This window comes from Tabrizicola soli (assembly GCF_015999335.1).
In the GTDB taxonomy this organism is placed as follows: domain Bacteria; phylum Pseudomonadota; class Alphaproteobacteria; order Rhodobacterales; family Rhodobacteraceae; genus Tabrizicola; species Tabrizicola soli.
In genome coordinates this window covers 1-56859 of the sequence record NZ_JAEACP010000002.1, presented here as the reverse complement: position 1 = coordinate 56859, position 56859 = coordinate 1, and the positions used below count along the sequence as shown (strand labels likewise).

The 56859-nt window shown below is 69.3% G+C and carries 46 protein-coding genes and 2 pseudogenes; 28 read left to right on the top strand and 20 right to left on the bottom strand.

The annotated features are described in order from the left end of the window. Positions 1–122: 122 nt before the first annotated feature. The 4 genes from I7S92_RS02220 (at position 123) to I7S92_RS02205 (ending at position 4279) form a co-directional block, all read left to right on the top strand. Positions 123–1346, top strand: coding sequence for an ABC transporter substrate-binding protein (locus tag I7S92_RS02220; RefSeq protein WP_197641844.1), 1224 nt, complete (start codon positions 123–125; stop codon positions 1344–1346). Positions 1347–1431: 85 nt separating this feature from the next. Beyond that, positions 1432–2340, top strand: a complete 909-nt coding sequence (locus I7S92_RS02215; protein WP_197641843.1) for a carbohydrate ABC transporter permease — start codon at positions 1432–1434, stop codon at positions 2338–2340. Beyond that, on the top strand, positions 2337–3167 hold the full coding sequence (locus I7S92_RS02210; protein WP_197641842.1) for a carbohydrate ABC transporter permease: 831 nt from the start codon (positions 2337–2339) through the stop codon (positions 3165–3167). Before I7S92_RS02215 ends, I7S92_RS02210 begins: the two co-directional genes overlap by 4 nt. 44 nt (positions 3168–3211) lie before the next feature. Then, positions 3212–4279 (top strand): ABC transporter ATP-binding protein, encoded by a 1068-nt coding sequence (locus I7S92_RS02205; protein WP_197641841.1) that lies wholly within the window; start codon positions 3212–3214, stop codon positions 4277–4279. A gap of 92 nt (positions 4280–4371) precedes the next feature. On the opposite strand, the gene I7S92_RS02200 is transcribed toward I7S92_RS02205, so the two are convergent. Further along, positions 4372–4770, bottom strand: coding sequence for a hypothetical protein (locus I7S92_RS02200; protein ID WP_197641840.1), 399 nt, complete (start codon positions 4768–4770; stop codon positions 4372–4374). 178 nt (positions 4771–4948) lie between these two features. Between I7S92_RS02200 and I7S92_RS02195 the strand changes: the two genes are divergently transcribed. From I7S92_RS02195 to I7S92_RS02185, 3 genes are read left to right on the top strand one after another with little or no spacing between them, the layout of a single operon-like run. Continuing rightward, the gene (locus tag I7S92_RS02195) at positions 4949–5374 is read left to right on the top strand and encodes a YeeE/YedE family protein (protein ID WP_197641839.1); all 426 of its coding nucleotides are present in this window, start codon (positions 4949–4951) and stop codon (positions 5372–5374) included. A gap of 1 nt (position 5375) precedes the next feature. Beyond that, positions 5376–5810 (top strand): YeeE/YedE family protein, encoded by a 435-nt coding sequence (locus I7S92_RS02190; protein WP_197641838.1) that lies wholly within the window; start codon positions 5376–5378, stop codon positions 5808–5810. Between the two features lie 15 nt (positions 5811–5825). Beyond that, a complete protein-coding gene (locus I7S92_RS02185) occupies positions 5826–6701 on the top strand; it encodes an MBL fold metallo-hydrolase (RefSeq protein ID WP_197641837.1) in 876 nt (291 codons plus the stop codon). A gap of 122 nt (positions 6702–6823) precedes the next feature. On the opposite strand, the gene carB is transcribed toward I7S92_RS02185, so the two are convergent. Then, complete coding sequence (carB, locus tag I7S92_RS02180; RefSeq protein ID WP_197641836.1) at positions 6824–10153, bottom strand: carbamoyl-phosphate synthase large subunit; 3330 nt, start codon at positions 10151–10153, stop codon at positions 6824–6826. Between the two features lie 230 nt (positions 10154–10383). Between carB and I7S92_RS02175 the strand changes: the two genes are divergently transcribed. Next, entirely contained in the window at positions 10384–11532 is a 1149-nt protein-coding gene (locus tag I7S92_RS02175) for an aminodeoxychorismate synthase component I (RefSeq protein ID WP_197641835.1), read from the top strand. Further along, complete coding sequence (locus tag I7S92_RS02170; RefSeq protein WP_354001295.1) at positions 11490–12098, top strand: aminotransferase class IV family protein; 609 nt, start codon at positions 11490–11492, stop codon at positions 12096–12098. Before I7S92_RS02175 ends, I7S92_RS02170 begins: the two co-directional genes overlap by 43 nt. On the opposite strand, the gene I7S92_RS02165 is transcribed toward I7S92_RS02170, so the two are convergent. Next, positions 12095–12364, bottom strand: coding sequence for a DUF1467 family protein (locus tag I7S92_RS02165; protein ID WP_197641833.1), 270 nt, complete (start codon positions 12362–12364; stop codon positions 12095–12097). The two genes, I7S92_RS02170 and I7S92_RS02165, sit on opposite strands and share 4 nt — an antisense overlap. Beyond that, entirely contained in the window at positions 12361–12765 is a 405-nt protein-coding gene (gene mce / locus I7S92_RS02160) for a methylmalonyl-CoA epimerase (RefSeq protein WP_197642024.1), read from the bottom strand. The genes I7S92_RS02165 and mce overlap by 4 nt, the downstream gene beginning before the upstream one ends. A 121-nt stretch (positions 12766–12886) precedes the next feature. Here mce and I7S92_RS02155 point away from each other — a divergent pair, with 121 nt between their 5' ends. Next, a complete protein-coding gene (locus tag I7S92_RS02155; protein WP_197641832.1) occupies positions 12887–13552 on the top strand; it encodes a response regulator in 666 nt (221 codons plus the stop codon). On the opposite strand, the gene I7S92_RS02150 is transcribed toward I7S92_RS02155, so the two are convergent. From I7S92_RS02150 to I7S92_RS02135, 4 genes are all read right to left on the bottom strand, one after another. Beyond that, complete coding sequence (locus I7S92_RS02150; RefSeq protein WP_197641831.1) at positions 13540–14265, bottom strand: GNAT family N-acetyltransferase; 726 nt, start codon at positions 14263–14265, stop codon at positions 13540–13542. The two genes, I7S92_RS02155 and I7S92_RS02150, sit on opposite strands and share 13 nt — an antisense overlap. Before the next feature lie 63 nt (positions 14266–14328). Further along, a complete protein-coding gene (aspS, locus tag I7S92_RS02145; RefSeq protein ID WP_197641830.1) occupies positions 14329–16125 on the bottom strand; it encodes an aspartate--tRNA ligase in 1797 nt (598 codons plus the stop codon). Between the two features lie 74 nt (positions 16126–16199). Then, positions 16200–16892, bottom strand: coding sequence for an EI24 domain-containing protein (locus I7S92_RS02140; RefSeq protein ID WP_197642023.1), 693 nt, complete (start codon positions 16890–16892; stop codon positions 16200–16202). Next, a complete protein-coding gene (locus tag I7S92_RS02135; RefSeq protein WP_197641829.1) occupies positions 16892–17470 on the bottom strand; it encodes a nitroreductase family protein in 579 nt (192 codons plus the stop codon). Before I7S92_RS02135 ends, I7S92_RS02140 begins: the two co-directional genes overlap by 1 nt. A 100-nt stretch (positions 17471–17570) precedes the next feature. Here I7S92_RS02135 and rimO point away from each other — a divergent pair, with 100 nt between their 5' ends. After that, on the top strand, positions 17571–18950 hold the full coding sequence (rimO, locus tag I7S92_RS02130) for a 30S ribosomal protein S12 methylthiotransferase RimO (RefSeq protein WP_197641828.1): 1380 nt from the start codon (positions 17571–17573) through the stop codon (positions 18948–18950). A 30-nt stretch (positions 18951–18980) separates the two neighbouring features. On the opposite strand, the gene I7S92_RS02125 is transcribed toward rimO, so the two are convergent. From I7S92_RS02125 to I7S92_RS02115, 3 genes are all read right to left on the bottom strand, one after another. Then, positions 18981–19310 carry a PRC-barrel domain-containing protein gene (locus tag I7S92_RS02125; RefSeq protein WP_197642022.1) on the bottom strand — a complete coding sequence of 110 codons (330 nt, stop codon included), beginning with the start codon at positions 19308–19310 and terminating at the stop codon, positions 18981–18983. A 135-nt stretch (positions 19311–19445) separates the two neighbouring features. Next, complete coding sequence (locus tag I7S92_RS02120; RefSeq protein WP_197641827.1) at positions 19446–20621, bottom strand: hypothetical protein; 1176 nt, start codon at positions 20619–20621, stop codon at positions 19446–19448. A 59-nt stretch (positions 20622–20680) separates the two neighbouring features. Further along, entirely contained in the window at positions 20681–21274 is a 594-nt protein-coding gene (locus I7S92_RS02115; protein WP_197641826.1) for a polysaccharide biosynthesis/export family protein, read from the bottom strand. 363 nt (positions 21275–21637) lie between these two features. Between I7S92_RS02115 and I7S92_RS02110 the strand changes: the two genes are divergently transcribed. The 7 genes from I7S92_RS02110 (at position 21638) to I7S92_RS02080 (ending at position 37735) form a co-directional block, all read left to right on the top strand. Beyond that, entirely contained in the window at positions 21638–27985 is a 6348-nt protein-coding gene (locus I7S92_RS02110; RefSeq protein ID WP_197641825.1) for a type I polyketide synthase, read from the top strand. 13 nt (positions 27986–27998) lie between these two features. Next, complete coding sequence (locus I7S92_RS02105) at positions 27999–32522, top strand: MupA/Atu3671 family FMN-dependent luciferase-like monooxygenase (protein ID WP_197641824.1); 4524 nt, start codon at positions 27999–28001, stop codon at positions 32520–32522. Further along, the gene (locus I7S92_RS02100) at positions 32519–33166 is read left to right on the top strand and encodes a 4'-phosphopantetheinyl transferase family protein (RefSeq protein ID WP_197641823.1); all 648 of its coding nucleotides are present in this window, start codon (positions 32519–32521) and stop codon (positions 33164–33166) included. Before I7S92_RS02105 ends, I7S92_RS02100 begins: the two co-directional genes overlap by 4 nt. Further along, positions 33163–34089 (top strand): hypothetical protein, encoded by a 927-nt coding sequence (locus I7S92_RS02095; protein WP_197641822.1) that lies wholly within the window; start codon positions 33163–33165, stop codon positions 34087–34089. The genes I7S92_RS02100 and I7S92_RS02095 overlap by 4 nt, the downstream gene beginning before the upstream one ends. Positions 34090–34374: 285 nt before the next feature. Beyond that, positions 34375–35349: an ExeA family protein gene (locus I7S92_RS02090; RefSeq protein WP_197641821.1), complete on the top strand. Its 975-nt coding sequence runs from the start codon at positions 34375–34377 to the stop codon at positions 35347–35349. Between the two features lie 2 nt (positions 35350–35351). After that, a complete protein-coding gene (locus I7S92_RS02085; RefSeq protein ID WP_197641820.1) occupies positions 35352–36914 on the top strand; it encodes a GumC family protein in 1563 nt (520 codons plus the stop codon). 5 nt (positions 36915–36919) lie between these two features. Continuing rightward, positions 36920–37735 carry a CpsD/CapB family tyrosine-protein kinase gene (locus I7S92_RS02080; protein WP_197641819.1) on the top strand — a complete coding sequence of 272 codons (816 nt, stop codon included), beginning with the start codon at positions 36920–36922 and terminating at the stop codon, positions 37733–37735. On the opposite strand, the gene I7S92_RS02075 is transcribed toward I7S92_RS02080, so the two are convergent. Beyond that, complete coding sequence (locus tag I7S92_RS02075; protein ID WP_197641818.1) at positions 37720–38913, bottom strand: glycosyltransferase; 1194 nt, start codon at positions 38911–38913, stop codon at positions 37720–37722. The two genes, I7S92_RS02080 and I7S92_RS02075, sit on opposite strands and share 16 nt — an antisense overlap. A 181-nt stretch (positions 38914–39094) precedes the next feature. Here I7S92_RS02075 and I7S92_RS02070 point away from each other — a divergent pair, with 181 nt between their 5' ends. From I7S92_RS02070 to I7S92_RS02060, 3 genes are read left to right on the top strand one after another with little or no spacing between them, the layout of a single operon-like run. Next, complete coding sequence (locus I7S92_RS02070) at positions 39095–40345, top strand: glycosyltransferase family 4 protein (protein ID WP_197641817.1); 1251 nt, start codon at positions 39095–39097, stop codon at positions 40343–40345. Continuing rightward, positions 40342–41322, top strand: a complete 981-nt coding sequence (locus tag I7S92_RS02065) for a polysaccharide deacetylase family protein (RefSeq protein WP_197641816.1) — start codon at positions 40342–40344, stop codon at positions 41320–41322. Before I7S92_RS02070 ends, I7S92_RS02065 begins: the two co-directional genes overlap by 4 nt. An 11-nt stretch (positions 41323–41333) precedes the next feature. Then, complete coding sequence (locus I7S92_RS02060; protein ID WP_197641815.1) at positions 41334–42251, top strand: NAD-dependent epimerase/dehydratase family protein; 918 nt, start codon at positions 41334–41336, stop codon at positions 42249–42251. Positions 42252–42260: 9 nt separating this feature from the next. On the opposite strand, the gene I7S92_RS02055 is transcribed toward I7S92_RS02060, so the two are convergent. Genes I7S92_RS02055 through I7S92_RS02045 form a run of 3 tightly spaced genes read right to left on the bottom strand, consistent with a single transcriptional unit; the run spans position 42261 to position 45082 of the window. Further along, a complete protein-coding gene (locus I7S92_RS02055) occupies positions 42261–43073 on the bottom strand; it encodes a WecB/TagA/CpsF family glycosyltransferase (RefSeq protein ID WP_197641814.1) in 813 nt (270 codons plus the stop codon). A 3-nt stretch (positions 43074–43076) separates the two neighbouring features. Next, positions 43077–43961 carry a hypothetical protein gene (locus I7S92_RS02050; protein WP_197641813.1) on the bottom strand — a complete coding sequence of 295 codons (885 nt, stop codon included), beginning with the start codon at positions 43959–43961 and terminating at the stop codon, positions 43077–43079. Between the two features lie 11 nt (positions 43962–43972). Next, complete coding sequence (locus I7S92_RS02045) at positions 43973–45082, bottom strand: Gfo/Idh/MocA family protein (protein WP_197641812.1); 1110 nt, start codon at positions 45080–45082, stop codon at positions 43973–43975. Positions 45083–45380: 298 nt separating this feature from the next. On the opposite strand from I7S92_RS02045, the gene I7S92_RS02040 reads away from it, so the two are divergent. The 3 genes from I7S92_RS02040 to I7S92_RS02030 all read left to right on the top strand — a co-directional run bounded on the left by I7S92_RS02040 (position 45381) and on the right by I7S92_RS02030 (position 48703). Further along, positions 45381–46205 carry a glycosyltransferase family 2 protein gene (locus I7S92_RS02040; protein ID WP_354001294.1) on the top strand — a complete coding sequence of 275 codons (825 nt, stop codon included), beginning with the start codon at positions 45381–45383 and terminating at the stop codon, positions 46203–46205. Between the two features lie 23 nt (positions 46206–46228). Next, positions 46229–47134 carry a hypothetical protein gene (locus I7S92_RS02035; protein WP_197641810.1) on the top strand — a complete coding sequence of 302 codons (906 nt, stop codon included), beginning with the start codon at positions 46229–46231 and terminating at the stop codon, positions 47132–47134. Positions 47135–47338: 204 nt separating this feature from the next. Next, positions 47339–48703 carry an oligosaccharide flippase family protein gene (locus I7S92_RS02030; protein WP_354001293.1) on the top strand — a complete coding sequence of 455 codons (1365 nt, stop codon included), beginning with the start codon at positions 47339–47341 and terminating at the stop codon, positions 48701–48703. A gap of 2 nt (positions 48704–48705) precedes the next feature. On the opposite strand, the gene I7S92_RS02025 is transcribed toward I7S92_RS02030, so the two are convergent. Continuing rightward, positions 48706–49665: a glycosyltransferase family 2 protein gene (locus I7S92_RS02025; protein WP_287865908.1), complete on the bottom strand. Its 960-nt coding sequence runs from the start codon at positions 49663–49665 to the stop codon at positions 48706–48708. Then, positions 49662–50651: a glycosyltransferase family 2 protein gene (locus I7S92_RS02020; RefSeq protein ID WP_197641808.1), complete on the bottom strand. Its 990-nt coding sequence runs from the start codon at positions 50649–50651 to the stop codon at positions 49662–49664. The genes I7S92_RS02025 and I7S92_RS02020 overlap by 4 nt, the downstream gene beginning before the upstream one ends. Positions 50652–50897: 246 nt before the next feature. On the opposite strand from I7S92_RS02020, the gene I7S92_RS02015 reads away from it, so the two are divergent. The 3 genes from I7S92_RS02015 to I7S92_RS02005 all read left to right on the top strand — a co-directional run bounded on the left by I7S92_RS02015 (position 50898) and on the right by I7S92_RS02005 (position 53156). Further along, positions 50898–52388 (top strand): hypothetical protein, encoded by a 1491-nt coding sequence (locus I7S92_RS02015; RefSeq protein WP_197641807.1) that lies wholly within the window; start codon positions 50898–50900, stop codon positions 52386–52388. Between the two features lie 117 nt (positions 52389–52505). Further along, positions 52506–52730: a hypothetical protein gene (locus I7S92_RS02010; RefSeq protein WP_197641806.1), complete on the top strand. Its 225-nt coding sequence runs from the start codon at positions 52506–52508 to the stop codon at positions 52728–52730. A gap of 186 nt (positions 52731–52916) precedes the next feature. After that, positions 52917–53156, top strand: coding sequence for a hypothetical protein (locus I7S92_RS02005; protein WP_197641805.1), 240 nt, complete (start codon positions 52917–52919; stop codon positions 53154–53156). On the opposite strand, the gene I7S92_RS02000 is transcribed toward I7S92_RS02005, so the two are convergent. Beyond that, positions 53119–53811 carry a sugar transferase gene (locus I7S92_RS02000; protein WP_197641804.1) on the bottom strand — a complete coding sequence of 231 codons (693 nt, stop codon included), beginning with the start codon at positions 53809–53811 and terminating at the stop codon, positions 53119–53121. The two genes, I7S92_RS02005 and I7S92_RS02000, sit on opposite strands and share 38 nt — an antisense overlap. A gap of 559 nt (positions 53812–54370) precedes the next feature. Here I7S92_RS02000 and I7S92_RS01995 point away from each other — a divergent pair. Beyond that, on the top strand, positions 54371–56368 hold the full coding sequence (locus I7S92_RS01995) for a hypothetical protein (RefSeq protein ID WP_197641803.1): 1998 nt from the start codon (positions 54371–54373) through the stop codon (positions 56366–56368). Here the strand turns inward: I7S92_RS01995 and I7S92_RS01990 are convergent. Continuing rightward, positions 56365–56529, bottom strand: a pseudogene (locus I7S92_RS01990) (IS481 family transposase); the annotation flags it as partial. The gene I7S92_RS01995 and the pseudogene I7S92_RS01990 sit on opposite strands and share 4 nt — an antisense overlap. Before the next feature lie 203 nt (positions 56530–56732). Next, a pseudogene (locus I7S92_RS01985) lies at positions 56733–56859 on the bottom strand (IS5/IS1182 family transposase); the annotation flags it as partial.

The window sequence follows — 56859 nt, the reverse complement described above, 5'->3', positions numbered from 1 at the left end:
CGTTAAATCAATTTCTATTGCCGGGCTTCGGACTTCACAGTGGGCCCATCAAGAACGGCCAGCAGAAGCCGCTTCGGAAAAAGCATCGCGAATCCCGTAACACCAACAGGAGACAACTCCACATGACCCATCCCTTCCGGACGTCGACGGCGGTCCTGGCCCTCAGCCTTGGCATGGCTGGGCTCGCCTCGGCCGAGACCGTGGTCGACTTCACCGTCGCCGAATACAGCTCGAAGACCGGCCCGTACTTCCAGGAAGTCGCCGACGCCTTCCAGGCCGAGAATCCCGACATCAAGATCAACATCGAGGTCGTGCCGTGGGACACGCTCCTGCAGCGCCTGACCACCGACGTGGCCGGCGGCAGCGCGCCCGACATCTCGATCATCGGCACCCGCTGGCTGCTGGATTTCGCATCGCAGGGCGTGGCCGAACCGATCGACGGTTACCTCACGCCCGAGTTCAAGGGCACCTTCATCGACACCTTCATGGCGCCGGGCGTGATCGAGGGTCAGACCATGGGCCTGCCGGTCGCGGCCTCGGCCCGGGCGATGATGGTCAACATGGACCTCTACGAGAAGGCCGGGGCAACCCCGCCCAAGACGTGGGACGAGCTTTACGAGGCCTCCAAGAAGATCGCGGCCCTGCCGGAAACCTTCGCGTTCGGCCTGCAAGGCAAGGAGATCGAGACCGACGCCTATTACTACTACTCGCTCTGGACCCATGGTGGCGACATCCTGAAGGCGGACGGCACCAGCGGCCTCGACACGCCCGAGGCGCTTGAGGCGGCGAACCTCTACAAGAAGATGATCGACGAGGGCCTGACCCAGCCCTCGCCCACGAACTACACCCGCGAGGATGTGTTCAACCTGTTCAAGCAGGGCAAGGTCGGCACCATCTTCACCTTCCCGATGCTGATCCCGCAGATCAAGGCCGAGGCGCCGGACCTGAAGTACCAGATCCTGCCCTTCCCGGAAGGCAAGGCCAAGGCGACCTATGGCGTGACCGACACGCTGATGGTGTTTGCCGACTCGGACGCGAAGGAAGCGGCGTGGAAGTTCATCGAATTCGCCTACAAGGACGAATGGCGCGAGAAGTTCGACATGGGGGAGGGCTTCCTGCCGGTGACGAAGAACGTGGCGGCGCTGCCCTACTTCACCGAGGACCCGGACGTGGCCGGCTTCGCGGCGGGCCTGCCCTATGCCAAGTTCGCGCCGACCATCGCGAACTGGGAGGAGATCGCCGATGTGACCGTGCGCACCATGCAGCAGATCTACCTTGGCGAAGTCACCCCGGAAGACGGGCTGAAGGCCGCCGCGTCCGAGATCAACAAGATCCGCGGTCTCTGATCCTGACCAGGGAGAGAGCGGCCCCGCGCCGCTCTCTCCCGCCCGAACGACGAGGCGCCCCGCAAGATGCGGGGCCGGGGGAACCATGGCGAACCGCTTCCAGAAATCCGTGCCGCTGATGATGATCCTGCCGGGCCTGGCGCTCGCGCTTGCGATCATCGGCTATCCGATCTTCGACCTGGCCTGGACCTCGATGCAGGACGTCAGCCGCTTCGGCAAGCTGACGGGTTTCAACGGCGGCGAGAACTACCACGAGGTCTTTGCCGACCCCCTGTTCTGGGAATCGCTCTGGCGCACTGGGATCTGGACCTTTGCGGTCGTGGGCGGGACGCTGGCGATCTCGATGCCGGTGGCGATGATCCTGAACGACGATTTCCATGGCCGGGGCCTGGCGCGGGTGATCATCATGCTGCCCTGGGCGATCTCGCTGACGATGACGGCGGTGGTCTGGCGCTGGGCGCTGAACGGGCGTGCGGGCCTTCTGAACGCCACGTTGATGAACGCGGGCATCATCGACCAGCCGGTCGAATGGCTCGCCACCGCCTCGACCGCCTTCGTGGTCGAGATCCTGGTCGGCATCCTGGTCTCGATCCCCTTCACGACGACGATCCTCCTGGGCGGCCTCTCCTCGATGCCGCAGGACGCCTACGAGGCCGCGGTGGTGGACGGCGCCTCGGGCTGGGACCAGTTCCGGCACATCACGCTGCCGCTGATGAAGCCCTTCATCAACATCGCCATCGTGCTGAACGTGATCTACGTCTTCAACTCCTTGCCGATCATCTGGGTGATGACCGAGGGCGGGCCGGCCAACGGGACCGATATCCTGGTCACCTACCTCTACAAGCTGGCCTTCCGCTTCGGGCAGCTCGGCAAGGCGGCGGCGATCTCGCTGGTGATGTTCTTCGTCCTCCTGGCCTTCACCATGCTTTACGTCGCCCTGGTCAGCCGCAACGACCGCGACGACGCCGCCCCGGAAGAGGAGATCAAGGCGTGACCGGCAAGCTGAAACGCAGCCTGATCTACTGGGCGATCCTGTCGCCGCTGATGGTGGTGATCCTGTTCCCCTTCGGCGTGATGTTCGTCACCGCCGTCCGCCCCCGGGCCGAGCTCTTCACCTATCCGCCCACCTGGGGGTTCAGCGAATTCCGCTGGGAGAACTTCTCGGAGATGTGGGTCAAGACCAACTTCGGCGGGGCGCTCCTGAACAGCCTCTACGTCAGCGTCGCGGCCACCGCCGTGGCGCTCCTGCTGTCGATCCCCGCGGCCTATGCGATGTCGCGCTACCGTTTCGCGGGGAAGGGGGCCTACCGCACCTTCCTTCTAATGACGCAGATGATGTCGCCCATCGTGCTGGTGCTGGGCCTTTTCCGGCTGATGATGAGCCTCGGCCTCGTCAACGACCTGAACTCGCTGGTGCTGACCTATGCCGCCTTCAACATGGCCTTCACCATCTGGATGCTGCAAAGCTACTTCAACTCGATCCCGCGCGACCTGGAAGAGGCCGCCTGGATGGACGGGGCCAGCCACCTGACCAGCCTGGTCCGCATCTTCCTGCCGCTGGCCGTGCCCGCCATGGTGGTGACGGCGATCTTCACCTTCATCAACAGCTGGAACGAATTCGTCCTGGCGCTGACGATGATGCGGTCCTCCGAAGACTTCACCCTGCCGGTGCAGATCTATGCCCAGGTCGCCGGGCGCTATCAGGTCGAATGGCATCACGTCATGGCCGCGACCGTGCTGGCCACCGTTCCGGTCGCCATCGTCTTCTCCTGGCTTCAGCGTTACCTCATCCGGGGCATGGCGCTGGGCGCCGTCAAATGACCAGACTGCTTCACAAGGCCCTGCTGCCTAATAAGGATTGAACGATGTCCTCTGTCACCATCCGCGGGGTCAAGAAGAAATACGGCGCAATGGACGTGCTGCACGGGATCGACCTCCAGATCCGCGACCGGGAATTCGTCGTGCTGGTCGGCCCCTCCGGCTGCGGGAAGTCGACGCTCCTCCGCATGATCGCGGGGCTGGAGACGATCTCGGGCGGCGACATCCTGATCGGCAACCGGGTGGTCAACGACGTGCCCGCCAAGGCGCGCGACATCGCCATGGTGTTCCAGAACTACGCGCTTTACCCGCATATGTCGGTCTACGAGAACATGAGCTTCAGCCTGCGCCTGAAGCGGATGGCCAAGGACATGATCGACCGCAAGGTGCGCGAGGCGGCCGAGATCCTGAACCTGTCCAAGTTCCTCGAACGCTCGCCCCGGCAGTTGTCGGGCGGCCAGCGGCAGCGGGTGGCGATGGGCCGGGCGCTGGTGCGCGACGCGCAGGTGTTCCTGTTCGACGAGCCCTTGTCGAACCTCGACGCCAAGCTGCGCGTGGTGATGCGGACCGAGATCAAGGCCCTGCACCAGCGGCTCCAGACCACCTCGGTCTATGTCACGCATGACCAGATCGAGGCGATGACCATGGCCGACCGGATCGTGGTGATGAACGCCGGGAAGATCGAGCAGATCGGCACCCCGCTGGAGTTGTACGACACCCCTGCAAATCTCTTCGTGGCCGACTTCATCGGGTCGCCCTCGATGAACTTCCTGCGCGGCAAGCTGGAGCAGGGCGCGGTGGTCCTGCCCGACGGCAGCCGTCTGGCGGCATCCGGGCAGGGCGCGGCGGGGCAGGCGGTGGTCTTCGGCATCCGGCCCGAGCATCTGGCACTGGCGACCGACGGCACCGGCCTTGCCGCCGAGGTCGAGGTGGTCGAGCCGACCGGCGCCAACATCCAGGTCTATGCCCGGGTCGCCGGGATGCCGCTCTGCGCCGTCTTCACCGAGCGCCACGATTTCCGCCCCGGCCAGACGATCCACCTGATCTGGCCCGAGGGGAAGGCACATCTTTTCGACGACGCAACGGGGCACCGGCTCCAGGGCGGAGCCAACTGACCCGCCCGTTTGCAACCGCAGGAGGGGGCTTTGGGCAGGGTGAATCTCCGGTGAACCGGACTGACCTGCCGTCCTTGCCACCCTCCGCCGCATCAGAACCCCGCATCGCGGTGGTCGACCTTCCCCGCCTCATGCAGGGGATCCGGGGCAGTCCGCTCCCCCCAGCGCCTCGGCAAGCTCGCGCAGCCTTGGCCGCCGCGCCGGAAGGCGAGGACGGCCAGCAGGAATGCCGCGACCGAGATCGGGATCGCCTGAAACTCCTGCTCGTGCAGCCGCTGCTCCAGCGGCTCCGGCGTCCAGCGCGTGGCGACCGCGCCGACGTCAGCGCGCTGCGCGCACGCTCCGTCATCCGGGGGCACCGTGAGTGCCAGGGCGGCAATGTCCCTGGAATGCGCGAGGAGATCGGCAAGGGCCTCGTTCACCTTGTCGGGGCGGCCAAACCGCAGGCTGCCGGCCAGTTCGGGCGTTTCGGTCGGCACCCGGTCACGCACGATCTGCCCCAGTCGTGCCCGGTTTGAGGGCCGTCAACGTGCCCGCCGCAACTGCAGCGCATCGTTCCGCCGCGGCCACGAGGATTCTCCGGTTCCGGTCTGTCCAGCGGACCGGGTTGGTGGCATCATGGGGGCGAATGCCGCCCGGGCGGCGGCCGAAATCTGCGGGACCAAGCCTATGGAGACTGAGTTCACGCCCTGGACCGCGCTTGCGGGCGGCGCACTGATCGGATCAGCCGCGGTGCTGCTGCTGGCGGTGCATGGCCGTATCCTTGGAGCCACGGGGATTCTGGGCGGGCTGTTCCGCCTTGGGGACGCGGCAGACTGGACCCTGCGCGCGGCGGTGATCGCGGGGATGGCGACAGGGCCGCTCGTCCATCTTCTGGCCACCGGCGAGCGGCCGGTGCTGGACCAGCCGGTGCCGACCTGGGCGGTGGCCCTGGGCGGGCTGATCGTGGGCGTCGGCGTGAGCTATGGCGGCGGCTGCACCTCGGGTCACGGGGTCTGCGGCCTCGCGCGCCTGTCGCGCCGGTCGATGGTGGCCACCGCCAGCTTCATGGCCTCGGCGGTGCTGACCGTCTTCCTCATCCGGCACGGGGTCTAAGATGCGCCTTCTCTCCGCCTTCGCCATCGGCCTCGTCTTCGGGCTGGGCATCACGGTCTCGGGGATGATCAACCCCGCCAAGGTGCTGAACTTCTTCGACATCGCCGGGACCTGGGACCCGAGCCTCGCCTTCGTGATGGCCGGCGCCCTGGCGGTGGCGATTCCCGGCTACCGGATGGTGCTGCGCAGCCCCGCGCCCCGGATGGAGGACCGTTTCCAGTTGCCGGACATGCGGGTGATCGACCGCAGGCTTGTCCTCGGCTCGGCGACCTTCGGGCTGGGCTGGGGGATCGCGGGCTTCTGTCCCGGCGGCGCGCTGCCCGCGCTGGGAACCGGGGCCTTCGACGTCCATGTCTTCGTCGCCGCGCTGGTCGCGGGCATGTTCATCGCGCGCTGGCTGCGCTCGCGCACCCTGGTCGCGACCCGGCCGCTCTGATCGCAGGAGGACCCGATGCAGGTCGATCTATCCGTCAAACCCGAGGTCACCAGCTTCTTCGACCCGGCCACCAACACGATCAGCCATGTGGTGAAGGACCCCGACTCGGATGCCTGCGCGGTGGTCGACAGCGTGATGGACATCGACTATGCCGCCGGGCGGATCACCTATGACCATGCCGACGAGATCATCGCCCATATCCGGGCGCGGGGGCTGATGCTGGACTGGCTGATCGAGACCCATGTCCACGCCGACCACCTTTCGGCCGCACCCTATATCCAGCGCGCCCTGGGCGGCAGGATCGGGATCGGCCGCAACATCACCCTGGTCCAGGACACCTTCGGCAAGATCTTCAACGAGGGGACCGAGTTCCAGCGCGATGGCTCGCAGTTCGACCGGCTGTTCGAGGACGGCGACAGCTACCGGGTCGGGCGGTTGGCCTGCCGTGCGATCCACACGCCGGGGCATACGCCGGCCTGCATGACCCATGTGATGGGCGACGCGGCCTTCGTGGGCGACACGCTGTTCATGCCGGACGGCGGCTCGGCGCGGGCGGATTTTCCGGGCGGGGACGCGGGACAGCTTTGGGACAGCATCCAGAAGGTGCTGGCCCTGCCTGACGAGACCCGGCTTTTCATGTGCCACGATTACGGCCCGAACGGGCGCGACATCCGCTGGGAGACGACGGTGGGCGAGGAGCGGGCCCACAACATCCACATCGCCGGCAAGACCCGGGAGGAGTTCATCGCGCTCCGCACCGCCAGGGATGCGACCCTGGCGATGCCCCGGCTGATCATCCCCTCGCTGCAGGTCAATATGCGGGCGGGAGAGCTGCCGCCGCCGGATGACAGCGGGAAGCGGTTCCTCAAGGTGCCGATCGACGGGCTGTGACTGTCCACGCGTGGCAGTTAGAGACCGCATGCAATTCCAATGCCTTGGCCGCGGGCGTTAAGGGATTGTTAGGGGATGCGCCGGCGTGGGGCCGAGGGAACCCCGACCCCCGCCGGTCGGCATCACCCCTGCAGCGTCCGGACCCCATAGCCCTCGCCGCGTGCCTTCATCGCCGCCACGGCGGCCACGCTGGCCGCAGCGGTGGTGAAATAGGGAATCTTGTCCATCAGCGCCACGCGGCGGATGTCGCGGCTGTCGCTGACGGCCTGCGTCCCCTCGGTCGTGTTCATCACCAGCGCGATCTCGTTGTTCTTCAGCCGGTCGACGATGTTCGGGCGGCCTTCGTAGACCTTGGCCACGGACTCGGCGGGTACGCCGTTGGCGGCAAGCCATGACGCGGTGCCCTTGGTGGCGACGATCTGGAAGCCCATCGCCACCAGGTCGCGGGCGGCGGTGGCGAGGGTGGGGGTCTTGTCCATGTCCTTGACCGAGAGGAAGGCGCGGCCCTCTGTCGGCAGGGTCACGCCCGCGCCCATCTGCGCCTTGAGGAAGGCCAGCGCAAAGCTGCGGTCCCAGCCCATCACCTCGCCGGTCGAGCGCATCTCGGGGCCGAGGAGCGGGTCGACGCCGGGGAAGCGGGCGAAGGGCAGGACGGCCTCCTTGACGCTGAACCAGGGGGTCTGCGGATCGGCGAGCGTGTTCGCATCGGCCAGCGGCAGCGGCGTGTCGGGGCCGACGCCGGCGGGGTAGGGCGCGCGCATCGGGAAGTTCGACAGGGGCTCGCCAGCCATGAGGCGGGCGGCGATCGAGGCGATGGCCGAGTCCGTGGCCTTGGCGACGAAGGGCACGGTGCGGGAGGCGCGCGGGTTCACCTCGAGGACGTAGATCACCCCGTCCTTGATCGCGAATTGCACGTTCATCAACCCGACGACGTTCAGCGCCTTGGCCATGACTTCGGTCTGCCGTTTCAGCTCGGCGACCGTTTCGGCCGAGAGCTGGTGCGGCGGCAGGCAACAGGCCGAATCGCCGGAATGGACCCCGGCTTCCTCAATATGTTCCATGATTCCAGCGACATGCACGGATTTACCGTCGCTTAACGCATCGACGTCAACCTCGACGGCACCGGAAAGGTAGGAGTCGAGCAGGACGGGGCTGTCGCCCGAGACCTGGACGGCGGTGGAGATGTAGCGGTCGAGCTGTTCGTCCGAGCGGACGATTTCCATGGCGCGGCCGCCAAGCACGAAGGAGGGACGGATGACGAGCGGATAACCCACTTCCCCGGCCACCTCGAAGGCCTCTTCGCGCGACCGGGCGGTGCCGTTGTGCGGCTGCTTCAGGCCGAGGTCCTTGAGCAGGCGCTGGAAGCGCTCGCGGTCTTCGGCCAGGTCGATGGCGTCGGGCGTGGTGCCGAGGATCGGGATGCCTTCCTCATGCAGCGCATTCGCCAGTTTCAGCGGCGTCTGGCCGCCGAACTGGACGATGACGCCATGCAGCGTGCCGTTCTGCCTCTCCACCCGCAGGATCTCGAGGACGTGTTCCAGGGTCAGCGGTTCGAAATAGAGGCGGTCGGAGGTGTCGTAATCGGTGCTGACGGTCTCGGGGTTGCAGTTGACCATGATGGTCTCGTAGCCGCGTTCGGTCAGCGCGAAGCAGGCGTGGCAGCAGCAGTAGTCGAACTCGATGCCCTGGCCGATCCGGTTCGGCCCGCCGCCGAGGATGACGACCTTCTTCGCAGCCGTCGGGCGGGATTCGCATTCCACATCGCCCATCGCGGGGGCTTCGTAGGTGGAATACATATAGGGGGTCTGGGCCTCGAACTCGGCGGCGCAGGTGTCGATGCGCTTGAAGACGGCGGTGACGCCAAGGTTCTTGCGGGCGCGGCGGACCTCGGCCTCCGCCCGGCCGGTGAGGCGGGCGAGGCGGGCGTCGGTGAAGCCCATCATCTTCAGCGCGCGCAGGCCCTCGGCACGCGCAGGAAGGCCTTCGGCGCGGATCTGCGCCTCGGTGTCGATGATCTCGCGGATGCGCGACAGGAACCAGGGGTCGAAGGCGGTGACGTCCTGGATCTCGTCGTCGGAAAGCCCGTGGCGCATGGCCTGGGCGATGACGCGCAGGCGGTCCGGGGTCGCCTGACCCAGGGCCTTGACGATGGCCGCCTTCTCGGGCGCGCCGGGAATCGCGATCTCGTCAAAGCCGGTGAGGCCCGTTTCCAGGCTGGCCAGCGCCTTCTGCAGCGATTCGTGGATGGTGCGGCCGATGGCCATCGCCTCGCCGACCGATTTCATCGCGGTGGTGAGGTTCGGCTCGGAGCCGGGGAATTTCTCGAAGGCGAAGCGGGGAATCTTGGTGACGACGTAGTCGATCGACGGTTCGAAGGAGGCGGGCGTGACCCTGGTGATGTCGTTGTCGAGCTCGTCCAGCGTGTAGCCGATGGCGAGTTTCGCGGCGATCTTGGCGATGGGGAAGCCGGTGGCCTTGGAGGCGAGCGCCGAGGAGCGCGAGACGCGCGGGTTCATCTCGATCACGACCATGCGGCCGTCGGCGGGGTTGATCGCCCATTGCACGTTCGACCCGCCGGTTTCGACCCCGATCTCGCGCAGGACGGCAATCGAGCCGTTGCGCATGATCTGGTATTCCTTGTCGGTCAGCGTCAGCGCCGGGGCGACGGTGATGGAATCGCCGGTGTGGACGCCCATCGGATCGACGTTCTCGATCGAGCAGACGATGATGGCGTTGTCGGCGCGGTCACGCACGACCTCCATCTCGTATTCCTTCCAGCCGAGGAGCGACTCGTCGACCAGCACCTGGGCGACGGGGGAGGCCTCGAGGCCGGATTTCACGATGGCCTCGTAGTCGTCGCGGTTGTAGGCCACGCCGCCGCCGGTGCCGCCGAGCGTGAAGGCGGGGCGGATGATGGCGGGCAGGCCGACATATTCCAGCGCCTCCATCGCCTCGCGAACCCCGGCGGCGATGTCGTACTTGCCCGAGGCCAGTTTCGGCGCGGCGACGATGGTGGCCTTGGGGTTTTCCAGCCCGATCCGGTCCATCGCCTCGCGGAAGAGCTTGCGATCCTCCGCCATTTCGATGGCATCGCGCTTGGCGCCGATCAGCTCGACCTTGAACTTGTCCAGCACGCCCATGTCGGCGAGCGCAAGGGCGGTGTTGAGGCCGGTCTGCCCGCCCATGGTCGGCAAGAGCGCGTCGGGGCGTTCCTTCTCGATGATCTTGGCGACGACCTCGGGGGTGATCGGCTCGATGTAGGTGGCGTCGGCGAGACCGGGGTCGGTCATGATCGTCGCGGGGTTCGAGTTCACCAGGATGACCCGGTAGCCTTCCTCGCGCAGCGCCTTGCAGGCCTGGGCGCCGGAATAGTCGAACTCGCAGGCCTGGCCGATGACGATGGGGCCCGCGCCGATGATCATGATCGACTTGATATCGGTCCGCTTCGGCATGTCAGCCCCCATCGATGTGCGCAAAATTGGGCGGGTTATAGCGAGAGGCCGGGGGGGCGCAAGGGGCAAACGGCGGCGGCGGGGCAGGCCAAAATCCTTCGAGGGATTTTGCAAATCTTTTCGAAAAGATTTGCGGCGCGGGGCGGGAGGCCGGTCGCAAAGGCGGGGGGCGGGGTCGGGAAAGGCTCTGGCGCGGGGGGCGGGATCGGCCTATCTCGGGGGCAGGGACGATGGGGGCGGGTGTGATCCTTCTGGAACATGGACCGGGCGGCAAGGCCGCGCTGTTCACGGCGCCGCGGCGGGTCATCCTGGCCGAGACGCCGGGCGAGGTCATGCGCGCGCTGGAGCGGGCCGAGGCGGAGCGGGCGCGGGGGGCCTGGGTCGCAGGCTATGTCGCCTATGAGGCGGGGTTCGCGCTGGAGCCGAAGCTTGCCCCCCTGATGCCGCGCCGCCGGCCGGGGCCGCTGGTCGCCCTGGGCATCCACGATGCGCCGGAACCCGCCGATGCGGCCCTGGAACGAGCGGCGGAAGAAGGACGCGGGACCTGGATGACCGCGCCCGCGCCCATGGTCGGGCGGCGGGCCTATGGCAATGCGGCGCGCAGGGTCTTCGACTATATCGCGGCGGGGGATTGCTATCAGGTCAACCTGACCTTTCCGATGGCCGCCCGGCTGGTCCGCGGCAGTCCGCTGGGCCTTTTCGGGGCGTTCCGGCGCACCGGGGCAGTGGGGCACGGGGCCTATGTCGATCTGGGCGTCGGGCCGGTGATCGTCTCGCGCAGCCCGGAGCTGTTCTTCCAGGTCCAGGGCGGCCGCATCGTCACCCGCCCGATGAAGGGCACAAGGCCGCGCGGCAGGGATGCGGCGGAGGATGCGGCAATCGTCGCCGAACTGCGCGCCTCGGAGAAGGACCGGGCCGAGAACCTGATGATCGTCGACCTTCTGCGCAACGACATCAGCCGCCTGTCGCAGGTCGGCACGGTGCAGGTGCCGGCGCTTTTCGCCATCGAGACCTATGCCACGGTGTACCAGATGACCTCCACGGTCGCGGGCGTGCTGGACGATCCGCCGACCCTGCCGGGACTGATGCAGGCGCTTTTCCCCTGCGGCAGCGTGACCGGCGCGCCGAAGATCCGGGCGATGCAGATCATCCGCGAGGTCGAACCCTGGCCGCGCGGGGTCTATTGCGGCGCGGTGGGCTGGATGTCGCCGTCAGGGGATGCGGATTTCTCGGTGGCGATCCGCACGCTTTCGGTCAGCGGCTCCGAGATCGTGATGAATGTGGGCGGCGGGCTGACGCATGGCTCGACCGTGCAGGGCGAATGGGAGGAGGCGCTGTGGAAGGCGCGCTTCGTGAAGCCGGCGGTGAGCCAGGGCTGAAGCTGATCGAGACGGCGCTCTGGGACGGGGCGGCGGCCCCGCGCTGGGCGCTGCACCTGGCGCGGCTGCGGCACTCGGCGGCACTTCTGGGCTGGGATTGTCCGCCGATCGAGGTGTCCGGTCCGGAGCATCCGGCGCGGCTGCGGCTGACGCTGGACGGCGCGGGCCGGGTGGAATGGCAGGTCGCCGCCTTACCGCCCGCGAAATCCCTGTGGCGGCTGGGCCGTGCGGGGGAAAGGCTGCGCTCGGCCGATCCCTGGCTGCGGGTGAAATCGACCCGGCGCGCGGTCTATGACCGGGCGCGGGCTGAACTGCCCGAGGGGCTGGACGAGCTGGTGTTCCTGAACGAACAGGACGAGGTCTGCGACGGCTCGATCACCACGGTCTTCTTCGACCGGGGGCAGGGGATGCGCACGCCGCCCTTGTCCTGCGGCCTCTTGCCGGGGGTGCTTCGGGCCGAACTGGCCTGCCCGGAGGAGGTGCTGCGGGCCGCCGATCTGCCGAAGGTCCGGCTTTGGGTCGGCAATGCCCTGCGCGGGCTGATCCCGGCGGTCTGGGCGGGCTAGCGGTTCAACCGGCCGAAGAAATCCAGGTCGGCAATGCCGATCCAGCCCGAGAGGATGACCGCCACGATCAAGGCCCAGACCGGCGTGGCGAAAAGCGTGGTGATCCAGGCGATGCGGCCGAGCTCCTCATGCGCCGGGGCGCCGGGGGGGGTGCCGGGCACGACATGGTTCTCCTCCTCCTGGGTGCGGGTGCGCAGCGGCATCACGACGAAGAGGGTCACGAACCAGACGATCGCGTAAAGGACGACGGCCCCGGTGATGGTCATGCCTGTTCAAGCTCCACCAGGCAGCCGTTGAAGTCCTTGGGATGCAGGAACAGCACCGGCTTGCCATGCGCGCCGATCTTCGGCTCGCCCGAGCCCAGGACGCGCGCGCCCGTTGCCTTCAGATGGTCGCGGGCGGCGAGGATGTCGTCGACCTCGTAGCAGATGTGGTGGATGCCGCCGGAGGGGTTCTTTTCCAGAAAGCCGGTGATCGGGGAATTCTCGCCCAGGGGGTGCAGAAGCTCGATCTTGGTGTTCGGCAGTTCGATGAAGATGACGGTGACGCCATGGTCGGGTTCGGGCTGCGGCGCGCCGACCCTGGCGCCAAGGGCGGTGCGATACTGCTCGGCCGCGGCGGTCAGGTCCGGCACGGCGATGGCGACATGGTTCAGGCGTCCGATCATCTGGTCCTCGCGCAGGGTTTCGGCCATGGGATTAGGCCAAGCGGGAGGTGGTCGCAATCCTGTTTACCGGCTGTTTACCGGCGCGGGCGCAATCTGGCTCCGTTCCAGACGGAGGCCCGCCATGCCCTTCCTGCCCGACGGCCCGCTGCCGCCGTCCGAATCACCGCTGCCCCTGCGCGGCGTGACCGTGCTTGCGGTCGAGGACAGCCGTTTCGCCAGCGACGCGCTGCGCCTGATCCTGACCCGCGCCGGGGCCCGCCTGCGCCGGGTCGAGACTTTGGCGACGGCGCGGCTGCACCTGGCCAGCTACCGGCCGGACCTGCTGATCGCCGACCTCGGCCTGCCCGATGGAAGGGGGGAGGAGCTGATCGCCGCGGCCGCGGCGCGGGGGATCCCGGTCCTGGCGATCAGCGGCGATCCCGAAGGCCGGGCCCCGGCGCTGGATGCCGGGGCGGTGGCCTTCTTCGACAAGCCCTTTGCTTCCGTCGCGGGCTTCCTGCGGTTGGTGCGGCAGCTTCTCACCGGCACCGGGCCGGATGTCGAGGCCGGGGCGGTGGAGGCCCCGCCCGCCGATCCGATGGCGCTGCGCGACGATCTCGCCCGGGCGGCGGCGCTGGTCGCGGGGGCGGGCGACGCGGGCTATGTGACCGGCTTCGTCCGTGGGCTTGCCCGCACGATCGGCGACGCGCCGCTGGAGGCGGCGGCGGTCCGCGCCGGGGCCGAGGACGGGCGGCAGGCGCTGTCGCGGCTCCTGGCTGAGCGGCTGATGGCGCTTCAGCCGGTCTGAGCGCGCAATGCGGGGTCGTTATTCGCACGCAGCGGACGGGTGAGGTCGGAAAGGCTGCTGCGCTGGCGCCCCCCGGCGTCGAAATTCCCTGGCGCAAGCCAGGTCGCGAAGGCGCGCGAGAGGGCGGGCCATTCGCTGTCGATCACCGAGAACCAGGCGGTATCGCGGTTGCGGCCCTTGACGATCAGGTGCTGGCGGAAGACGCCCTCGAAGCTGAAGCCCAGCCGCCCGGCCGCCCGGCGCGAGGGCAGGTTCAGCGCGTCGCATTTCCACTCATAGCGCCGGTAGCCCGCGTCGAAGGCCCATTGCATCATCAGGAACATCGCCTCGGTCACCGCGGCGCTGCGCTGGAGATGGGGAGCGATGCAGATATGGCCGACCTCGATCCCGCCGGCCTCGGGCGTGATCCGCAGATAGGCGGCGATGCCGCCGGGCCGGCCGGTCTGCGCGTCGCAGAGCACGAAGAAGCGCGGATCCTCGCCATCCTCGCGCGCACGCGCCCATTGGTGGTATTCGGCGGCCGAGGCGAAGGGGCCGTAGCCGAGATAGTCCCAAAGCGGATCATGCCCGGCGAAGCCCGCGTGCAGGCCCTCGGCATGGGCATCGGCGTCCAGGGGCTCCAGCCGGACCAGCCGCCCCTGCATCGGGGCGTGGTCGGGTCGGCGGGGCGGGGACCAGTCCTGAACCACGGGTCCCAGTTTCCGTTCCGTCATGCCACCCCCCGACGCATCTGCCCGCGAAGGCTAGGACGCGGCGCGGGGCGGGGCAAGGGGCGTTCAGGCCTCTTTCGGCAGGACGCGCAGCCGCAGTTCGCGCAGCTGTTCGTTCGTCGGCTCGGACGGCGCGCCCATCAGGAGATCCTCGGCGCGCTGGTTCATCGGGAACATGATGACCTCGCGGATGTTCTGGGTGTCGGCCAGCAGCATGACCAGCCGGTCGATCCCGGCGGCACAGCCGCCGTGCGGCGGGGCGCCGTACTTGAACGCCTTCACCATGCCGCCAAACCGCTTGTCGACCTCGGAATTCGGGTAGCCCGCGAGTTCGAAGGCCTTGTACATGATCTCGGGCTTGTGGTTGCGGATGCCGCCCGAGATCACCTCATAGCCGTTGCAGGCCAGGTCGTACTGGTAGGCATGCACCTTCAGCGGGTCGCCCATCAGCGCCTCCAGCCCGCCCTGCGGCATGGAGAAGGGGTTGTGCGAGAAGTCGATCCTCCCCTCCTCGGTCTTCTCGTACATCGGGAAATCGACGATCCAGACGAAGCGGAAGCTGTCGCGGTCGGTCAGGCCCAGCTCCTCGCCGATGACGTTGCGCGCGCGGCCGGCGATGCCTTCGAAGGTCTCCGGCTTGCCGCCCAGGAAGAAGGCCGCGTCGCCCTTTTCCAGCCCCAGCTGCTGCCGGATCGCCTCGGTCCGCTCGGGCCCGATGTTCTTGGCGAGCGGGCCGGCCGCCTCCATGCCCGAGCCATCCTCGGCCTCGCGCCAGAAGATGTAGCCCATGCCGGGCAGGCCCTGCTGCTGCGCGAAGGCGTTCATCCGGTCGCAGAACTTCCGCCCCACCGGCTCGCCCGACGGACCCTTGGGCGCGGGAATGGCGCGGACCTCGTTGCCCTCCTGCTCCAGCAGTTTCGCGAAGATCGCGAAGCCCGAGCCGCGGAAATGCGTGCTGACGTCCTGCATCCGGATCGGGTTGCGCAGGTCGGGCTTGTCGGAGCCATACCACTTGAGCGAGTCGCGATAGGCGATGCGCGGCCAGTCGGCATGGACCTTGCGGCCCTTGCCGAAGGCCTCGAACAGGCCCTGCAGCACGGGCTGGACGGCGGCGAAGATGTCGTCCTGCGTCACGAAGCTCATCTCGATGTCGAGCTGGTAGAAGTCGGTGGGCGAACGGTCCGCCCGCGGGTCCTCGTCGCGGAAGCAGGGCGCGATCTGGAAATAGCGGTCGAAGCCCGCGACCTGGATCAGCTGCTTGAACTGCTGCGGCGCCTGCGGCAGGGCGTAGAACTTGCCGGGATGCAGCCGCGAAGGCACCAGGAAGTCGCGCGCGCCCTCGGGCGAGGAGGCGGTGATGATCGGGGTCTGGAACTCGGTGAAGCCCTGGTCCCACATCGCATTGCGCAGCCAGCGCACCACGTTCGAGCGCAGCATCATGTTCTGGTGCATCGTGTCGCGGCGCAGGTCGAGGAAACGGTAGGTCAGGCGGGTTTCCTCGGGATATTCGGTGTCGCCGAAGACCGGCAGCGGCAGCTCGTCCGAGGCGCCAAGGACTTCGACCTCGGTAACGTAAAGCTCGATCTCGCCGGTCGGGATCTTGGCATTGACCAGGCTGGCATCCCGCGCCTTGACCCGGCCGTCGACGCGGATCACCCATTCGGCGCGCACCTTCTCCAGCGCGGCGAAGGCGGGGCTGTCGCCGTCGCAAAGCAGCTGCGTGATCCCGTAATGGTCGCGCAGGTCGATGAAGAGCACGCCGCCATGGTCGCGCACCCGGTGGACCCAGCCGGACAGGCGGACGGTTTCGCCCACATGGGCCTTGTTCAGCGCGGCGCAGGTGTGGCTGCGATAGGCGTGCATAGTCGATCCCTTTCCAAGGGGCAGAATTCCATCGCGCCGATACACCTTGACCGGGCGGCCAAGTCAAGCCCGCGTCAGCGCCCGGCGGCGGCGAGGCGGTGGAAGAGATGGGTGAAGGTGGCGACGCCGAGCACCGGGATCACCAGGTTCAGCACCGGCACCGACAGCGGCGCGGCCATCAGCGTTCCCGCCAGCCAGAGCCGGAGCCCGTTGCGCCGCCGCATCGCCTTCGCCTCGGCCGGGGGCAGGCGGCGGAGGGCCACCAGGGTGAAGTATTCGCGGCCGAGAAGGAAGCCGTTGATCGCCCAGAAGACCAGCGGGATCGCGGGGCCGGCGAGGGGGTAGAGGAAGAGGGCCAGCAGGTTCACCGCGATGACCACGCCCAGGAAGTTGACCGACTGGCGCAGGCCCTCGGCCCAGGGCAAGGCGGTGGCGGGGGGGAGATTCGGATAGTGCCGGTCCTCGACCGCGTCGGCCACGTCTTCCAGGAATAGCCCGGTGAAGGCCGAGGCGACCGGAACCATCAGGAAGACCGAAAGTCCCAGCATCACCAGGATCGAGGCCCAGCCGAGGAGTGTGTCGATCCCGGTGACGGGACCGACGAAGGGGATCTCGATGCTGTCGGGGGACAGCCACCAGACCAGTTGCAGGAAGCCCGCATAGGCCGCGACCAGAAGCGCCAGCGCCAGCAGGACGCCGAGCAGCAGCACCCGGCGGAAGCGTCGGTCGCCGATCTGGCCCAGGGCGCGGAGGAAGGCGCCGAGGATCACGCCTCCACCCAGGTCACCAGGCTTGCAGGCTCGGGGCGCGGGCGGTCGGGGCCATCGGCGGGCGGGGTGCCGATATGGACGATCCCGGCCACCGTCTCGCCCCCCTGGCAGCCGAAGGCGCGGGCGGCGAACTCCGGGTCATGCGCGGGCCAGCCGGTCAGCCAGTTCGCCCCCCAGCCCGCAGCCTCCGCCGCGTTGAGGATGCCCATGCAGAGCGCGCCGGCGGACAGAAGCTGCTCGACCGGCGGGATCTTGGGCAGGGGTTTCGGCGAGGCGATCACCACCACCGCAAGCTTGCCGAGGTCATATTGCCCACGCCCCTTGGCGATCTTCTCGTCATCGCCGCCAAGCTCGCGCGCGCGGGTCTCGGCCAGGTCGGCGAGCCGGGCGAAGGCCGCGCCGCGCAGGACGACCAGCCGCCAGGGTTGCAGCTTGCCATGGTCGGGGACGCGGGTGGCGGCGGTCAGGATCTCGACCAGCTGGTCGCGGTCGGGGACCGGCAGGGTGAACAGCTTCGCCGGGCGCGAGCGGCGGGCGGACAGGAAGGCGAGGGCGGCGTCGTTGCGGGCGGGCATCTGGGATCCTTCTCACGGTTGCGTGCAGGCTAGCCGGGGCGGGACCCGGATGCCAGAGGGCGGGCTTTTCTCGGGCATGCGCCCGGGGTATAGGCGGCGCATGTCCCAGAACCCGCCGATCCTCCGTCCCGACCTTGCCCGCGCGCTCGTCCCCGACACCCGCCGCGACGGCCAGCCGACCATCGGCATGGTCAGCCTTGGCTGCCCCAAGGCGCTGGTCGACAGCGAGCGCATCCTGACGCGCCTCAGGGCCGAGGGCTATGCGATCAGCCCGGACTACAAGGGCGCGGATGCGGTGATCGTGAACACCTGCGGGTTTCTGGATTCGGCCAAGGCGGAAAGCCTGGAGGCGATCGGCGAGGCCTTGCAGGAAAACGGCAGGGTGATCGTGACCGGCTGCCTTGGGGCCGAGCCGGAATATATCACCGGCGCGCATCCCAAGGTGCTGGCGGTGACCGGCCCGCATCAATACGAGGCGGTGCTGGACGCGGTGCATGGCGCGGTGCCGCCCTCGCCGGATCCGTTCATCGACCTTCTGCCCACGACGGGCGTGAGCCTGACCCCTCGGCACTATTCTTATCTAAAGATCTCCGAGGGTTGCAACCACAAGTGCAAGTTCTGCATCATCCCCGACATGCGCGGCCGCCTGGTCAGCCGCCCGGCCCATGCCATCCTGCGCGAGGCGGAGAAGCTGGTCGGGGCCGGGGTGAAGGAACTGCTGGTGATCAGCCAGGACACCTCGGCCTATGGGGTGGACCGCAAGCATGACCTCTCGCCCTGGAAAGGCGGCGAGGTTCGGGCGCATATCACCGATCTGGCGCGCGAGTTGGGGAAACTCGGCGCCTGGGTGCGGCTGCACTACGTCTATCCCTATCCGCATGTGCGCGAGCTGATCCCGCTGATGGCGGAGGGGCTGGTGCTGCCCTATCTCGACATTCCCTTCCAGCACGCCCATCCCGACACGCTGAAACGCATGGCACGGCCTGCGGCGGCGGCGAGGACGCTGGACGAGATCGCCGCCTGGCGCGCGGTCTGCCCGGAGCTGACGCTGCGCTCGACCTTCATCGTGGGCTATCCCGGCGAGACCGAGGCGGAGTTCCAGACGCTGCTCGACTGGCTGGACGAGGCGCAACTGGATCGGGTCGGCTGCTTCCAGTACGAGAATGTCGCCGGCGCGCGGTCGAACGATCTGCCCGGCCATGTGCCCCCAGAGGTGAAGCAGGAGCGGTTTGATCGCTTCATGGAAAAAGCCCAGGCGATTTCGGCGGCGAAACTGGCCGAAAAGGTTGGAAAAGTGCTGGAGGTGATCGTCGACGAAGTGGACGGGGAAGGCGCCACCTGCCGCACGAAGGCCGACGCGCCCGAGATCGACGGTAATCTCTTCATCGACGAGGGCTTCGAGGGACTGGCGCCCGGCGACATCGTCAAGGTCGAGGTGGATGAGGCCGGGGAGTACGATCTCTGGGGGCGGCGGCTGTAATCCCCGGCCCCAGGGGCCGGGGACAGCAGGTTACAGCCAGTAGGGCGGGACGCCGTAATAGTCGTAGCTGCGCCGGTGGTACTCCGGGTCGTCGAACCAGGTCCTGGTCCAGGGGGGCGCGCCGGTCAGCTGCTCTTGCGTGATGTCGGTGACGAAACCGCCGAGATTGGTGTCATAGGTCAGCTTCTTCCACGGCACCGGGTGTTCGCCGGCGCCGAGACCCAGGAAACCGCCGAAGCTCATCACCGCATAGGCGATCTGGCCCGAGACCTTGTCGATCATCAGGTGGTCGATCTGGCCCAGGTGGTCGCCGGTGGGGCTGTAGACCTCGGTGCCGTTGACATCGGCGCTGGACACCATGGACGAAGGGATGCTGTCGCGTGCGCCGCCCGAGGCGGTGGCGCGATCGGCGAAGGGTGCGTCTTGCATTTCGGTGCCTCTTTCGTTGCGGGTTCACCGTCAACCAGAGAGGCGGCCGATTGGTTCCCCGGCCCGTCAGGGGCGCAGGGTGAAGCTGCGGCCGAGCGAAACGAAGACCATCGGCGATTCGGCATGCCCGTCGGCATCATCGCGCCAGCTGTAGCGCAGGCCGCCGGCAAGCTGCCAGTCCCGGGTCAGCGCGGTGCGGTAGGTGACGCCAAGCTCGGTTTCCTCGATCCGCTCGGAGGCGGCATCGCTGAGCGCCCAGGAGGCGTCGGCGGCGAGAGAGGAAAGCGCGTTGATCTCATGCGTCCACTCGACGGAAAGGGCGGTCTCGACTGTCGTCTCGCCAATGTCCGAATCATAGCTGGCGGACCGTTCCAGGCTGACCGTCACCCCGCCGTCCGGAAGCCGCTGGCTCCAGTCGAGCCCGCCGACGAGATCGGTGCCGCCCAGGTCGGACCGGCTGAGCCCGAGCCGCGCCGCGAGCGTGCCGGCGGGCAGCTCCAGCGCGCGGCCGAGGGTGATCGTGGTGCGGTCCTCGCCGCCGTCCTCGGCGCTGTGCGAGAAATCCAGCGAGGCGCTGCCGTTCGCCAGCGCGTGCTCCAGCCCGAAAGCGGCGGTCAGCGTGTCGGTCGTGTCGGGCGCGCCGTCCTCGTCCTCGCGGGAAAACTCCAGCGAGACGGTGCCGGTCAGCACCTCGGAGAAGCGCAGGCGGGTGCCGGATTCCAGGCTGGTCGTCGTCGTGTCGATCAGGTCGGGATCTGTGGTGTCCTCGTATTCGGTAATCTCATGGGCCGCCGTGACGAAGAAGCTGGCCGGGGTGGTGCGGCCGGTCTCGAATCGCAGGGCGACGCCATAGTCGGTCTCGGTTCCGGTGGCATCGGCATCATCCAGATCCTCTGCCAAGCTGTCGACGTCATCGCGGATATAGCTGAGGTCGATGCCGAAAACCGCGTTCGGAACCTCGCGCGTGTAGGAGAAGCCCAGCCGGGGGCGGGCGAATTCGGTCACGGTCCCGTCGGTGTCCGGCGCATTCTCGACCAGCAGCGCGGCCGAGGCGGTGAACTCCAGCCGGTCGAGGGGCGTGGAGGAGTAGAGGCCGAAGCTGAGCGTGGTCGCGGCACTTGAGGTCGAGCCTTCGGCCGGGACCGCAAGCGCAAGATTGCGGCCGTATTCAAGGCGTTCCTCGATCCCGAAGACCAGCCGCAATCCGCCCTCCGCATCCTGTGCGGTGGCGGTCGATGCCATCAGGGCGGCGCCAAGACCGATTGCGCCGCCAAGCGGAAATCTTCGTTGCATGGGGGCGCTTACTCGAACAGGCGGCGTTGCGGGACGACGATCACGTCGCCATCGACGAGGCGGGTGGTGTTCGAGGCGCCGCGCTCGATGGCGTCGAAGTCGATCCGGTAGATATTTTCGCTGCCGGACTTGTCGATGCGGCGCAGTTGCAGCCGCTTGGTCGCGGCGAAGGGCGAGAGCCCGCCGGCGGCGGCAATGGCCTGAAGGACCGTGGTGCCCGGGGGGACTTCGACGCGGCCGGGCGTGTTCGCGGCACCAAGGATGAAGATGTCGATGGTGCGCGCCGGGGCGGTTACCCGCTCGGCCAGGCTGGCGAGGGTCACGAAGACGGTGGGCGGTTCGGCGAAGTTCGGGGCAAGGCGGGTGGCGAGATCGGCCTGGATCTGCGCCAGCGTACGCCCTGCGGCGCGGACCGAGCCGGTCAGCGGCAGCGAGATCTGGCCGTCCGGCAGGACCATGGCAGAGCGGTTGAGGGTGGTGTCCTCAAGCACCTCGACCTGGACGGTGTCGCCGGGGCGCAGGCGATAATCCTGGGCCAGGCCGGGGTCGGCCAAGAACGGGATGACCAGAAGGGCCGCAATCAGCGCCAGCACAAATCTCATCTTGCCTAATCCTTCGTCGGTGAGTCGTGCCGGGCACGCGATTGGATGGTGGGAACCATACGGATTCGTGCAAGCGTCGCAAAGGGTGAATGGAGATTTTTCGGAACTCGGGGCCAAATGCGATCCTTTGGCCCTTTTTGTTTCCTTCCGGGGTGGGGATTCCCGATGGGCGGCCCTGCCCGGCTTGCCCCGGAGGCATCGCAGGACTTAGGGTAGGCCTTACAGAACCTGCGCGAGGTTGGCGCCAGTCACATTCTCCCGGCAAGCGCCGCCCGATGGCGGGGAAGGAAGGGGGCGAAGGGTGCAAGGCTTTGCAGGACAAGAATTTTCAATAGTCCCTGTTTGCGTCGGGCGGTCTTGAGTATGGAATGGGTCGGAAACGAGGGTGGCGCTGGCGAGAACCTGATCGCCATCGTGGGAATGGCTGCGCACCTGCCGGGGGCGGCGGACATCGGGCAGTACTGGGAGATGCTGCGCGAGGGCCGGTCTGCCGTGCGCCGGCTGACGCCGGAGGAACTGACCGCCGCCGGGGAAAGCCCGGCCCTGCTGAAGAACCCGTCCTATGTCCCCTTCGCCGCTCCGCTGGAGGGATTCGACCATTTCGACGCCGAGTTCTTCGGTTTCTCGCCAAAGGAAGCCGCGATCCTGGATCCGCAGCACCGGCAGTTCCTGGAAGTGGCCTGGGAGGCGCTGGAGGATGCCGGACACCCGCCCGAGGCTTTCCGGGGCCGGATCGGCGTCTTTGCCGGCTGCGGGATGGGCAGCTATTTCTACTTCAACCTCTGCTCGAACCCCGGCCTGGTGGAGAGCACGGGGATGTTCCTTCTGCGCCATACCGGCAATGACAAGGACTTCCTGTCCACCCGGGTCAGCCATGTCCTTGACCTGAAGGGGCCCTCGCTGTCGATCCAGACCGCCTGTTCCACCTCGCTGGTGGCGGTCCATACGGCGGTGCAATCGCTCTTGGGCGGCGAATGCGACATGGCGCTGGCGGGCGGCGTGACGATCGAGCTGCCGCAGAAGCGCGGCTATCTCTACAAGGAGGGCGAGGTCCTGTCGCCGGACGGGGCCTGCCATGCCTTCGACCGGCGCGGGCAGGGCACGGTCTTCGGCTCGGGCGCGGGGACGGTGGTGCTGCGGCGGCTTGCGGATGCGCTGGCGGATGGCGACCACATCCGGGCGGTGATCCGGGGCAGCGCGGTCAACAACGACGGCGCGGCCAAGGCGGGTTATCTGGCGCCCTCGGTCGAGGGCCAGGCCGCCTGCGTGGCCGAGGCTCTGGCGGTGGCGGATGTGCCTGCCGACACGATCGACTATGTCGAGTGCCATGGCACCGGCACCTATCTGGGCGATCCGATCGAGGTCGCGGCGCTGACCCAGGCCTTCCGCCGCACGACGGAAGACCGGGATTTCGCCCGGATCGGCAGCGTCAAGACCAACATCGGCCACCTGGATACCGCCGCGGGTGTGGCCAGCCTGATCAAGACCACGCTGGCGCTGCAGCACGGGCAGATGCCGCCCAGCCTGAACTTCGAGGTGCCGAACCCCGCGATCGACTTCGAGGCCAGCCCGTTCCGGGTCAACGACCGTCTGGCGGACTGGCCGCGCCGCAAGGGGCCGCGCCGCGCGGGGGTGAACTCGCTGGGAGTGGGCGGCACCAATGCGCATGTGGTGCTGGAGGAGGCACCCGAAGCGGCCGCTAGCGGCGAGAGCGACTGGCCCTTCCAGCTGCTCGCGCTTTCGGCCCGCTCTCCGGCCGCGCTGAACGAGGCCTCGGCCCGGCTGGCGGCGCATCTGCGCGCCCATCCCGAGCAGCCCCTTGCCGACGTGGCCTTTACCCTGAAGGAGGGTCGCCGCGCCTTCGAGCATCGCCGGGTGCTGGTGGCCGCAAGCCATGAGGAGGCAGCGGCGCAGCTGGAAACGGGCGATCCGCGCCGGGTCTTCAGCCAGCGCCGGGTGGGCGAGGCGCCGGACGTGGTCTTCATGTTCCCCGGCGGCGGCGCGCAATACCCGAACATGGCGCGCGACCTCTACGAGACCGAGCCGGTCTTCGCCGAATGGATGGACCGCGGCCTCGCCGTGCTGGCCGGGTTGACCGACCGCGACATCCGCGCGCTCTGGCTGCCCGGGCCGGGCGAGGAGGCCGCCGCGGCCGAGGCATTGCGCCGGCCCTCGTTGCAGCTGCCGCTGATCCTGATCGTCGAGATCGCGCTGGCGCGGCTGTGGGAAAGCTGGGGGGTGCGGCCCTCGGTGCTGATCGGCCATTCGATGGGCGAGAATGCCGCCGCCCATATCGCCGGCGTGATGACGCTGGAGGGGGTGATCGGCCTCGTGCACCTGCGCGGCCGGCTTTTCGACACGGTGCCTGCGGGGGGCATGCTGTCGGTGCCGCTGTCCGAGGCGGACCTCATGCCCTGGCTGGGCGATCTGGACATCGCCTCGATCAACGCGCCGGAGCTGACGGTGGTTTCCGGCCCGGATGCGGCGCTGGAGGATCTGGCGGCGCGGCTGAAGGCGGCCGAGATCGAGACCACGCGCATCGCCATCGACATCGCCGCGCATTCGAAGATGCTGGAGCCGATCCTGGAGCGGTTCCGGGCGCATCTGCGGGGCATGGTGCTTTCCTCGCCCCGCATCCCCATCATCTCGAACCGCTCGGGCAAGGTCCTGACCGATGCCGAGGCGACGAGTCCCGACTACTGGGTCGCGCATCTGCGCGGGACGGTGCGCTTTGCCGACGGGATCCGGACCCTGCGCGAAAAGGCGGACCGGGTCTATCTGGAGGTCGGCCCCGGCCGGGCGCTTGCCACGCTGGCGCAGGCCAACGGGGTGATGGGCGGCCAGCCGGTCCCAGCCAGCCTGCGCCATCCCGACGACAGGGTCTCGGACGACCGCCATTTCATCGCCACCCTGGGCCGTCTCTGGGCGGCGGGGGCCGCGCCGGACTGGTCGCAGCTGTGGGGAGAGGCGCGGCGCCGGCGCGTGCCGCTGCCGACCTATCCCTTCCAGCGCGCGCGCTATTTCGTCGAGCCGGGCAAGCCCGCCCAACTGCCCGAGGCCGAGACCGTGGCGGAACGGCACGGCAGCGTCGAGGCCTTCGGCTATCGCCTGGCCTGGCGCCCGGTGCCGGCCGATTGTCCGGTCGATGTCGAGGCCGAGCTTGGCCCGCCGCTCACCTGGCTGGTCTTTTCCGACGAGGCGGGGCTGGCGCGGGCGGCGGTGCAGCGTCTGCGCAGGGGCGGGCATCGGGTGATCACCGCCCATGCCGGCGATGCCTTTGCCCGGACCGGCGAGGACACCTATACCCTCGCCCCCGAACACGGCCGCGAGGGCTATGACGCATTGCTTGCCGATCTGGTGCAGCGCGGCCTTGCCCCGCAGCGGATCGCGCATTTCTGGCTGGTCACCGAGTCCGAGAGCTTCCGGCCGGGGTCGAGTTTCTTTCACCGCAACCTGGAACAGGGCTTCTGGAGCCTGTTCTTCCTTGGCCAGGCGATGGGCGAGATCGGGCTTTCCCCCCTGCCGCATCTGACGGTCTTCACCTCGGGCGCGGCGCAGGTCCGCGACGAGGCGCTGTCCTGGCCGGAAAAGGCCGCGGTCGCGGGCCCGGTGCGGGTGATGCCGCGCGAGCTGCCGGGGCTGACCGCCGCGCTGGTCGATCTGACGCTGCCCGAGGGCCGCCGCCCCCTCCCGTCCGAGACGCTGGGACTGGTGCTGGAGGAGATGCTTGCCACCCCGGCGAACGCGGTCGCGGCGCTGCGCGGCGCGCGGCGCTACGAGCAGCGTCTCGCCCCCGCGCCGCTGGCCGGGCGGGCCGAGGTGCCCGAAGGCTCGGTCTGGGTGCTGGTCGGCGGGTTCGGCGGGATCGGGATCACGCTGGCCGAACGGCTGATGCGCGAGCATGGGGCGAAGGTCGCGCTGATCGGGCGCAGCCTGCCGGGCCCGGAAAGCCAGCGCGCGGGGGTGCTGGAGCGTCTGTCGCGGCTGGGGACGGTCCTGCCGCTGGCGGCCGATGTCTGCAACCCCGAGGAGATGCGTGCGGCGCTGGACCGGGTGTGGGCCGAACTGGGGCCGATCCACGGGGTCGTCCATGCTGCGGGCACGGTCGACGATGCGCCGCTTCTGGGCAAGGATCCCGGCGCGGCCGAGGCGGTGCTGTCGCCGAAGGTGCATGGCACGAGGCTGCTGGACAGCCTCGTGCCCGATGGCAGCATCGCGCGGCTGGTGCTGTTCTCCTCGACCTCCACCGTGATCGCCCCGGCGGGGCAGGCCGATTACGTGGCGGCGAACGAATATCTGAACGCCTATGCCAGGTCGCGCTCGGGCGGGCGGACGAAGGTGACGGCGATCGACTGGGGGATCTGGTCGGGGATCGGCATGGCCGCCGACGCCGCCGCCCGGCGCAGCGAGGGCCGGGCCAGCGAGGCGCCTTTGCCCGGTCTGCCCATCCTGCAACGCATGGCGCGCGAGGACGAGGGGAGCCGGTTCTCCACCACGCTGTCCAATGCGCAATGGGTGATGGACGACCACCGGCTGAAGGACGGCACCGCGATCCTGCCGGGCGCCGCCTGGCCCGAGATCGCGGCCGAGGCGCTGTCCGCGTTGGGGCAGGGCCCGGCCTTCACCCTGTCGGGGCTGACCGTGTTCCGCCCGATCCGGCTGGAGGGCGACGCCCCGCGCGACCTGCGCGTGACGCTGACGCGCGCCAGGGGCTCCTGGCGGCTGGAGGCCCGGACGCGCGAGACCGCCGGCTGGGCGCTGGCGGTCGAGGCCGAGCTTGCGCCGTTGGCGGCGGTCTCGCCGGAGAGGCTGGATCTGGCCGCCATCGCCGCGCGCTGCCCCGACCGGCGGCAGGCGCGGGACGGCGGCGCCCTGCCAAGCGCGCAGGAGGACCGGCTGGCCTTCGGGCCGCGCTGGCAGGTGCTGCGGCAGACGGCGCTGGGGCGGGGCGAGGGGCTGGCGACGCTGGCGCTTGCCGCCCATGCGACGGGCGACACCGCGACCACGGCGCTGCATCCCGCACTTTACGACATCGGCACCGGCTGGGGGCTGGCGCTGCTGCCCGAGGTGGCGAAGGGCGAGATCTGGGTCCCGGTGACCTCGGGCACGGTACAGGTCTTCGCGCCCTTGCCCGCCGAGATCCGCAGCTGGGTGCGGCTGCAGGGCGCGCCCGGCGCGGGGAGCGCCGCCTTCGACGTGACGCTGACCGACCCGGCCGGCCGGGTGCTGGTCGAGGTCCGCGGGATCAGCTTCCGCGCGGTCGCGGCGGCCGAGGTTCTGGCCCGGCCCGCCCCCGCCACCCCCGGCGAGGTGGTCGCGGATGAGGAGGAGGCGCGCGCGCTCTCGCCCGCCGAGGCCCGGCTGAAGCAGGCGCTGGAGGACGGCATCCGCCCGGCCGAGGGGGCCAAGGCCTTCCTGCGCGCCCTGGCGCTGGATGCGCCGCAGGTGCTGGTCTCGTCGCTGGACCTGCCGGCGCTGGTGCGCCAGGCCGAGGCCGGGGACCAGGGTCCCGGCGACGAGGGGCCTGGCTTTGCCCGGCCGACGCTGGAAACCGCCTATGTCGCTCCCCGGACCGAGGTCGAGCGCACCCTGGCCGGATTCTGGTCGGGGCTGCTGGGCGTCGAGGAGGTGGGGGTCGAGGACGACTTCTTCGCGCTGGGGGGCCATTCGCTGATCGCGGTGCGGCTGTTTGCCAGGATCCGCAAGGAGTGGCAGCTGGACTTCCCGATCTCGGTCCTGTTCGAGGCGCCGACCATTGCCCGCGTCGCGGCGCTGATCTCGGAACGCATCGGCCCCGAGGCGGACAAGCCGGCGGATCCGGCGGCAAAGGCCGACCCCGCCGGGCCGGACTTCACCCATCTGGTCGCCATGCACGGCGGCGAGGCGGGATCGCGCACGCCGTTCTTCCTGGTCGCGGGCATGTTCGGCAATGTGCTGAACCTGCGGCACCTGGCGCATCTTCTGGGCAAGGAGCGGCCGTTCTACGGGCTGCAGGCGCGCGGGCTGTTCGGCGACACCGCCCCGCATGAGACGCTGGAGGCGGCGGCGGCCGACTGCATCGCCGAACTCCGGCAGATCCAGCCCTCGGGACCCTATCTGCTGGGCGGCTTCTCCGGCGGCGGACTGACCGCCTGGGAGATGGGCCGCCAGCTGCGTGCGGCGGGCGAGGAGGTGGCGCTGGTCGCGCTCCTGGACACGCCGATGCCGGTGCCGCCGGTGCCCAGCCGGGCCGACCGGGCCGCGATCAAGCTGGCCGAACTGCGCCAGCACGGGCCGCGCTTCCTGCTGGACTGGCTGCGTAGGCGCAGGGAATGGCAACGCGCGCAGAAGGCGCTGGCGGCGGGCGAGCCCGACCCGACGGTGCCCTCGTTCCACAATGCGGCGATCGAGGCCGCCTTCCGCCGCGCGGTGGGCGTCTACCGGCTGGAGCCCTGGGCCGATGGCCGCGTCGTCCTCTATCGCCCGCCTCTCGACCGGCGCTGGAAGGTCAGCGGCGGGAACTGGATCAGCACTGCGAAGGAATATGTCTTCGCCGACAACCAGTGGACCCGCTTTGCCCCCGGCCTCGAGGTGGTCGAGGTGCCGGGCGACCACGATTCCATGGTGCTGGAGCCGAATGTCCGGGTGTTGGCCAACCGGATGCGCGAGGCCCTGGCCCGGGCCGAGGCCACACGGCCGATTGAAGGCGGCCACAAGCTAGCCGCTGAATGACTGGAGTTGGACCATGACGCTTTCGGCAATCCTGATCGGCAATGAAAGCCTGACCGCGGAATGCGGCAACCTCTGGCTCGCGCGTGGACATGCGCTTGCCGCCGTCGTCACGCGTGAGCAAAGGGTGGCCGACTGGGCGGCGTCGCGCGGCCTGCGCGTCGTGGCGCCGGGGGTGGGGCTGGCGGCGCGGCTGGCCGATCTGGCCGTGGACTGGGTGCTGTCGATCGCGAACCTGTCGCTGGTGCCGCAGCCGGTGCTGGCGCGGGCGCGGATGGGCGGGGTCAACTTCCACGACGGGCCGCTGCCGGGCTATGCGGGGCTGAATGCCCCGGTCTGGGCAATCCTGAACGGCGAGACCGGGCACGCCGTCACCTGGCACCTGATGACCCAGGACATCGACGAGGGCGAGGTCCTGGTCGCGCGCAGCATCGCGATTGCCCCGGACGAGACCGCCCTGACCCTGAACACCCGCTGCTTTGCCGCGGCGCTGGAGAGCTTTCCGCAGGTGATCGCCGCACTGGAGAACGGCGGCCGGCCGCGCCAGCCGCAGGGCGCGGGGCCGCGTCATCTCTATCGGCGGGCGGATCGCCCGGCGGCGGCGGGGCGGCTGGATTTCACCCGGCCGGCCGAGGCGGTGGCGCGGCTGGTGCATGGGCTGGACCATGGCGGCTATCGCAATCCGCTGGCGGTGCCGAAGATCCTGGCCGGGGGGCGGGTGCTGGCGGTGGGCCGGGCCGAGGTGGTGCCGGGCTTTGGTCTGCCGGGGGCGGTACTGGCGGCGGATGAATCCGGGCTGGTGGTGGCCTGCGGCACCGGCGCGCTGCGTCTCGCCGGGCTTTCCGGGATGGATGGCGCCCCGGTCTGCCCGAAATCGCTGGGCGTGGCGCATCTGGACACGCCCTCTGCCGAAGAGGCCGCACAGCTGACGGCGACGCTGGGCCGGGTGGCCGAGGCCGAGGCGCGGTTCCGGCCCCTGCTGCTCGGGGCCGATCCGGTGGCGCTGGGCGGGCCGGGCGAGGCTTCCGCCGACTGGCGGTCGCTGCCGGTCGCCCCCGGCGGGGCGGAAGCGGCGCGGGTGGCGCTGGCGGCGCTGCGGGCGGTGGGGCGGGTGGCGGGCGACATCGCCTTTTCCGCCGGTCCCTCCCCCGCGCCGGGCTATGTCCTGCCCTGGGTTCCGCTGCGGCTGGCGGCCTCCGGACCGCTCGACGCGGCGCTGGCGGCGGTCGAGGCGGACCTTGCCCTCGCGCGGGCGGCGGGGGGCCTTGCCGCCGACCTGGCACTGCGCGAGCCCGGCCTTGCGGCGCTGACCCCGCCGCCGCTGGCGCTGTCGGAGGGCGACGCGCCGGTCGAAGGATCGGCGGTGACGCTGGCGCTGGGCGGTGGCGCGCTCTGGTACGATGCGGCGCGGCTTCCGGCCGGGGCGGCGGAGGCGCTGGCCGGGCGCATCGCGCGCCTAGTGCAGGCGATGGCGGCGGGGGCCGACCTCGACCGGCTGACCGCCCTGACGCCCGAGGAGGAGGCGCGGCTGCAGGGCGCGCTGGCGGCCACGGCGCGGGACTATGACCGCGCGGGCACGATCCCGGCCGCGGTCCTGGCCATGGCGGCGGCCCGTCCCGACCACCCCGCGGTGATCGCCGGGAACCAGCGCCTGACCTATGCCGCCCTGGCCGAACGCGCCGCCCGCATCGCCCATGTCCTGCGCGGGATGGGCGTGGGGCGCGGCACGCCGGTCGGCCTTGCCTGCCGCCGGGGGGCGGAGATGGTGGCCGGGGCCCTGGGGATCCAGATGGCCGGGGGTGCCTATGTGCCGATGGACCCCGCCTATCCATCCGACAGGCTGGCGCTTTACGCCGAGGATTCCGGCTGTCCGGTGATCGTGACCGAGGCGGCGGTGGCCGACCTTCTGCCTGCGGGGCCGGAGCGGCTCGTGCTGGACGCCGACACGCGGCTGGCGAACGCGCCCGAGACGCCGCCGGAAGACGGGCCGGGGCCGGAGGATCTGGCCTATCTGATCTATACCTCGGGTTCCACCGGGCGGCCGAAGGGGGTGATGGTCACCCACCGCAACGTGCTGAACTTCTTCGCCGGCATGGACGAGGTGATAGGCACCGACCCCGGCACCTGGCTCGCCGTCACCTCGATGTCCTTCGACATTTCGGTGCTGGAGCTGTTCTGGACCCTCGCGCGCGGCTTCTCGGTGGTGGTAGCCGATGATGCGGCACGGCTCAGCCCCTCGGGCGGCGGGGCGGTCCGTTCCGGCCGGAGGATGGAGTTCAGCCTGTTCTACTGGGGCAACGACGACAGCGCCGGGCCAAGCAAATATGACCTCTTGCTGGAAGGCGCGAAATTCGCCGATGCCAACGGCTTCGCGGCGGTATGGACGCCCGAGCGCCACTTCCACGCCTTCGGCGGCCCCTATCCCAACCCCTCGGTCACCGGCGCGGCGGTGGCGGCGGTGACGCGGAACACCGCCGTCCGCGCCGGGTCCTGCGTCGCGCCGCTGCACCATCCGGCGCGGATCGCCGAGGAATGGGCGGTGATCGACAACCTGACGCACGGGAAGGCGGGGCTTGCCATCGCCTCGGGCTGGCAACCGGACGATTTCGTCCTGCGCCCGGAAAACGCGCCGCCCGCCAACCGGCAGGCGATGCTGGACGCGATCATGGTGCTGCGCCGGCTGTGGCGCGGCGAGGCGGTGGAGTTCCCCAAGGCCGACGGCACCCCCTTTGCCGTGGTGACGCAGCCCCGGCCGGTCTCGAAAGAGCTGCCGATCTGGATCACGACCGCCGGCAACCCCGAGACCTGGCGCGACGCGGGCCGGCTTGGGGCGCATGTGCTGACGCATCTTCTGGGCCAGTCGCTGGCCGAGGTCGGCGAGAAGGTGGCGATCTACCGCGCGGCCCTGGCCGAGGCGGGCCACGACCCCTCGGCCTTCAAGGTCACGCTGATGCTGCATACTTTCCTTGCCGCCGACCGCGAGACGGCGCGCGAGGTGGCGCGCGAGCCGATGAAGGATTACCTGCGTTCGGCTGCGGCGCTGATCCGGCAATATGCCTGGGCCTTCCCCGCCTTCAAGAAACCGCAGGGCGTGGCGAACCCGGCGCAGATCGACCTGGGCGCGCTGGAGCCGGAGGAGCTGGAGGCGATCCTGGACTTCGCCTTCCAGCGTTATTTCGAGGACTCGGGTCTGTTCGGCACGGTCGGCGACGCGCTGGCCCGGGTGGCCGAAGTCGAGGCGCTGGGCATCGACGAGATCGCCTGCCTGATCGACTATGGCATCCCCTATGCGCAGGTGATGTCCGGCCTCACGCATCTGGCCGAGGTGCGGGCGCGGGCGAACGGGCAGGCGGAAGACGGTTCGCTTGCCGGGCTGATCCGCGCGCATGGCGTCACGCATCTGCAATGCACCCCCTCTCTGGCACGGGTGCTGGCCGAGGACGAGGGCGCGCGCATCGCGCTGTCGGGGCTGCGGCGGATGCTGGTCGGCGGCGAGGCCCTGCCGGGGCGTCTGGCGGCGGATCTGGCCGGGGTGATCGGCGGGCCGGTCCTGAACATGTACGGCCCGACCGAGACGACGATCTGGTCCTCGGTCGAGGCGACGACGGGCGAGGAGGGCACGGTGAACGTCGGCCAGCCGATCGCCAATACCGCGCTTTACGTGCTGGACGCCGAAGCCCGGCCCTTGCCGGACGGGACGGAGGGGGAACTCTGGATCGGCGGCGAGGGGGTCGCGGCGGGCTATTTCGGCCGCGAGGACCTGACCGCCGAACGCTTCCTTCCCGATCCTTTCGCAGGGCGGGGCCGGATGTATCGCACCGGCGATCTGGTGCGGCGGCGGCCGGACGGGCGGCTCGACTTTCTGGGCCGGGCCGACCATCAGGTCAAGATCCGCGGCCACCGGATCGAGCTGAGCGAGATCGAGGCGGCGCTGGAGGCCGCGCCGGGCATCCGGCAGGCGGTGGCCTTGCCGCGTGAGGATCAGCCAGGCGACGTGCGGCTGGTGGCCTATGTCACCCACGACGGCCCGGTGGACGAGGCGGCGCTGCGCGCCCGTCTGGCGGCGCATCTGCCCGAGGTGATGGTGCCCGCGCATGTCGTGGCGCTGGATGCCTTTCCGCTGACGCCGAACGGCAAGATCGACCGCAAGGCGCTGCCTGCGCCCTCGGCGCGGGTGGCGGCGGCGGCGGCCGAGACCCCCCCGGCGGATGATCTGGAGGCCGAGATCGCGGCGGTCTGGAGCCGGGTTCTGGGCGTCCCCAGCGTCGGCCGGTCGGACAATTTCTTCAGCCTTGGCGGCCATTCGCTGCTGGCCGTGCAGGCCCACCGCGAGCTGCGCGCGAAGTTGAAGGCCGAGACGCTGGCGATCACCGACATCTTCCGCTTCCCGGTCCTCTCGGCCCTGGCCGCGCATCTGGGCGGCGGCGTGACAGCCGCGCGTGCTGCGGCGCCCCCCCCGGCCGAGGGTCCCGACCGTGGCGATGCCATGGCCCGCCGCCGCGCCATGCGCGCGGTGCGCGAGCGGGCGCAGGCGCAGTGACAGCCGTGCTCCGGCAGGCGGCGGCCGAGGCTGCGCTGGCGCGGCTGTTTCCGCCGGGCGTTGCGGTCGCGCTGGTCGGGATCGGGGCCGGAGAGCTGTTGCCGGGCGAGGCGGCGGCGGTGGCGGGGGCGGTGCCCGCGCGGGTCGCCGAATTCACGGCGGGCCGCCTGGCGGCGCGGCGGGCGCTGGCGGCGCTGGGGCATCCGGCGGCGGCGATCCCCGCCGGCCCGGACCGCGCGCCCTGCTGGCCCGAGGGGATGGCCGGGTCCATCGCCCATGCCGCAGGCGTCGCGGTCGCGGCGGTGCGCCGGGGTGCCTCGCTTGGTCTGGACGTCGAGGCGGATGCGGGCCTGGAGCCCGACCTCTGGCCGCTGATCTGCGATCCGCAGGAACTGGCGGCGCTGCCCCAAGGCGACCGGGGCCGCGCGGTGCGGCTGGTCTTTGCGGCGAAGGAGGCGGTCTACAAGGCGCAATATCCGCTGACCGGCCGGCTGATCGGCTTCGATGCGGTCCGGGTCACGCTGGAGGAGGACGGCTTTGTCGCCCGGCTGCGGCAGGGGGTCGGGCCGCTGCCGGAAGGACACCGGCTGCGCGGCCGGATCCTGCGGGCGGGCGGGCTGGTCCTGGCCGGAGTGGCGACATGAGGAAGGCGGGAGTCATCGCACTGGCGCTGGCGGCATTCGCCGGGGCGGCGGCCTTCTGGTGGCGCAGCGCGCCCGCCGGCCCCGATGCCGCCGCGATGGCCGCGCTTTACGGCGAACCGCTCGCCCCGCCCCAGGCCCCTCTGGCCGTCTTCCACATCGGCCACAGCCTGGTGAACCGCGACATGCCTGCGATGCTGGCGCAACTGGCCGGCGAGGGCCACCGCTACGACAGCCAGCTCGGCTGGGGTGCGCAGCTTCGCTCGCATTGGGGCGAGATCCCGGTCAACGGCTTCGAGGTCGAGAATGACCATCCCCGCTACCGCGACGCGCGCGCGGCGGTGGCAAGTGGCGATTACGATGCGATCGTGCTGACCGAGTCGGTCGAGATCCGCGATGCGATCCGCTATCACGACAGCCCGCGCTTTCTGGCGGCCTTTGCCGAAGCCGCCTGGGCGGCGCGGCCGGGTGCGCGGATCTACCTCTACGAGACCTGGCACGAGCTGGACGATCCCGAAGGCTGGCTGGCCCGGATCGACGCCGACCTCTCCCGCTTCTGGCTGGATGGTGTCCTGCGCCCGGCGCTGGGGCGACTGCCGAAGGGCGCGCGCATCCATCTGATCCCGGTGGGGCAGGGTCTGGCCGCGCTGATGCGCGAGGTAGAGGCGCGGGGCGGCGTGGGCGGCCTGCGGGACCGCAACGGCCTCTTCTCGGACCAGATCCACCTGAACGACCTCGGCAATCAGTTCGTCGCCCTGGTGCATTACGCGGTCCTCTATCACAAAAGCCCGGTCGGCCTGCCGCATGTGCTGCTGCGGGCCGACGGCAGCCCCGCCGCCGCGCCCGATCCGGAGCTCGCCCGCCTGATGCAGGAGGTGGCCTGGACCGTGGCGCGCTCCACCCCGCTGACGGGGGTGGCGCCGTGAGGGCCGAGGTGCCGATTGCGGTGACGGTCTTCGCGCCCGGACCTCCGGTCTGCGGCACCGGAGATCCCGCCCGTCCGACCCGGTGGAACGACCGGAAGATGCGGGAATTCCGGGGTGCGCAACCAGGGGGCGAGGGGCGCCCGGATCCGCTCTCGACTCCGGCCGATCTGCCGGGCAAGGTCGCCCGGAATGGGGCAGGGACGCGGTCGCGGCGGACACATAACCGCCGTTTTCCTGTCGCAGGACGGTGATGGGCCGGGGTGGCGGGCCGGTATGGGCGTGACGATGTGGCGGAGAAAATCTTCTGGCGCGCAAGGGCGGGATGGCGAAGTCGCCCTCCGGGCCGAGACGCGCGCGCCCGATCCCCAGCCCGCCCCGCCGCCGGCCGCGCCGCCCCCCGCCAAGGCCGGGACGCCCGGCGTCTATGACCAGCATTTCGGCCTGACCGCGCGGCCCTTCGCGCTGGCGCCGGACCCCGATGCGCTGTTCTGGACCCCCGCCCACCGCCGGGCCTATGCGATGCTGGAATACGGCCTCATGACCCAGGCGCCGATCACGCTGATCACCGGCGAGGTCGGCTCGGGCAAGACGACGCTTCTGCACCATCTCCTGCGCTCGCTGGACGATGGGGTGCGGGTCGGCCTGGTGTCGAACCCGAACGGCTCGCGGGCCGAGCTTCTGCGTTGGGTGCTCCTGTCGCTGGGCGAGCCCGCGGGCCCCGACGAGACCTATGTCGACCTCTTCTCGCGCTTCCAGGACCTGCTGATCGCCGAATATGCCGCCGGCCGCCGGGTCGCGCTGATCTTCGACGAGGCGCAGAACCTTGGCCGCAAGGCGCTGGAGGAGTTGCGGATGTTCACCAACATCAACTCGGGCAAGGACGTGCTTCTGCAGCTGATCCTGGTCGGCCAGCCCGAGCTGCGCGAGATCGTGCATCGCCCCGACATGCGCCAGTTCGCGCAGCGCGTCGCGTCGAGCTTTCATCTGGGCATGATGGACCGGGCCACCGTGCGCGGCTATATCGACCACCGGCTGCGGATTGTCGGGATGAAGCGGCGGATCTTCGACGAGGCGGCCGTGACCCTGGTGCATCAGGTGACGGGCGGGGTGCCGCGGCTGGTCAACCAGCTTTGCGACCTGGCGATGGTCTATGCATTCTCCTGCGGGCGCAAGCGGGTGACCGAGGCGCATGTCCGGCAGGTTCTGGACGACGGCACTTTCTTCGCCGTAGATCTTCAAGGCATTGAGGGTGATCCGTGACGATGGGATTTGATATTCGCTTCCAGTTTTCGCTTTTGCTCCGGCGTCTGCCGCAGGTCCTGGCGATCATCGTCGCGGCAACCGGGGCGGGGATCGTCGTGGCCTTCTCGCTGCCGCCGGTCTATCGCGCCGAGGCGCGGCTTCTGGCGGAAAGCCCGCAGATCCCCGACGAACTCGCCGCCTCGACCGTGCGCTCCTCGGCCGAGGAGATCCTGGGCGCGATCCAGCAGCATCTGCTCACGCGCGAGAACCTGCTGGATCTGGCGCAGCGTTTCGGGATCTACGCCGAGTCCTCCGCCATGCCGGCCGACGTCATGGTCGAGGACATGCGCCGGCGGATCCGCATCGAGATGCCGCCGTTCCAGCAGAGCACCGGGCTGGTGACCGTCTCGTTCGACGCGGCGAACCCCGAGGATTCGGCGGAAGTGACGCAGGCCCTGGTCGCCCAGATCCTCGAGCAGAACGTGGAGATGCGGACCGCGGCCTCGGGCGGGACGCTGGACTTCTTCCAGCAGGAGGTGAAACGGCTGAGCGAGGAGATGGCGCAACAGAACGCCCGCATCCTGGAATTCGAGTCGCAGAACCGTGCTGCGCTGCCCGAAAGCCTGGAATACCGCCGCACCCGCCAGTCCGCACAGCAGGAGCGTCTGCTGCAAGTCGACCGCGAGCTTGCCGGGTTGCGCGACCGGCGGCAGCGGCTGGCCGAGGTCTATGACCGCACCGGGCGGATCGGGCCGTCGCTGGGCACCCTGACCCCGGAGCAGGCGCGGCTTGAGCAGCTGCGCCAGGAACTGGCTTCGGCGCTGGTCCTGTTCTCGCCCGAGAATCCGCGGGTGCGCGCCCTGCAGGTTCAGGTCGAGGCCCTGGAGGAGGCCGTCCGTCAACAGCTGGGCGGAGGCACCGGCGCGGACAAGATGAGCGCCTTCGACCTGCAGGTCGCCGATATCGACGGCCAGATCGCCTTTCTGGCCGAGCAGAAGGCCCTTCTGGAGCATGAACTGGCCGAGATCGCCGCCTCGATCGACGCGACCCCGGCCAATGCCATCGTGCTGGGCCAGTTGCGCAGCGACTATGACAACCTGCGCCTGCAATATGACCAGGCGACGCAAAGCCTGGCCGATGCGCGGATGGGCGACCGGATCGAGGAGACTGCCCGCGGCCAGCGGATCACCGTGCTGGAGAATGCCGCCGCGCCGTCCGGCCCTGCGGCCCCGAACCGCAAGCTGATCGCGGCCGCGGGCTTCGGCGCGGGGGTCGTGCTGGCCGGGGCGCTGGTCTTCCTTCTGGAGCTGCTGAACGCGACGGTGCGGCGCCCGGCCGAACTGGTCGCGGCGCTGGACATCAAGCCCTTCGGGACGGTCCCCTACATGGAGACCCGGGCCGATGCCGTGCAGGAACGGATGCGGATCGGCGCCGGCATCGCCGTGATCCTGCTGGGCCTGCCGCTCGCCCTCTATCTGGTGGATCTCTATCTGATCCCGCTGAGCGAGCTTCTCGCCATCGCCGCCGAGAAGGTCGGCCTGACCTCATGGGCCGAGCGTCTGCGGCCCGGAACCCTGGGATAAGATCCGTGGAACGCATCCAGCAAGCCATCGCCAAGGCCCGCGCCACCCGGCAGGGCAGAGCCCCGACCGAGGCCGGACAGCCGAAACCCGCAGCCGATCCGGGGCGGGAGGCGGTCTGGACGGCACTCCGCGAGGTGCGCCTTGATCCAGCCAGGCTCGAGGCCTCGCGGATCATCTCGCACCATCCCGGCACCGGGGCCACGCCCTTCGACCTGATGCGCACCAACCTGATGAAGCATCTGCGCGAGCAGAGCTGGAAACGGGTGGCGATCACCTCTCCCAGCAGCGGCTGCGGCAAGACGACCGTGGGCCTCAACCTGGCCTTCAGCCTGGCGCGCCAGTCCGAGCTGCGCATCCTGGTGCTGGAGATGGACCTGCGCCGCCCGGCAATCGTGCGGATGCTCGGGCTGCAGGGAAAGCCCCGGCTTGCCGATGTCCTGTCGGGCCGGGAAGACCCCGAGAATGGTCTGCTGCGGCTCTCGGCGAACCTTGCCGTGGGCGCGAATGCCGACCCGGTCGCCAACCCGGCCGAGCTTCTGTCCTCGGCCCAGGCCGCAGCGGCGATCGACGCGATCGAGGCGCGCTTCAAGCCGGATGTGATCCTGTTCGACCTGCCCCCGGTCCTGGTCATAGACGACACGCTGGCCTTCATGGACCAGGTCGACTGCGCGCTTCTGATCGCCGCCGCCGAGGAAAGCACCGTGGCCGAGATCGACCGTGCGGGGCGGGAACTGGCGGAATACACCAAGGTGCTGGGCGTGGTGCTGAACAAGTGCCGGTTCCTGGACCGCACGGAAGGCTATGGCTACGACGAATACTGAAGCTGCGCGTCCTTCGCCCGGCCCAGACGTGCTGCGACACGGGCCAGATGCTCCATCCGGCCATGGAAGACGGTGTCGAAATCATGCCGCCGCGCGAAATCGGCCGCCGCGCCGGAGGCCTGCGCGATCCCGGCCCGGGGCGTACCTGCGATCCGCGCGGCGAGTGCGGCGACATTGCCCAGGGGCTCGGCCCAGCCCGCGCGGCTTTCGCGGCAAAGCGGGCCCCACATCTCGTTGGCGTAACCGGCAATGGGAAGGCCGCAGCCCATGCTCTCGATATAGGTGCAGGAGGGATCGCCCTGCCGGTGGCAACTGACGAAAAGGTCGGCATTGCGGCGTTGCCAGGGGACCAGCACCGAGGCGAAGTCGACGTTGCCATGCAGGCGTACCCGGTCGCCAAGGCCGCGTGCGGCGATCCCGCGTTGGATCCCGTCCCGCAGGGAACCGTCGCCGAAGATGTCGAACTCGAACCGCAGGCCCCGTTCGGCCAGCGCCGCGGCCAGCGGCACCAGGTCCTGCGCGCCCTTCATCGGGTCCAGCCGCCCGGAATGGACCAGCCGCAGGGGCCCGTCGCCTCCCAGCCGCTCCAGCCGGGCGCGCTGTTCGTCCTCTTGCACGAAACGGTCGGAGGTCATCCGGTTGTCGAGATAGAGATGCAGGTCGGTGGTCAGTCCGCCATAGGCCAGCTGCGCGGGATAGCCGTTCGCCTGCAGCGCGGCGGCGGCGCGGAAGGCGGCCCGGCGCCGGCGTTCCTGATGCTCGAGCCAGAGGCGGCGGCGCAGGCGGCGCAGGGGGGCGATCCCGCTTTCCAGCGCCAGGATGTCCAGCCGGGTGCGGTGGGTGTATTCGATGGTATAGACCACCGGCGTCCGTCCGGGGCCGGCCAGCGCCAGCGTCCCGGACATGTCGGCCGAGGCGACGACCAGATCATGGTCGCGCCCCGTCCCGTGCGGCAGCGGCGCGCCTTGCGGCAGGGTGGAAAGTCCCCAAGGCAGCGCGGCACGCTCGACCTCGACCGGAAAGGCGATCTGTCCGGCCCCCTCCCACAGGAGGTTGTCCAGCGGGCCGTCCCAGGCCGTGGCCTGTGCCGCCATGCCTTCGGCGAACTTGACGTCAAGGATCACGGTGGTTTCCCTGACGATCACCGGCGCAGGCGAGATCACCAGAAGCCTGGTCATGGTGTTCCCTTTCAAAGATGCGCAATGCTGCACACTTGCCGGTCGGTTGGGAAGGTGGTCCTCGCGGGTTGTGCAGCAAGGTCCGATGGTTAAGGCGATTGTGCCACAGAATTTCCAGAAATCCCGGATTGACTGTCGCGGGGCCGGATCAAAGATGCAGATGATTGTGCAGGAGTTTCAGATGGAAGCGCATTTCAGGGCGAGACCGGCCACCGACATGCCGCCCGCCGGAGGGACAGTCGCCTATCTGGTGAACCAGTATCCCAAGGTCAGCCACACCTTCATCCGGCGCGAGATCCTTGCGCTGGAGCGGCAGGGGGTGACTGTCCTGCGCTTCTCGATCCGGGGCTGGGATGCCGAAGTGGCGGATCCCACGGACGAGGCCGAGCGCGCCCGCACGCGCTATCTGTTGCAGGGCGGGCTTCGGGCGCTGCTTGCCCCGGTGGTGCGGACCTGCCTCCGACGCCCCGGCGCGGCCTTCCGGGCGCTGGCGGCTGCGGTGGCGATGTCGCGCCATTCGGTCCGCTCGCTGCCGCACCATCTGGTCTGGTTCGCCTTCGCCTGTCGGCTGAGCCTCTGGCTGGAGAAGTCGGCGGCCACCCATCTGCATGCGCATTTCGGCACCAACTCCACCGATATCGCCTATCTGACCCGCCTTCTGGGCGGGCCGCCCTACAGCTTTACCGTGCACGGCGCGGACGAAATCGACAATGTCCTGGGCTGGTCGCTGCCGCGCAAGGTCGCGGCGGCGCGTTTCGTGGTCACGGTGTCGCATTATATCCGCGGGCAGCTGATGCGCTGGCTGCCGCCGCAGGACTGGCCGAAGCTGGCCCTGGTGCATTGCGGCCTGGACGAGGGCTTCTTCGCCAGCGCGCCGCCGCCCCCGCCGGACCGGCCGACACTCCTTTGCATCGGCCGGCTCAGCGCCGAGAAGGGCCATCTGGTCCTGCTGGAGGCTTTCGCCGCGCTGGACCGGCCCGACCTGCGGCTGGTCCTGGCGGGGGACGGCGAGTTGCGCGCCCTGATCGAGGGTCGGATCCGCGAAAGCGGCCTGCAGGATCGGGTGCGGATCACCGGCTGGATCGGCAGTGACGAGGTGCGCCGCCTGATCGGCGCGGCCACGATCATCGTCCAGCCCAGCCTGATGGAGGGGCTGCCGGTGGTCCTGATGGAATCGCTTGCCCAGGGCCGCCCGGCGGTCTCGACCTATATCGCGGGGATCCCGGAGCTGATCGAGAACGGCCGGACCGGCTGGCTGGTCCCGGCGGGCGACACGGAGGGCCTGGCCCGCACCCTGGCCGAGGCGCTGGATACCCCGGCCGCACGTCTGGAGGAGATGGGCCGCATCGGGATCGCGCGGGTGCGCGAACAGCATCTTGCCGATACCGAGGCTGCCCGCCTGCGCCGACTTTTCGCCGGAGACGGGGCGTGAAGGCCGGCGTGAAGCGGACGCTGCGCGCGGCGCTCGGCCTCGCGCCGGTGCAGGCGATGCTGCGCGCCCGCGCCTTGCGCGAGGATCCGGTCAGTGTCCTGTGCTACCACACGCTGGGGCCCGACCGGGGCGGGCCGGATGCCTGGACCGTGCTGCGGCTGTCCGACTTCCGCACCCAGGTCGCCTGGCTGGCGCGCCATTACGAGATCGTCACCCTCGACGCGGCATTGGCGGCCGGACCGGGCCGGAGCCGGGCCGGGCGGCCGCGCGCGGTGCTGACCTTCGACGATGGCGAGGCGGGCCTGTTCCATCACCTCCTGCCGCTGTTGGACGCGCTCTGCCTGCCGGTCACGATCTATGTCGCCACCGGCCAGATCGAGACCGGGCGGCCCTACTGGTTCGACCGGGTCATGGGCGCGCTCGGGTCGGGCGCGCATGAGGTCGATCTGCCGGGCCTCGGGCACTGGCGGCTTCCGGCCGCGCCGGGGGCGGGGCGCTGGGCGGTGCTGGGCGGCCTGCTCGAGACGCTGAAACGCGTGGATCGCCACCGGCGCGAGGATCTGGCCGACCGGATCCTGGCCGACCATCCGCTGCCCGCCGGGCGCCCGCCGCTCGCCCCCCTGACGCGGGAGGAGCTTGCCGCGCTGGCCGCAAGCCCCTGGGTGACCATCGGCGCGCATAGCCATTGCCACAACCTCCTGGACCAGATCTCCCTGGCCGAGGCGTCCGAAAGCCTGCGCCGGTCGCGCCGGTTGCTGCAGGACTGGACCGGGCAGGAGATCGCGCATCTCGCCTGGCCGAACGGCAACCGCAATGCGGCGCTGGGACGTGCCGCGGCAGAGGTGGGGTTCCTCACATCGACGGCGCTGGATGGCGGGCTGTGGCGGGCGGGGGCGGACTTGCATGCCTTGCCACGGGTGCCGGTCGGGCGTTACGACGATGCCGCACGGCTTGCCCTGCGTCTGGTCGGAATCTGAGAGAGGGTGCGATGGCGGAGTATCTGGTCACCGGCGGCTGCGGCTTCGTCGGCTCGCATCTGGCCGAGGCGCTGATCGCCGGTGGGGACCGCGTGGTGGTGCTGGACAACCTGTCCTCCGGCAAGCGCGAGAACCTGCCGCCGGGGGCCCGCTTGGTCGAGGGCGACGTCGCCGATCCCGAGGCGGTGGCCCAGGCGATCCGGGGCTGCGCCGGCGTCTACCACCTGGCGGGTGCGGCCTCGGTCGCCTGGTGCAACGAGAACTGGCATGCCGGGCACCTGACCAACCAGACCGGCACGGTGATCCTGCTCGAGACCGCGGCCCGCGCCGGGCGGCTTCCCGTCGTCTACATCTCCTCGGCCGCGATCTATGGCGATGCGGGCGAGGGCCGGGTCGACGAGGGCCGCGCGGCCCGGCCCCTGACCGCCTATGGCGCGGACAAGTACGGCTCGGAACTGCATGGCCGGATTGCCTGGAGCGTGCATGGCGTACCCACCGTGGGTCTGCGGCCGTTCAACATCTACGGACCCCGGCAGGACCCGGCCTCGGCCTATTCCGGGGTGATCTCGATCTTCCACGACCGGCTGGCGCGCGGCCTGCCGGTGACGATCTTCGGCGACGGGCAGCAGACGCGCGACTTCGTCTTCGTCGAGGACGTGATCCGCTTCCTTCTGGCGGCGATGGAGCGCGCGCCGGGGCTGGCGGGCCAGGTGTTCAACGTCTGCACCGGCCGCCCGACGACCCTCTTGGATCTGGTCGGAACCCTGGCCCGGCTGCATGGCCGCACGCCCGAGATCCTGCATGCCGCCCCACGCCTGGGCGACATCCGCCATTCCCTCGGCGACCCCGCCCGCGCCGAGGCCGCGCTAGGCGTCAGCGCAGGGATGCGCCTCGACGAGGGGCTTTCACGCCTGCGCGACGGTCGCTGAGGCGGGTGGTTAATCCTTGCCGAACGGGTCCCGGTAGCGTCCCAGTTTCTGCCGGATCAGAAGCGGGATCACCGGGGGCTCGTGCACGACATAGCGATGCCAGCGCTGCCGCGGTTCCTTCACCAGGCGGTAGAGCCATTCCAGCCCCGCATTGGTGACCCAGGCCGGGGGGCGGCGGAAGGTGCCGGCCTCATAGTCGATCGTCCCGCCCAGGGGCAGGAACAGGCGCACGTTGGGAAAGCGGTCGCGGTAGCGGATGATGAACTTCTCCTGCCTACCGCCGCCGAGGCCGACCAGCAGCACCGTCGCCCCCGAGGCGTTCACCGCCTCGATCATCCGGTCGATCTCGGCCGGGTCGCGGTCGAAGTCGAAGGGGGGCGCCGAGGTGCCCACCACGAAGTCGCGCCCGGCCTTAGCGTTGATGTTGCGCGCGGCGATGTCCGCGATGCCCAGCTTGCCGCCCATCAGGAACACCGTCACCGAAGGATCGTCGCGGTAGCGGGTGTAGAACAGCGGGAAATAGTCCGAGCCCGACACCCGCTCGCGCACCGGGGTGCCCAGGAACTTCAGCGCGAAATACAGGATCTGGCTGTCGCAGGTCACCATGTCGAACTGGTCGAGGATGTCGTGGAACTCACGGTCCTTCTGCAGCTTCATCAGCATGTCGACATGCAGGGTCAGCAACAGCCCCTCGCGCAGGCCAAGCACGTCGTCCATCGTCACGTCGTGGACGAAGGCGTTCAGCACCGGCACCCGGCGCAGCTTCCGGGCGGGCACGGGCGAGGCGGTGAGGGGCAGGTCGGTATTCATGCGGCTGTCCATGGCTCAGGCCTCCGCCGGCTCGGGCGCGGCCGGGAAGTGGCGGGCCACCAGGTCGCGGGTGTTCAGGATATTGCCCCGGCCGGAGGCGCCGAAGACGATCGACTGAACGCCGGGAAGGTTCGCGACCCATTCGATCGCTTCCTCGGCCGGGATCGCGCCCGAGGCGAGGACCGACATGGCGATGGCCCGGACCCGCCCACTGCGCAGCACCTCGGCATACAGCTCGGGCCCGCCGCACATGCGGAAACCGATCTTGTTGATATTGCTGCAGATGATCGGATTCTCGATCCCCTCGGCCTCGAGCGCCCGGTGCAGCATCGGCAGGTTCATGGTGATGAACCCGGCCTCGGCGCCGTAGCGGTCGCGCACATGGTCGTGGAAGACCCGGAAGGCGCGGGTGTAGCCCATGCCGAGAAGGAGGTCGGTGAAGACGTTCTGGATCAGCACCACCGGAGTCTTCAGCCCGGCGAACATCTTCATCTCGACGTCGATCAGCAGCTTCGCGATGCCCTCGACATCCTTCGCCGCCAGCGCCGCCCCGCCGCGCAGTGCGGTGCGGAACAGGCCCTCTTCCGGCATGAACTGGCTCAGCGCGCCGAACATCCCGTGCTCGGTCACCGCATTGGCGTATTTGTGGGCATAGGGCATGCAGGGATAGAATTGGAAATCGGCATAGCGGGCAGGATTGGCCCGGACCCGGTCGCAGACCTCGGCGATGCGGTCGTGGGTGGTGCACATGAAGGTGCGGATGCCCGCGTCATAGGCCGCATCGAGGACCGCCATGATCGCGTCCGTATCCTGGAAACGCATGGCCTGGGCGCGGGCCTTTTCCTCGGACATGTGGTTGATGCCGAAGAACTGGTTGTCGCCGAAAAGCAGCCTGTCCATTCCCATCCTCCTCAGCCTTCCCGCCCGCGCATGAACCAGCCCAGCCCGCGGCGCGCGGCCGGGGGCTGCGGAAGGGCAGCCGGGGCGGCGGCCGTCTCGCCGGCGGCATCGGCCAGGATCATCGCGATGGTCCGGTCGGTCAACGCGGCCGAGCGGAAGTCGTTTTCCCCGGCACGCCCGGCCCCGTCGCGGACCGCGCGGACGAAATCGTCGATCTGGTGCGAATATTCCTCGCCCCGCAGGTAGAACCAGGGGTCCTCGGTCAGCTCGGTGGTGTAGCGCACCGTCCAGCCCTTGCCATAACCCGGCAGGCCCGCGACCGGCGCGCGCAGGTAGACCTGACATTCCTGCCGGTCGACGTTGATCCGCCCGTTCGTCCCGATCAGCGACAGCTTCGTCGACATCTTGCGGTGGCTCTCGTCGCTCCAGTTGACCGAAAGCTGCGCGGTCGTGCCGCCGGGGAAGGAGAGGGTGGCGAAGACCTCGTCGTCGATCTCGTCCGAGAAGACGCTGCCCAGCACGCTGCCCGACACGCGCTCGGGCGCGCCGAACAGCCAGTTGAGCAGATTGAGGGGGTGGGCGGCATAGTCGTATAGGCAGCCGCCGCCCTCGGACTTGCGGCTGCGCCAGGTCTGCTTTTTCGGGCGCAGGACGACCGGGCCATAGGCTTCGGCCAGGACATGGGTGATCCGGCCCAGTGCCCCGGCCTCGACGACCCGCTTCATCTCGCGCATGGCGCCCACATGGCGGTAGTGATAGCCGACCTGGCCCACCAGCCCCCGGGCCTCGGCCAGATCGGCCAGCGCCTCGGATTCGCGCCAGTCCAGGCAGAAGGGTTTCTCGCAGAAGACATGGATCCCGCGATCCAGTGCGGCGCGCACCATGCCGCCATGCAGCCGCGATGGCGTGCTGATCACCACCGCGTCCAGCTGCTCTTTCGCCAGCATCCGGTCGTAATCGCGGTAAAGCCGGTTCGAGATATTGCGCGACAGCATGTCGACCAGCATTCCGGTCGCGTCGCAGGCCACCGTCTCGGTATCGGGATGGGCGTTCACCAGGGCAAAATGCGACAGCCCCATCTTGCCGAGGCCGGCCAGGCCGACCTTGATCTTCCGGCTCATCATCACTCCTGTCCGGCGCAGGATCGCTGCCAGGGACAGGCGGCCGTCGCATCCCCGGGCCCTGCGCCAAATATATGGACTCATGGCTCAATTCGGCCCGACGCTAGCACGGGATCCCGCCGGTCTGAAGCGATTCCGGTCGCGCCGCGGCCATTGTCGCCTTTCTTCCGCGTCGCCTCCCGCCATCTTGCGCATTGTTTCCGCTTTGCCCGGCCCGCTTGCCTTTCGACCGGCCGGGCATATGCTCGCAGGGCAAATCCTTCTGCCAGGACCGCTGATGACTCCCCCTGTTCCGGCGTTGACCGTCCTGATCGCCGCGCGCAACGAGGGGGCCTGGATCGGCCCCTGCCTGGCGGCGCTGGCGGGGCAGGCGGAACCGGCGACCGGCCCGGTCGAGGTGATCGTGGTGGCCAATGGCTGCACCGACGACACGGCGGGTCGCGCCCGGTCCTCTGCGCCCGCCTTCGCCGCGCGCGGCTGGCGGCTGGTCGTGCTGGAACTGGAGCAAGGCGGCAAGCTTGGCGCCCTTGCGGCGGGCGAAACCGCAGCGAGCGGCGGCGCGCTGGCCTATCTCGACGCCGATGTGACCTGCGACCAGGGCCTCCTTGCCGCGCTGGCCGAGGCGCTGGACACCCCGGTTCCGCGCTATGCCACCGGCCGTCTCGCCATCGCGCCCGCAAAAAGCCGCTTCACCCGAGCCTATGCCCGGATCTGGGCGCGCCTGCCCTTCGTGCGGTCGGGTGCGGTCGGGGCCGGCCTGTTCGCGCTGAACCGGCCGGGACGGTCGCGCTGGGGTGACTGGCCGGAGATCATCTCGGACGATACCTTCGCGCGGCTGCAGTTTCGCCCCGACGAGCGTCACGAGGTGCCGGTGAGCTACCACTGGCCCATGGTCGAGGGTTTTGCGAGACTGGTCCGGGTCCGGCGCAGGCAGGATGCGGGGGTGGCGCAGATTGCCGATCGCTTTCCGCGCCTGCTTGCGAATGAGGGCAAGGCTCCGGTGACGCCGGCCCTTCTCGCCAGGCTTGCGCTTTCGGATCCGCTGGGTCTGGCGGCCTATCTCGCCGTCCATGTCGCCGTGCGCCTGCAGCGCCATTCCGGGGACTGGACGCGGGGGCGATGATGTCGGCAAAGGGAGGAACGCGAATGAACAGCTATCTCATCCAGGCCGGCAAGGCGCTGGCGGGACTTCTCCTCCTGACGGGACTGGCCGTTGCGCAGGACCTGCCGCCGCGAAAGGCCAGCCCGCTCACGGTGCGGCAGATCCACAGCGGGCACAGCCTCACGGATACCTACGGCGCCCATCCCTGGCCAGGGCGGTTGATCCTGGCCACGGCAACCCGGCCGGGAACGAACCCCTACGAGACGATCCACGCCCGCACCATCCCCGGCTCGCCGATGCGCTGGCGCTGGGATCATGCCACCGACTATCCCGACGCCCGGCTGAACATCGACGAGTTCGAGCTTCTGGTGATCACCGAGGCGGTGCCGCTGACGACGAACGAGGACTATTTCCGCGACGACACGCTGCATTACCTGGGCCTCTGGGTCGATCATGCCTGGACGCGCGGCAATGGCGGCAGGGGCGCAGAGGTCATGCTCTATTCGACCTGGACCGGGCTGCAGGACCCCGGCCCCGGCCAGGACCAGGCAGGGATTCCCTTCCGCGAGCGGCTGGAGCAGGACGGCGCGCGCTGGGAACGGATGCAGGACGATGCCAACGCCAACCGCCCGCAGGGGATGCCGCCGGTCTACATGATCCCCGGCCATCGCATGATGCTGCGGCTTTACGACGACATCGCAGCGGGCGCGGCCCCCGGCCTTGCCTCGATCGAGGATGTCTTCGAGGACGACATCCACCTGAACGACCTGGGACGCTATGCGGTCACCTGCCTTGTCTATGCGGTCATCTACCAGCGCGATCCGGCCGAACTGCCCGACCGGCTGGCCGTTCCCGGCGACACGCTCAGCCGCGAACAGGCCCGCTATTTCAAGCGGATCGCCTGGGAGGTCGCCCGAACCTACCACCGCAGCGGCGTTCCGGCCGGATGAGCGTCAGGCGATCCGCAGGGCTGCCGCCCTCGCCGGCCGCCGGGGCCTTGCGGCCAAGCGCGGCGCAGGCGTATCGTGCCGGCGATCGGACCGCCGTGCGGGGCGGGGTCCTGCGATGAACGCGGTGAGAATGCGCAGCCCTGGCGAGTATGACGCGTTGCCCAAGCCCTCTGCCCGCTGCGCCGGAACCGTGACGGGCGCGGCGTGACCCCGGGCGTGCGGATCAGCGGCCTCTTCAGCGGCGCCAGCCTCACGGCCAAGGTCCTGCGCGGAGCGGTTCTGTCGGTCGGCAGCTTCGGCCTGTCGCAGCTCTTGCGGCTGTTGTCGAACCTCATCCTCACCCGGCTTCTGTTCCCCGAGGCCTTCGGCCTGATGGCGCTGGTCACCGTCTTCCTGGTCGGCCTGTCGATGTTCTCTGACCTCGGCACCGGACCGGCCATCGCCCGCAGCCCGCGCGGCGACGAGCCCGACTTCCTGGACACGGCCTGGACGCTGCAGATCCTGCGCGGTCTCCTGCTGTTCCTTGCCTGCTGCGCGCTGGCCCGGCCCGTCGCCTCCTTCTATGAAGAGCCGCTTCTGGCCGGGATGCTGGCTTTGGCTTCGGTGCAGTTCCTGGTCCTGGGCCTGATGCCGACCCGGCGCGATACCGCGAGCCGGCATCTGCGGCTGGGGCGGCTGATGCTTCTGGATCTGGCGGCGCAGGTCCTGTCGCTGGTGGTGATGGTCGCCCTTGCGGCCTGGCTGCGCTCGGTCTGGGCGCTGGTGCTGGGCAGCCTGGCGGGGGCGGCGCTGCAGGTGCTGCTGGCGGCGCTCTATCTGCCGGGCCAGCGCAACCGTCTGCGCTGGGAGGGGCCCGCCGTCCGCGAGTTGGTGCATTTCGGCAAGTGGATCTTCGTCAGCTCGATCTTCGGTTTCTTCCTGGCCCAGGGCGACAAGCTCGTTCTGGGCAAGTTCCTGCCGCTGGATGCCTTCGGCATCTACAACATCGGCTTCTTCCTGGGCAGCTTCCCGGCCATGCTGGGCGGCGTCGCGATCGTGCGGATGCTCATCCCGATCTACCGCGAACGCCCCCCCGGCCAGTCGCGCGACAATTTCCTGAAGCTGCGCCGGATGCGGGTCCTGGTCAGCGGCGGACTGATCGCGATGACGACGCTTGCGGCCCTGCTTGGCCCCTGGCTGGTCGGATTGCTCTACGATGCGCGCTACCAAGATGCGGGTGCGGTCGTGGTGCTGGTCGCCTGCATCCAGGTCCCGGTGATCATAGGCCTGACCTATGACCATGCCGCGCTGGCGGCGGGGGATTCGCAGAAATTCTTCATCGTCACGGCGCTGAAGGCGACGCTGGTCGGGGCCGGACTTCTTCTCGGGGTGCAGGCGGGCGGGCTTTTCTGGGCGCTGGTCGGCCAGTTCCTCGCACTGGTCGCAGCCTATCCGGCGCTGGTCTGGCTGGTGGCGTGGCACGGAGCCTGGGATCCGCTGCACGACCTGGCCTTCGCCGTTCTCGGGGCGGTCTGCATGGCGCTGGCTCTGTGGTGGAACTGGGCCGCGATCCTGGCCCTGGTGGGCTGACCCTACTTGTATTCGATCAGCCCGCGCCGGGTGCGGGTCACGCGGCCCCACCAGTATTCCACGGCGCCCAGGGCCTCGGGTAGTTTGCCCAGGATCAGGAAGGCCGCCCGCGTCGGGCCCAGCCGGGGCGCCAGCCGCAGAAATTGCGCAGGCCAGGCCAGCAGCAGAACGAGCGCCCAGGGGCTGACCAGCGCCGCGCCCAAGAGGGTCACCGCCGGCAGGCCCAGCCCCCAGGCCAACGCACTCCGGGTCTCGCGCCGGAAATGCCGCTCGGGCGGGGCGCCATGCCGCGCGGCACCCTCGGCAAAGGCATAGCCGGCCCGGCGTGTCCGCCGCCACCATTGCGCGAAGCGGGTCATTGCGGCGTCATGCCGCGTCATCTCGGCATCCAGCCGCCAGATCTCCCAGCCTGCGGCGCGCAAGCGCACGCAAAGCTCGGGCTCCTCGCCCGCGATCAGGCCGGGATCGTACCCGCCCGCCGCCGCGAAGGCCGCGCTGCGCATCAAGGCATCGCCGCCACAGGCGCGGGTCCGGCCCGGAGGCGTGTTCCATTCGGCATCGCAAAGCCGGTTGTAGACCGAGGCCTCGGGAAACCGCTCGCGCCGCCGCCCGCAGGCCACCGCGACCTGCAGATGGCCGTCAAGAAAGCTGCGCGCGACGCCGATCCAGCCGGGGTCCAGCGTGCAGTCGCCATCCATGAACTGCACGTAATCCGGCACGTCGGCCCCCAGCGCGGCAAAACCCTCGTTCCGGGCACGGGCCGCGGTGAAGGGGCGCGACAGGTCCAGCCGGACCACCCGCGCCCCCGCCGCCTCGGCCGCCGCGACCGATCCGTCGGTCGAGCCGGAATCGACATAGACCACCGGCGCCACATCGCCGGGGATCGAGGCCAGCGCCGCCAGCAGCCGCGCGCCCTCGTTGCGTCCGATCAGGACGGCGGCGACCTTCGGGGGCGCAGTCACCTGGTCAACGGGCGGCTGGGCGGAGCCGCGCCGAACAGCGGCCGCAGCACCCGCTGGCGGAAATCCGCGGCAAAGTTCTGCGGGTTCTGCACCGGCTTGCGCCGCAGTCTGCATTGCAGATCGCCCAGCACCGTCCCGATCCAGCGCCCCAGGGCCGCGACACGGGCGCCGGCCCGGCCATGCGTCTTCTCGAAGTAGAAGCGCCAGCTGTCGAACCAGTAGCCGGGCAGGGGCCGGCGTTCGGGATTGGCGCTGGTGACGCCGGTGGCCGCACCGGCGATATGGGCGACCTTGGCCTCGGGCAGGTGCCAGACCTCCCAGCCGCGCCGCTTCATCCTGTGCATCAGGTCCACCTCCTCGTAGTACAGGAAGTAGTCGGGGTCGAAGAATCCCACCTCGGCCAGCGCCGAAAGCCGCGCCATCATCGACGCGCCCGAGACCCAGTCGACCTCCTGCCGCGGAATGCCCGGCGGAAAGGCCACCTGCCAGCGTTTCAGCATTCGGTAGAGCGGGCCTACATTCAGCGCGGTGCTGAACTCGGAGACCAGGCCGGGAAAGCGGAAGGCGCAGACCACGGGCTTCAGCGTCGTCGCGTCCACGATGCCGCTGCCCGCCACCCCGGCCCTGGGATGGGCGTCCAGAAAGGCCGCCAGTTCGGCCACCGCATTGGTGACGAGACGCGCGTCCGGGTTCAGCAGGTAGACCTTGTCCGGCGGCGCGGGACGGGCGGCCAGCTGGCGCAGCACCAGGTTGTTGCCGCGACCGAAGCCGTGGTTGACCGCCTCGAGATGCAGCGTGACGCCGTCGCCCCAGCGGATGGCCGCCTCGGACAGGACCTCGCGGTCATCACCCGGCGAGGCGTTGTCGACGATATGGATCTCGACCGACAACCCGTCGGGCGCGCGCTGCAAGACACTGTCCGCCGCCGCGATCGCCATCCGGGGCGTGCCGTAATTGACAATGATGACTGCGACGTCGGTCGGCATCGCGAAATACCCTTTCCCCGGTGAAGCCCCGACTCACGCCGGACCGGATACCCGCGAAGCATGCCGCTGGAAGCAGGTACCTGCAAACGCTTCCTGATTTCCCCCGCAGACCCGGAAACAATCCCAGGCTGCGGCAACGCAATGGCCTGGATTCGCGGCTGGGGAGGGTGGGGCAGGGTCGGGGTGGACGCAGGCCGGGATTTGGTGCGAGACTACGGAACTACCAGACCCGCCGACTGTGAGACGATGCCCAACACCCTTGCCTATGTCGTCCTTTTCGGCTGGCCGATCGTGGTCCTTGCCCTCTTTCGCCTGCTTCCCGCCGCCCAGGCCTTCGGCTGGTCCATGCTCGCGGGCTACCTGCTCCTGCCGACGCAGGCGGGCCTGGACCTGCCGGGCGTGCCCGTGGTGGACAAGGATGGGGTGCCGGTCCTCAGCGCGGGATTGATGCTCTTGCTGGGCGTCGGGGCGGCGCGGACTGGCAGGCGCGCCCGCGAGATGGCGGGTCCGGCGCCGCGGCACTGGCTTGCCAACGCGCTTCTGGTCCTGCTCCTGGCCTCGCCGCTCCTGACGGTGCTCACCAATGCGGATCCGGTCATCGTCGGCTCGTTCGTCATTCCCGGCCTGCGGATCTACGATGCGGGCTCGATCGTCGGAGCCCTGGCGATCTCGGTCTTGCCCTTCCTGCTGGCGCAACGTCTCTTCGCCTCGCCCGAAAGCCATGTGGCGCTGCTGAAGATGCTGGCCCTGGCCCTGCTCTGCTATTCGCTGCCGATCCTCTTCGAGGTGCGGATGAGCCCGCAGCTGAACAACATGCTCTACGGCTTCTTCCCGCATGAATTCCTGCAGCACATCCGGGCGGGCGGGTTCCGGCCGGTGGTCTTCCTGCACCATGGCCTGTGGCTGGCGATCCTAGTGGCGATGTCGGTCCTGGCCGCGCTTGCGCTCTGGCGGCAGCGGCTGGCCGAGGGCGCCCGCGCGGGCCAGTGGCTGCTCGCGGCGATCTACCTTCTGGTGATCCTGGTTCTGTGCAAAAGCCTCGGCGCCGTGCTCATCGTCCTCGCCTTCCTGCCTGCGATCCTCCTCCTGGGCGTGCGGGGGCAGCTCATTCTGGCGGCCCTCGTCGCGGGATCGGTGCTGCTTTACCCGATGCTGCGCGCGACACAGGTGGTGCCGGTGGACCGGGTGGTTGCCCTTGCACGGAGCATCAGCGGCGATCGGGCCGCCTCGTTCGAATTCCGCGTGGCGAACGAAGAGGCGCTCATGGAACGTGCGGCGCTGCGGCCCCTGGCGGGTTGGGGCACCTGGGGCAGGCCGCTGATCCACGATCCCGAATCCGGCCAGAGCACCAGCGTCACCGACGGGGCCTGGATCATCTCGATCGGCAGCTTCGGCTGGCTGGGCTATATCGCCAGCTTCGGGTTGCTGACGCTGCCGATCCTGCTGCTGGCGCGCGATGGCCGGAAACTCGGGCTGAGTCCGGCGACCGCGGGACTGGCGCTGATGATGGCGGCGAACCTCTTGGACCTGTTGTCCAATGCCACGCTGACGCCCGTCACCTGGCTGATCGGCGGGGCGCTTCTGGGGCGCCATGCGCATGTGCCGCGCGCAGAAGGGGATGCGGCGCGCTCCGCGCCTCCGCCCCGGCGCAGCTGGGGCCTGGTCACGGACCTCGCCGCCAGCCGCGACAGGCCTGCCCCGGGCGGCGGAGCCGGCCGTCGGGCGCGCAACCTGTGATTTATGTGCAACCCGCGACGCACTTCACAATAGCGGTGTTTCCTGCCTCATTTTCGCCACGAGTCGGTAACACATTTCTGCAAAACGGGGTCGAGACAACACGGGGGATACCGGAAAATGCTCGCCAGAATGCTGATCCTTGCACTGGTTTCGGCCACGGTTGCGGTGATGGCGGGGATGGCGCTGGGGCTGCCAGTCTGGGTCCTCTTCCTGCTCTACTCCCTGTCCGGCGCGCTTGCGCTTCTGGTCGGCGGCGCCATCGCCGCGGTGGCAGGCCAGGATCGTCCGGCCGTTCCCACCTATGCCGAGGCGCAGGTCAAGCCCGTCCCCGTCCGCCACTAGCGCGGCGCCGCCCGGCCGGTCATCATCCGCCGTCCGGCACCCCCCGCTCGGCGGAGACCCGCCAAGCCCCACGGATGCGTGATGTGAAACCTCTGGCACTGACGTAGCATTTGGTCCCATACCAGCGACCCATCGGCCCATCGCATGCGGCGCCGAGGTACGGCTGCTCAGGGGAGCAAAAGACGGATGGTCCTGGGAATACTTCTGATCGCGATGGTTGCAGCCCTGGGTGTGGCCGTCACGCTGTTCCTGCTGTCCGCCCCGCTCTGGATCGCGCTGCTTGCCTATCCGCTGACCGGGGCCTTGGCGGTCTTTGCGGGCCTTGCCCTGCTGGAGGTCCGCGACAGGCGCCGGTCTCGGGGGGACGAGCGCAAATTCCTGGCCCGCGTCACTTCCCGGTTCCGCGCAGGACAACGCCCACGGTAGCGAACAGCACCCGCACATCCGTCGCCAGCGAGACGTCCATGTCGTAGGCCGCGTCGAACTCGGCCCGTTGCGCGAAGGTCGAGCCGTTGCGGTCCGAGACCTGCCACAGGCCCGTCACCCCCGGAAGCAGCGAGTAATAGGCATGGCCCGGATAAAGCGGGCGCTGCTCGGGCATCATCGGGCGCGGTCCGACCAGGCTCATGTCGCCCTTCAGCACGTTCCACAGCTGCGGCAACTCGTCCAGCGAGCTTTTCCGCAGGAGGTTCCCGATCGGCGTGACCCGCGGATCGCAGGTCAGCTTCTGGTATTCCTCCCACTCGTTGCGGGCCTCCTCGTTCTGCGACAGGTAGCTTTCCAGATGCGACTTGGCGTCCGGCACCATCGTCCGCAGTTTCCAGAAGGTGAAGACCCGCCCCCCGCGCCCCACGCGGTCCTGGCGATAGAGCGGCGAGTGGAAATCCCGCGCGACCAGCAGCATCAGGACGAGAAGGACCGGAACGACGAAGGGCACCATCAGCAGGACGACGCAGATGTCGAACAGGCGCTTGCCGAAACGGCGATAAAATCCCTCGGGGGAGGCCTCCCCGATCAGGCTGTGGTGAACCGAGCCGGAACGTCCAAAATCAACTTCTCTGCCGGGTCTGGGCACATTCATCTTCTGACACTCCCACGCGGTGTTATTCCACCAACTCTCCGAACGACCAAAAAACGCGAACGATTATCTTTTTTCAAAGCGGAGCCGCCGTAAGGACATATAGGGGACCGACTTTCGTATGTGACCCTACCATCGGGATCGGCGGGCCGGCAATCAGGAGAATCCTACCTTGTGCCCGGACCGCGCGTAAAAATGGTTTCTTTTTAGGGACTTACATCCTATGGTTGTGCTGGCTGGCCCCGCCGCCGGCTTGCCGGACGCCTCGCCGGGACCGCCGCAATCGCGCGATTTGCCGGATTCCGAACACATTTCCTCCATATTCTTCAACGGGTCCGGCCCGGCGGGCGGTGGCCCCGACTGTCCGTGTTGCGGAAACGGTAAATCCTTCATTAACCCCCATCCCGATGGGGTGACTCCGCGGCAAACCCCCGGAACGAATCGCATTCTTCCGCAAAACCGATTCGGTTCCCTCCGGGGAACCGGATTTCAGCTCCGACTGGACCCGAATCCCCTTGGCGGAGTAGCCTGCGGCAAGGGTCCGATGAAAGGTGGAAGCGCCATGCGTCACGTCGGCATCGCCTGCAGTTCTGCTGGCTGCGCTCTGGTCTCGGCTGCCCTCGGTCTTGCCCCGGTCCCGGCTCTTGCCGAGGCGCGGGGCGTTGCCGATCCGGTCGTGGCCTGGGGGCTGGACGCGCTGACCGACTGGGGCACCGCCAGGCCCTTTCTCGATCTCGCCCGCCTGATGCGGCCGTTCTTCGCCTTCGCGCCCGACGAATGGGAAAGCATGCCGCATGAGGCGCTGGTCTCCGGCGGCTATCTCGACCCACAGGGCTATCCGCTGCGGATTCCCCCCGGAATGGCCGGGATCCGCACGATCTGGGCCTGGGACGACACCTACGGGACAGAGGGGCGCAAGGGTCTTTATATCCTGACCTATCAGGGGCATGGCACGATCCAGCTTGGCGGCTCGGCGCGGGTGGTCAATGCGGGCCCCGGCCGGATCGTCTTCGAGAACAGGACCGGGGCCGAGGTCTGGCTGGACATCACCGCGCTCGATACCGGCGATCCGGTCCGCGCCCTGTCGATCGTCCGGGCGGACAGGGCCGGTCTCCTCGACGCCGGGGCGATGTTCGATCCCGACTGGCTTGCGGTCATCGCCGACGGGCGCGAATTGCGGTTTTCGGACTGGATCTCGGTCAACTCCGGCGCTGCCGCCCTGACCTGGGAGACCCGCCCCCGGCCCGACGAGGCCAGCTGGACCGAACGGGGTGCGCCCGTCGAGGTGATGGTGCGCCTGGCCAACGAGGCCGGCGCCGACCCCTGGTTCACCATGCCCCATGCCGCCGACGACGCCTATGTCCGGGCCTTCGCGACCTATGTGCGCGACCATCTCGATCCGCGGCTCAAGGCGCATGTCGAATATTCCAACGAGACCTGGAATGCGGCCTTCACCCAGTTCCACTGGCTGCGCGACCAGGCCATTGCCACCTGGGGCGAGGAGGTCGCCGAAGACTGGCCCGCGATTTTCAGCTTCCACGCCCGGCGCGCGACGGAGGTGGCCCTGATCTGGCAAGAGGTCTTCGGCGACACGGCCGGGGACCGGCTGGTCAATGTCCTGGCCACCCAGGCCGCAAACCCCTGGCTCAGCGACATTCTCGTGACCGCGCCGGAATGGGCCGCGCGCGAACCCCAGGCCTTCGTGCCGCCGGACGAGGTCTTCGAGGAACTGGCCGCGACCAGCTATTTCGGCGGCGGCCTGGTCAGCGATCCCGCGCTGCGCCCCGAACTGATCACCCGCGCCGAGACGATGGGGGCCAGCGCCTGGTCCTGGGCCTTTCAGGGCATCTCCCAGGCCGGCGCGGTCGAGGATTCGATCCCCGGCGTCCTCGACTGGCTTGGCCAGCAGCGCGACCTGGCCGCAAGCCACGGTCTGCGGCTGGTGCTCTACGAAGGCGGCCAGCACGTCCACCACAGCTTCGCCGTCGAGGGCCTGACCGAGGAGGAGGCCGGACGGCAAAGCGCCTTTCTCGCGGATTTCGTGCGCAGCCCCGAGATGGGCGCGCTTTACGCCCAGCTCTGGGACGGCTGGCGCGGGATCGGCCAGGGGCCGTTCATGCAATATGTCGAGATGGGCGTGCCGTCGCGCTGGGGCTCCTGGGGCCTTCTGGCCTATCCCGGCGACCATACCGCAAGGGCGGATTTCGTCCTTGCGCGCCAGGCGGAGGGTGGCTCCTGGTGGGGCGAGGGCGGCGGGCCGCAGTATCTGCAGGGCGTGACCATGGCCGGCACCGAAGGCGACGACCGGATGGAGGGCACCGACGAGGAGGATTTCCTGGCCGGCCGCGGCGGCAACGACAGCTTCCCCGCCAGCCCCGGCGCGGACGGCATCTCCGGCGGCGCGGGCGAGGATCGCTATATCCTGCCCGGCCCGGAAGCGGAGTACGAGGTCACGCCCGAGGGCGACGCCTGGCGCGTGACCGGGCCCCTTGGCTCGGCCCGCCTGGCGGGCGTCGAGATCCTGGAGTTCGGCGACGGGGCGACCCGGCGACTGGACTAGGTGTTCAGTCCCGGCATCTGACGGATCGGGTTGAGGATGAATCGATCCGGTTCCGAGGTCCGGACCTTGCAGATGTATTCGTGGGGAGTGAGACCGCGGAGGGTCCTGAGCCTGCGGGCGAAGTTGTAGGCTGCGATGACGTCGGCGAGATGCGCCTGCACCGCTTTACGGCGACAGTGGCGGGCCCAGGAGCCGCCGAACTATTGTCTACTGGCGCCCGCCATAATCCAGCTACAAGAAAGACAAATCAAACAACAAGCTGTTTTTGCGCGATTTTATTAGGCAATCGTCCACTATCGTCCACCGAAGTCCGTTGACAGCCACCCAATTTCTAGTGCCCTGATAGTGCCCAGAAACCCCGGCACTAGGCTGCGGACTCATAAGCGCGGGTCCATAGTCTTGAGCAGACGAGAAGGACGGCGGCCAGGTAGTTGGTCGCGGTTTTTTCGTATCTGGTTGCGATCTTTCGGAACTGCTTGAGCTTGCTGAAG

What these genes read in the sequence shown, in the direction of transcription:
- I7S92_RS02135 (WP_197641829.1), bottom strand. Translation starts at nt 17,470, where the DNA reads ATGCCCGCCCGCAACGACGCCGCCCTCGCCTTCCTGTCCGCCCGCCGC.
- rimO (WP_197641828.1), top strand. Translation starts at nt 17,571, where the DNA reads ATGTCCCAGAACCCGCCGATCCTCCGTCCCGACCTTGCCCGCGCGCTC.
- I7S92_RS02195 (WP_197641839.1), top strand. Translation starts at nt 4,949, where the DNA reads ATGGAGACTGAGTTCACGCCCTGGACCGCGCTTGCGGGCGGCGCACTG.
- I7S92_RS02185 (WP_197641837.1), top strand. Translation starts at nt 5,826, where the DNA reads ATGCAGGTCGATCTATCCGTCAAACCCGAGGTCACCAGCTTCTTCGAC.
- I7S92_RS02000 (WP_197641804.1), bottom strand. Translation starts at nt 53,811, where the DNA reads ATGAATGTGCCCAGACCCGGCAGAGAAGTTGATTTTGGACGTTCCGGC.
- I7S92_RS02055 (WP_197641814.1), bottom strand. Translation starts at nt 43,073, where the DNA reads ATGGACAGCCGCATGAATACCGACCTGCCCCTCACCGCCTCGCCCGTG.
- carB (WP_197641836.1), bottom strand. Translation starts at nt 10,153, where the DNA reads ATGCCGAAGCGGACCGATATCAAGTCGATCATGATCATCGGCGCGGGC.
- I7S92_RS02050 (WP_197641813.1), bottom strand. Translation starts at nt 43,961, where the DNA reads ATGGACAGGCTGCTTTTCGGCGACAACCAGTTCTTCGGCATCAACCAC.
- I7S92_RS02085 (WP_197641820.1), top strand. Translation starts at nt 35,352, where the DNA reads ATGGGATTTGATATTCGCTTCCAGTTTTCGCTTTTGCTCCGGCGTCTG.
- I7S92_RS02010 (WP_197641806.1), top strand. Translation starts at nt 52,506, where the DNA reads ATGCTCGCCAGAATGCTGATCCTTGCACTGGTTTCGGCCACGGTTGCG.
- I7S92_RS02120 (WP_197641827.1), bottom strand. Translation starts at nt 20,621, where the DNA reads ATGGCATCGACCGCCACCGCACAGGATGCGGAGGGCGGATTGCGGCTG.
- I7S92_RS02020 (WP_197641808.1), bottom strand. Translation starts at nt 50,651, where the DNA reads ATGCCGACCGACGTCGCAGTCATCATTGTCAATTACGGCACGCCCCGG.
- I7S92_RS02110 (WP_197641825.1), top strand. Translation starts at nt 21,638, where the DNA reads ATGGAATGGGTCGGAAACGAGGGTGGCGCTGGCGAGAACCTGATCGCC.
- I7S92_RS02060 (WP_197641815.1), top strand. Translation starts at nt 41,334, where the DNA reads ATGGCGGAGTATCTGGTCACCGGCGGCTGCGGCTTCGTCGGCTCGCAT.
- I7S92_RS02015 (WP_197641807.1), top strand. Translation starts at nt 50,898, where the DNA reads ATGCCCAACACCCTTGCCTATGTCGTCCTTTTCGGCTGGCCGATCGTG.
- I7S92_RS02075 (WP_197641818.1), bottom strand. Translation starts at nt 38,913, where the DNA reads ATGACCAGGCTTCTGGTGATCTCGCCTGCGCCGGTGATCGTCAGGGAA.
- I7S92_RS02215 (WP_197641843.1), top strand. Translation starts at nt 1,432, where the DNA reads ATGGCGAACCGCTTCCAGAAATCCGTGCCGCTGATGATGATCCTGCCG.
- I7S92_RS02175 (WP_197641835.1), top strand. Translation starts at nt 10,384, where the DNA reads ATGGGGGCGGGTGTGATCCTTCTGGAACATGGACCGGGCGGCAAGGCC.
- mce (WP_197642024.1), bottom strand. Translation starts at nt 12,765, where the DNA reads ATGATCGGACGCCTGAACCATGTCGCCATCGCCGTGCCGGACCTGACC.
- I7S92_RS02095 (WP_197641822.1), top strand. Translation starts at nt 33,163, where the DNA reads ATGAGGAAGGCGGGAGTCATCGCACTGGCGCTGGCGGCATTCGCCGGG.
- I7S92_RS02165 (WP_197641833.1), bottom strand. Translation starts at nt 12,364, where the DNA reads ATGACCATCACCGGGGCCGTCGTCCTTTACGCGATCGTCTGGTTCGTG.
- I7S92_RS02115 (WP_197641826.1), bottom strand. Translation starts at nt 21,274, where the DNA reads ATGAGATTTGTGCTGGCGCTGATTGCGGCCCTTCTGGTCATCCCGTTC.
- I7S92_RS02070 (WP_197641817.1), top strand. Translation starts at nt 39,095, where the DNA reads ATGGAAGCGCATTTCAGGGCGAGACCGGCCACCGACATGCCGCCCGCC.
- I7S92_RS02005 (WP_197641805.1), top strand. Translation starts at nt 52,917, where the DNA reads ATGGTCCTGGGAATACTTCTGATCGCGATGGTTGCAGCCCTGGGTGTG.
- aspS (WP_197641830.1), bottom strand. Translation starts at nt 16,125, where the DNA reads ATGCACGCCTATCGCAGCCACACCTGCGCCGCGCTGAACAAGGCCCAT.
- I7S92_RS02190 (WP_197641838.1), top strand. Translation starts at nt 5,376, where the DNA reads ATGCGCCTTCTCTCCGCCTTCGCCATCGGCCTCGTCTTCGGGCTGGGC.
- I7S92_RS02045 (WP_197641812.1), bottom strand. Translation starts at nt 45,082, where the DNA reads ATGAGCCGGAAGATCAAGGTCGGCCTGGCCGGCCTCGGCAAGATGGGG.
- I7S92_RS02090 (WP_197641821.1), top strand. Translation starts at nt 34,375, where the DNA reads ATGTGGCGGAGAAAATCTTCTGGCGCGCAAGGGCGGGATGGCGAAGTC.
- I7S92_RS02035 (WP_197641810.1), top strand. Translation starts at nt 46,229, where the DNA reads ATGAACAGCTATCTCATCCAGGCCGGCAAGGCGCTGGCGGGACTTCTC.
- I7S92_RS02105 (WP_197641824.1), top strand. Translation starts at nt 27,999, where the DNA reads ATGACGCTTTCGGCAATCCTGATCGGCAATGAAAGCCTGACCGCGGAA.
- I7S92_RS02125 (WP_197642022.1), bottom strand. Translation starts at nt 19,310, where the DNA reads ATGGTGTCCAGCGCCGATGTCAACGGCACCGAGGTCTACAGCCCCACC.
- I7S92_RS02205 (WP_197641841.1), top strand. Translation starts at nt 3,212, where the DNA reads ATGTCCTCTGTCACCATCCGCGGGGTCAAGAAGAAATACGGCGCAATG.
- I7S92_RS02155 (WP_197641832.1), top strand. Translation starts at nt 12,887, where the DNA reads ATGCCCTTCCTGCCCGACGGCCCGCTGCCGCCGTCCGAATCACCGCTG.
- I7S92_RS01995 (WP_197641803.1), top strand. Translation starts at nt 54,371, where the DNA reads ATGCGTCACGTCGGCATCGCCTGCAGTTCTGCTGGCTGCGCTCTGGTC.
- I7S92_RS02220 (WP_197641844.1), top strand. Translation starts at nt 123, where the DNA reads ATGACCCATCCCTTCCGGACGTCGACGGCGGTCCTGGCCCTCAGCCTT.
- I7S92_RS02150 (WP_197641831.1), bottom strand. Translation starts at nt 14,265, where the DNA reads ATGACGGAACGGAAACTGGGACCCGTGGTTCAGGACTGGTCCCCGCCC.